We start from the raw sequence: 53203 nt of genomic DNA on the forward strand, positions 1-53203 counted from the left end.
ACCGACCTGCGCTCGGACCGGGGCTGGGACGTCCTGGTCGACGACGGGTGGCGCCCCGCCGCCCAGGTGCCGATCGACTCGGACTGGGCGGCGCTGCGCTTCACCCGCGGCTGAGCGTCAGCCCCCGTGGACCCGGACGCCGCCGCTGACGGTGTCCACCTGGACGCGCGGGCCGTCGGAGGAGGTGCCCACCTCGATGTCGCGCCCGCCCGAGACGGACTCGCCGGTCACGTCGTAGTCGCCGGAGGGGACCCGGACGTCGACGGAGCCGCTGGTCGTCTCCACCACCAGGGTCCGGAACGGGGCGTCGGTGGCGACCTCCACCCTCCCGGAGACCGAGGAGATCTCGGCGGTGTCGAACCCGCCGCCCACGGCCACCCCGCCGCTGGTGGACTCGGCCTCCACCGACTGCGCGGCGAACCCGGTCACGTCCACGTCGCCCGAGGTGCTGACGGCGCGCAGCCGCTCGCCCTCGCCGGAGGCGCTGACGGCCCCGCTGGTGGACTCCAGCTCCGCGGACCCGGTGACCCCCTCGGCCTCGATCCGGCCGCTGGTGGTCTCGACCTCCACGTCGCCGGTGATGTCGGCGAGCTCCACGGCCCCGCTGACGGTGGACACCTCCACCCCGCCCTCGATGCCGGTGGCGGTGACCTCGCCGCCGATGGTCTCCACCAGCACGGCCACCCCGGCGGGCACCGCGATGTCGTAGTCGATCGAGCAGCCGCCCAGGAACCACACGCCCGAGCACTCGGCCTCGATGCGCAAGTCCCCGCCCTCGGCCTCGATGTCCTCGTCGGGCTCGGTGAGGGGGGTGCCGCGCAGCTCCCGGTCCACCTGGACCTCGTCGTTCCCGGCGGCGGAGAAGGCCACCCGGCCCCCGGTGCCGTTCTCGACGACCACGCGTTCGGGGGCGGCGAAGGAGTCCCGCCGGTCCCCCCGGTCCACGCCCACGTTGCCCAGGACCGAGACCGCGGTGACCGCGATGAGGGCCACCACCAGGACGCCGCCCAGCACCAGCCACGGTCCGATGCGGAACCCCGTGCCGGGTTCCTTGCTCGACGAGGCGTACAGGCCCCGTGCCTTGAAACTCACTGTCTTCCTCTCCGTTCGGGCTCTCGCCCCCTTGTGTCCCGGTGCCGGTCAGTTCCGGTCGTGGTCGCGCAGGTAGTGCAGGACCGCCTGCACCCTGCGGTGGTCGTGGTCGTCCTGGCCCAGGTCGAGCTTGGTGAAGATCGACCGGATGTGCTTCTCCACCGCGCGCTCGGTGACGGTCAGCCGGGCCGCGATGCCCGCGTTGTTGAGGCCCTGCGCCATCACCTCCAGCACCTCGGTCTCCCTGGGCGTGAGCCGGTCCAGGGCGCTGCCCCGGTGTCCGCTGAGCAGTTGCGACACCACCTCGGGGTCGATCGCCGCGCCGCCGCCGGCCACACGGCGCAGCACGGTCAGGAACTCGTCGATGTCGGCGACCCGGTCCTTGAGCAGGTAGCCGACCCTGGACATGTCGCGTCCGCCGAACAGTTCGGCGGCGTAGCGGCTCACCACGTGCTGGGACAGCAGCAGCACCGCCACGTCGGGGTGCTCCTCGCGGATGCGGATGCCCGCCTTGATGCCCTCCTCGGAGAAGGTGGGCGGCATGCGGATGTCCACCAGGCACAGGTCCACGTCCGGGTGCTCGGCGATGGCGGCCATCAGCGTGTCGGCGTCGCCGACCTGGGCCAGCACCTCCACCCCGGCGTCCTCCAGGAGCCGGACCATGCCGCTGCGCAGCAGCACCGAGTCCTCCGCGATGATGACCCGCGGCCCCCTGTCCGGGGCCCCGGTGTCCTGCGCGGCCCCGTAGGGGACCGTTCGCGCGTCGTGGCCGTGGAACACGGTTCTCATGCCTCCCAAGGGATGTCGGCGGTCAGGACGGTGCCCTCACCGGCCGGGCTGTGCACGGTCAGGACGCCGTCGACGGCGTCCACCCGGTCCCACAGGCCGTACAGGCCGCTGCCGGAGTCGGGTTCGGCGCCGCCGGCGCCGTCGTCGGTGACGGCGACCCGCAGCAGGTCCCCGCCCTGGCGGGCGGGCCGCTCCACGCGGTGGGCGGACACGGTGACGCGGGAGGCGCCGGAGTGTTTGGCGACATTGGTGAGCGCCTCGCACACCACGTAGTAGGCGACGCCCTCGGCGCGCGCGGAGGGGCGTTCGGGCAGGTCCACCTCGACCTTGGCCGGGACGGGCGAGCGTCCGGCGGCCACGGGCAGGGCGGCGGGCAGGCCGCGGTCGGTGAGCACGCGGGGGTGCAGGCCGCGGGCGACCTCGCGCAGGTCCTCCATGACCTCGCGGGACTCGCGCTGGGCCTCGGTGATCAGCTCCAGGGCGGCGCCGGGGTCGGTGCCCACGCGGGCGCGGGCCCGGGTGAGGGTCAGGGTCAGGGCGAGCAGGCGCTGCTGGGCGCCGTCGTGCAGGTCGCGTTCGATGCGGCGCCGTTCGGCCTCGGCGGCGTCGACCATGCGCAGGCGGCTGTCCTGGACGTGGGACAGGCGGCGGCGCATGCGCACCTCGGGGGCGTCGAACAGCAGGGCCCGGTGCAGCGCCACCTCGGTGGACACCGCGTACGGGGCCAGGCGCACCCCCACGAGCACGGACAGCGGGGCCAGGACCACCTGGACCAGCGGGCCGGCCAGGTCGGAGGGCTGGCCCTGGACGAGGATGAACACGATGCCGACCAGGGCGCCGACGGCGACGGCCAGTCCGCACACCACCAGGGCCACCACGATCCCGCCGAACAGCAGCCCGTGCAGGCCGGCGGCGGTGGTGTACACGACCATGGACCAGGCCTCGCGCCCGAACACGAACCGCCACAGCCGCGACCAGCGGCCGTCGGGGGCCAGCGGGTCGGGCGGCGCGGTCTCCACGATCCCGAAGACCGTGCCCAGCCGGTGCCGCTGCACCCGGCAGGCCAGCCGGGAGAGCAGGGTCGCGGCGGCGGGCAGCAGGACCACCATGGCCAGGGCCTCGGTGAGGATGTTCAGCGGCCCCCCTTGGAGGGGGCCGTTCGTGCCCGGGGCGATGACGAACCCCACCCAGGAGGCGGAGACGACCATCAGGGTCGCGGGCACCAGGTAGAACAGCGACAGCGCGAGCGAGGTCATCAGGTGGGCCGTCTCGATCGCGCGCGTGCGCCAGGGGGCACCGCGGGCCGCTGCGGAGGTGCCCGCGGACCCGGCGGGGGCCCGGGGCGGGCCGCCGGGGCGTGCGATGGATGGACTGTGACCGGTCACGTGTCCCAATCTAGGTTCGGGGCGGCCGGGACACGATGTCATCAGCACGTGGACACGGGGTGGTGGTGGCACTACCCGGGGCGTGCGGGGTCCGCGGGAGAGGGGCGAGGGTGGGCGACGGGCGGGTCGAGGTGGGGCCGGTCCTGGCCGGTGTCGGCCGGATCAACATGCTGTTCGCCCTGGACGCGGCGCCTCCCGGGCCCCGCTGGCGGGCGCTGGGCGCCCCCGGCCCGGGGGCGGTGGCGGCGGAGGTGGAGCGGGTGCGCGGGAGCTTGGCGGGATTCGCCGGGGTCCCGGCGCGGGAGGTGGAGTGGCGGGTGGGCGCCTCGCTGTTCCAGCAGGGGCTGGCCACCCGGACGCTGTCGCCGGTGCTGGCCGCGGCGCTGTGCCACGGTGCGGCGCTGCGGGCTGAGGCCTTCCACCGGGACCCGGGGGCGAAGGGGCCCATGGTGCTGCGCACCTCCCAGCGGTGGGCGGAGCCGATCGCGCGCGAGGACCCCGCGGCGGTGGCCGGCCACATCGCCGCGACCGTCCTGGCCGGGGTGCTGGAGCCGGTGGCGGCCGCCCTGGACGCGGTGCCCCGCGGCACGGGCCGGGTGGCGCCGGGGCTGCTGCGCGGCAACACCGCTTCGGCCCTGGCGGGGGCGGCGCGTTCGCTGGGCCTGGCCCGGCCCGCGGTGCGGGAGGCGGCCGAGGAGGTGGTGCGGCTGCTGGCGGCGTCCCCGGCGCTGGCCGGGACCGGCTCCTACACCGGGCGCGACGCCGGCGGGGCCGCGGTGTTCCGGCGCACCACCTGCTGCCTGTACTACCGGGTGCCCGGGGCGGGGTACTGCGGCGACTGCGCGCTCGCCGCGCCGGGGAAATCGGGGTGACACCGGGCGGAGGGCGTGCCACGCTGCCCGGATGACCACTCCTGAGATTCCTCCCCTGTACCGGGACTGCGACTTCAACGGGCCGCTGTCGGACGCCCACGCCGCCCGGCTCATCGACACCCTGGGGCCGCTCGACGGCCGACACGTCGTGGACGTGGGCTGCGGGTGGGCCGAGCTGCTGCTGCGCACGCTGGAGGGCGCGCCGACCGCGACCGGGTTCGGCATCGACATCGGCGAGGGGGCCATCGCCCACGGCCGCGCCAACGCCGCCGCGCGCGGGCTGGCCGACCGGGTGGAGCTGGTGGTGGGCGACGCCGGGAAGTGGTCGGGCGGCGGGGCCGACGTCGTGTTCAACATCGGGGCCACCCACGCCTGGGGCGGCGAGCCGGTGACCCACACCGCCAACGCCCTGGAGGCGCTGTCGGGGCTGCTGCGGCCGGGCGGGCGGCTGCTGTTCGGCGAGTGCTTCTGGGTGCGCGAGCCCACCGACGCCGAGCTGGCGGCCATGTACGACACCCCGCGCGAGCAGTACCGGACGATGCGCGGGCTGGTGGACATGGCGCTGTCCTACGGGTTCCGGCTGTGGGCGCTGTCGCAGGCGTCCCTGGAGGAGTGGGACGACTTCGAGAACCGGCACGCCAAGGCGTGGGAGGAGTGGCTGGTGGAGAACCCCGGCTCCCCCGACGCCGAGGAGGTCCGCGCCCTGTCCGACCGGCACCGGGTGGCCCGCGTCGACGGCTGGCGCGAGGTGATGGGGATGGCGTACCTGACGCTCGTGCGGGTGTGAGGCGGGCCCGTGCGGCCGGGGCCCGCCCCGGCCGCACGGTGCTCTTCCACGCCTTCGCCGCGCTGCGGCCCGCCCGGCGCCGCCCGGCGCCGCCCGCGACGGCCCGCGGCCGCGGGGCCTGCCCCCGGGGACCGCTCCCGGGCCGCCGGGGCCGGTCAGGCGGCGTCGGCGGCGCGGCGCACCTCCTCGATGTCGATGCGCTGCATCGCGAGCATGGCCTTGACGGCCCGCTCGGCCCGGCCCGGGTCGGGGTCGGTGACCAGGTCGTCCAGCTCGCGGGGGAACACCTGCCAGGAGAACCCGAAGCGGTCCTTGAGCCACCCGCACTGGCTCTCCTGGCCGCCGCCCTCCAGGAGGGCGTACCAGTAGCGGTCGGACTCGGCCTGGTCGGCGCACGGCACCTGGAGGGAGAATGCCTCGCTGAAGGTGAACTCCGGGCCGCCGTTGAGGGCGGTGATCCGCTGGCCCTGGATCTCGAAGTCGACGGTCAGGACCGACCCCTGGGGGCCGGGCATGCCGGGGCCGTTGTGGACGACCTTGAGGATGCGGGCGTCGTCGAACACGCCGACGTAGAATTCCGCGGCCTCCTCGGCCCGGCCGTCGAACCACAGGCACGGGGTGATCTCGAGCTCGGTCATGGTGGTGTCCCTTCGGTGCGTGCTGCTCCGTCACAGGTACCGACCCGGCGCGGGGCCGGAACTCATCGCGGTCCGGACGGTTTTCTCCGGCGTTCTCCGCAGTCCTCCAAGCTTCCTCATCCTCCCCCGTGGAGACCTAGGATCAGGGGATATCCGGAAGTGGAGGGGCGTTTCGTGGAGCAGCGGTACTACTCGGTGGACCAGGTGGCGGAGCTGTTGGGGCTGCACGTGAAGACCGTGCGCGGCTACATCCGCGACGGGAGGCTGGCGGCGACGCGCATCGGCAAGCAGTACCGGATCCGCCGCGAGGACCTGGAGGCGTTCGGCGGGGGCCCGGTGGAGGCGCCGGAGCCGCAGGGGCCGGCGTCGGCGGAGGTGTCGGCGGTGGTGCGCCTGGAGGGGGTGGACCGGGACCGGGCCGACCGGGTGACGACGCTGCTCACGGCGGCGGCCGCCACCCCCGGGCAGGGGCGCCCGCCGGTGCACGTCCAGGCGGTGCACGACCCGGGCGCGCGCAGCCTGCGGCTGGTGATCCTGGGGGACGCGGCGGGGACCGCGGCCCTGTTGGACCTGGTGGACCGGGTCGCACAGAATTGATGTCTCACATTCTGATATTGAGATCTCATCTTTAGAGACGGCGGGTGTAGGGTCGGGGTACCGCGAACACGGCGGTCCCCCGACGGAAAGGGCGACGATGACGCGCTACACCCACGGCCAGCACCCCTCGGTCACCGACTCCTACCGCTGGCGCAACGCCGCCAACTCGGCCGGGTACGCGCTCGCCGAGATGACCCCGGGGCGCTCCCTGCTGGACATCGGGTGCGGTCCGGGCACCATCACCGTCGACCTGGCCGCGCGCGTCGCGCCGGGCAGGGTGGTGGCCGTGGACTCCTCCGCCGAGGCGGTGGGGCTGGCCCGCGCCACGGCGGAGAAGGAGGGCGCCGGGAACATCGACTTCCGGGTCGGCGACGTCCACGACCTGGACCTGCCCGACGCCTCGTTCGACGTGGTGCACGCCCACCAGGTGCTCCAGCACGTGGCCGACCCGGTGCGGGCCCTGTCCGAGATGCGCCGGGTGACCGCGCCTGGCGGGGTGGTGGCGGCCTGCGACAGCGACTACTCGGGGATGTACTGGTACCCGCGGTCGCCGGAGCTGGACGAGTGGATGGACCTGTACCAGCGCGCGGCCCGCGCCAACGGCGGGGAGCCCGACGCGGGGCGGCGCCTGCTCTCCTGGGCCCGCGCCGCCGGGTTCGAGGACGTCACCTACGCCGCCGAGGTGTGGGACCACTCCTCCCCCGAACGGCGCTCCTGGTGGGGCGGCATGTGGTCGCGCCGCATCCTGGAGTCGGACCTGGCCCGGCAGGCGGTCGCCGAGGGGCTGGCCTCCCCCGCCGACCTGGAACGCATCTCGGCCGGGTGGGCGGCCTGGAGCCGGGACCCCGACGCGGTCTTCGTCATCCCCCGCGGCACCGTCCTGTGCCGGGTCTGAGACGGCGGACGAACAAGGCCCCCGCCGGTGCGGACCGGCGGGGGCTCCCGGGGCGGCCCCCGGTCTGATTGGGTGGAGAACACACGGTCACCCCTCGTCACGGCCGGAGCCCTCCATGACCGAACCCGAACACCCCCTCCCCTCCCCCGAGCCCCCCGCCGATCCCGGAGCCCGCCCCGAGGCCGGACCCGCAGAAGGCCCGGAACCGCCCGGGGGCCCCGACGCGTTCTCGGCCGTCCTGGGCAACGCCACCCTGCTCGGGCTGGGCTACCTGCTGGTGCGCCGCCCTCACTGGGCCCTGGCCGCCGCAGGCGCGGCGCTCGCCCTGGTCGCGCTCATCGCCCTGTTCCCGCACGTCACGGCCTGGAGAGTGCTCCTGGGGCTGGTGTGGGCGGGCGCGGTCGTGCACGCCTGGTGGCTCACCCGGCGCCCCGGCGGGACCCCGGTCCCGCCCCCGGCCCCGGGCGGGGCGGCCCCGCCGCGGTGGCGCACCCGGGTGCTCACGGGCGCCTGCGTGCTCCTGGTCGCCCTCGCGTGGCTGCGGCTGGACGCCTGGGCGATCACCCGGGACGCCGAGGCCGCGCACACCGCGGGCGACTGCGACCGCGCCCTGGCCTCCCTGCGCTGGCTCCTCCCGGCGCACGGGATCGCCCACGGCCCGGCCGCCGACCGCGGCGTCCAACAGCGCCAGGCCTGTGAGCTGCTCACCGCCGCCCTGTCCGACCCCGACCCGGCGGCCGCGGCCGAGAAGCTGGAGCGGTACCTGGCCGAACCGGGCGCGCTCTGGGACGGTGCCGGCCCCGAACGCGCCGAACTCCTGCTCGACACGGTCGTGGCGCGGGCCCGGGAGCAGGAGGCCGCCGGCGAGGCGCTGGGCGGCCACGGCCCCGCGGTGGCCGCCGTGGAGGACGCCTTCACGCAGCTGGCGCGGACCCTGGAGGACGCCCCCGGCCAGAGCGGGCGGGTGGGCGCCGTCGCGGAGTCGTTCCTGTCCTCCCTCGACGGCATGGCCCCGTGCCGGGCCCGGGAGATCGACGGCTGGCTGCTCGCCCAGGACTGGGAGGACCCCGCGCTGGCCCGTGTGATGGAACCCCAGGCCGAACAGGCGCCGGTCCGGATGTTCGACTGCGCGGAGGCCCTGGCCTCGGTCCGGCCCGAGGAGGGGGCGGGGGCCCACCAGGAGTTCCTGGCGGCCCATCCCGAGCACCCCCTGGCGGCGCGCTCGGCCGAGAGCCTGATCGCGACCGAGGAGTACTGCGCGCACCCGGCCGCGTTCCCGGCCGCGCCCGCCTACGAGGGGGAGGGCCCGCACGCGATGCGCGTGTCGGGGCTGGACCCCGAGGAGTACGGCTTCCCGGACTCCTGGCGGGCCGACACCGTCGAGGAGACGGTCCTGGTGGTCTGCGTGCAGGGCCCCGAACGGGGCTCCTTCCAGCGGACGTGCGCCTACGAGCCGGGTGAGGACCAGCTGCTGCTCCCGTTCTCGGGGTCGACGGACGTGGACTTCTACGCCAGCGCGTTCACCCTCCAGGCCTACGAGCTGCACAGCGGCGAGCTGGTGGAGGAGTACACCGAGGAGATCGGCGACCCCTGCCCCGAGGAGCTGGAGTACGAGTCCTACTTCCTCGACATCGTGCCCGGGGAGTACGACTCGGACTACTCCGCGGCGGACGTGCGCGGGATGTTCGACCGCCTCATGGACTGAGCGCCGCCCGGGGCTTCCGGGGCCGGGGCCCGGGGCCCCGGCCCCTGCTTGCACTCGGCCCGCTTGTAAACCTATGCTTTACAAGTGCAAGAAAATTTGACGAATGCGCTTCGGTCGCTGAAAACGCACACGGAGGAGTTCCTCGCCTCGCGTTTCCGGACCGCGGACGAGGACTGGGCCGGCTCGATCGCACTCGCCCTGCGCATGCAGGCGGACGCCGACGGGGTCGTGCGCGCCGTCGTGCAGCAGGCGCGGCGCAGCGGTGTCACGTGGCAGGTCATCGGCGACGCGCTCGGCGTGAGCCGGCAGGCGGCGTTCCAGCGCTACGGCAGACCGGTCGACCCCAGAACGGGAGAACCCATGGACACCACCCCCCTCCCCGGTGCCGCCGAACTGGCGGCCTCGGTGATCGAGGACCTCGCGGCAGGCCGGTGGTCGCGGATCACCGACCGGTTCGACCCGGCCATGCGCGACGGCCTGTCCGAGGACGCGCTCGCCGCCGCCTGGGCGCAGATCGTCGGCATGTCCGGGGCCTTCGAGGGGCACGGGGAGCCGGAGGTGGCCCGTGCCGCCGACGTGACGGTCACCAACACGCCGCTCTCGCTGGAGGCCGGCGACTACACGGCGCGGATCGCGTTCCGCGACGACCGGACCATCGCCGGTCTGCACATCCTCGACGAGAGCCGGCGGCCGTGACCGCCGCCGCGCCCCCGGGCGGGCGCCGCACGAGCCGCCGCGACCTGCGCTCCGTCGCCGTCTTCACGGGCCTCGCGTTCGCGCTCGCCTGGCTCCTGGCGCTCCCGCTCTGGCTGGGCGAGGGGATCGCCGACCCCTGGTTCGCCCCCGTGGCCGTCGCCGTGATGGGGACCCCCGCGATCGCCGCCCTCGTCGTCGTGTTCTTCGTGGAACGGCCGCCGCACAAGGCGCGAACGCTGGGACTGTGGCCGCTGCGGCCGGCCCGCAGGGTGCTGGGCTACGCGGCGGCGGGGATCCTCGTGCCCATCGCGCTCGTCCTGGCGGCGCTCCCGGTCGGCGCGCTGCTGGGGGTCTACCCGGCCGACTTCACGGGCTTCTCGGCCTTCCGGGAGGTCCTCGACGAGCAGGCGGGCGCCCTGGGAGCGGACGGAATCCCGGTGCCGGTCGGCGTGCTCGTCGCCGTCCAGGTCGCCGCGCTCCCGATGGCGGCGTTCGTCAACCTCCTCCCGGCGCTGGGCGAGGAGCTCGGATGGCGCGGGTGGCTGCTCCCGAAACTGATGCCGCTGGGCACCCTGCCGGCCCTGCTGGTCTCGGGCGTGATCTGGGGGGCCTGGCACGCCCCGCTCATCCTCCTGGGGTACAACTACCCGGACGCGCCGGGCTGGCTGGCCGTGGTCATGATGACCGGCATGTGCACCGTGGTCGGCGCGGTCTTCGGCTGGCTGCGGCTCCGGTCGGGGTCGGTGTGGCCCGCGGCCCTCGCCCACGCGGCCTTCAACGGCGCGGGCGGGACCTACCTCCTCTTCGCCGCGGCGGGGGAGCACATCGACACCACGCAGGCGACGATCCTGGGCTGGAGCGGGTGGATCGTGCCGCTCGCGTTCGTCGCGGTCCTCGTCGCCACCGGGCGGTTCGCCCCCGCGCCGTCGGGGCAGGACGCGCCTCTGGAGGACGCGGGGCCGGAACGCGCCACCGGCGGGTAGCCGTACCGGCTCGCGGGAGGGGCCGGCCCCTCCCGCGAGCCGGTGGTGCCCCGGGGCCGCCGTTGCTGTTTGACTGGGCGCATGCCTTTGCACGGTGAATACGAACCCAGTACCTCCGCCCGCGCCCGCGAGCAGGCGGAACTCTACGAGTCCTCCGGCGGCACCGAGGGGACCACGATGAACGGCCTGCCCGTCGTGCTGCTGACCTCCATCGGCGCCAAGACCGGGAAGCTGCGCAAGACGCCGCTGATGAGGGTCGAGCACGAGGGCCGCTACGCCGTCGTCGCCTCGCTCGGCGGCGCGCCCGAGCACCCCGTCTGGTACTTCAACCTCAAGGCCGACCCCCGGGTGGAGCTCCAGGACGGGCCCGAGCGCAACGACATGGTGGCGCGCGAGCTCACCGGCGCCGAACGGGAGCTGTGGTGGGAGCGCGCGGTGGAGGCGTTCCCCCCGTACGCGGACTACCAGACCAAGACCGACCGGCGCATCCCGGTCTTCGTGCTGGACCCCGCTCAGCACGACTGACACCGGGGGGCCGCGCACCGCGCGGCCCCCGCGGGCGCCGGTCCCCGCGACCGGCGCCCGCCCCGGAACCCCCGTGACGCGCGGAGGCTTCCCGGACCCGGTCCTCAGACCTGGTTCACGCCGCCGTCGACGTAGATGTTCGCCCCCACGACATAGCCGCTCTGCTCCGAGGCCAGGAAGGCGACGGCCGCGGCGACCTCCTCGGGCTCGCCCGTACGGCCCTTGACCACGGTCTCGGCGGCACCGGTCCGGACGGCCTGCGCCGCCTCCTCACCACCGAGGAGGGCGGTGGCGCCGGGGGTCTCGATCATGCCCGGCGAGACCACGTTCACCCGGATGCCGCGCCCCTTGAGCTCGACGGACCAGGTCCGCGCGAACGACCGGACGGCGGCCTTGGACGCGGCGTAGGCGCCGAACGCCTCCATGCCGCGGTCGGCGGCCGTGGAGCCGATGAGGACGACCGAGGCCCCGTCGTTGAGCAGCGGGAGCGCCTTCTGCACGGTGAACACCACGCCCCGGGCGTTGACCGCGAAGGTCGTGTCGAAGTGCTCCTCGGTGGTCTGCTCCAGCGTCGCGAACTCACCGATCGCCGCGTTGGCGACGAGCACGTCCAGCCCCCTGCCCCGGGCCCGGACCGCCGCGTAGAGCCGGTCCAGGTCCTCCGGATCCGAGACGTCGCCGACGATGCCCGTGGCCCGGTCCGCGCCGACCGCCTCGACCGCGGCGTCCAGCTCCACTTTGCGCCGACCGGTGATGAAAACGTGTGAACCCTCGTCCGCCAACCGTTGGGCGGTGGCCAGGCCGATGCCGCCGTTGCCGCCGGTGACCAGCGATGTCCTGCCGTCGAGCTGTCCCATGGGAACTCCCCTGCCCCTGTCCGCGCGGATCTCGGCCGATCCGCTCCGCCAACGATCATGCTGCGCCCGACAGGCAAGATCCATAATGTAAGATCCCTGATTCTTTACAGATCGTCCAGGGGGGCCGTGTGTTGCTCGGTTTCAGAGACCCCGTCGCCGACGCGATCGGCCTGCTCCGGCCCAGCACGTCGATCGGGCCCAGCGTGCAGGCCACCGGGGAGTGGGCGGCGCGCTTCGACGGGTCCGCGCACATGAGGACCGGCTTCGTCGCGCGCGGCGGGTGCTGGCTGCTCCTCCAGGGGCACGAACCCGTGCGGCTGGAGCGGGGCGACTACTACCTGCTGGGCAACCCCGACCCGTACGTGCTCTCCGGCACGCCCACCGCGGACCCGCGCTCGGCGGTCCGGGTGGGAGGGAACGCCGCGGGCGGGGTGGTCCGCATCGGCCCGGAGGCCGAGGACGACACCTACGTGTGCGACGGGCGGTTCACGTTCGAGGACGCGAACGCGTCGGTGCTGACCGACATCCTGCCGCGGCTGGTGGTCGTGCCCTCCACCGACCCGCGCGCCCGGCACCTGGCGCTCGTCTGCGAGCTGCTGGTCATCGAGCTGGAGGCCGACGCGGCGGGCGGCCCCCTCGTCCTCAACCACCTGGGGCAGATCATGCTCGTGCACATGCTCCGCGCCCACGCGAGCCGCACCGGCCGCCCCGTCGGCTGGCTCTGCGCGCTCAACGACGACGGGATCGGTGCGGCGCTGCGCGCCATGCACGCGGACATGGCGCGCTCCTGGACTCTGAGAGAGCTCGCCGAGGCCGGGCACATGTCGCGTTCGGCCTTCGCCCGGACCTTCAAGGAGCGGGTGGGGGTGCCGCCGCTGGAGTACCTGATCCAGTGGCGGATGAGCCTGGCGCGCGACGCGCTGCGGCACGGGACACTGTCGATCCCCGAGCTGGCCTCGGCGACCGGTTACCGGTCCGAGAGCGCGTTCAGCACCGCGTTCCGCCGGGTGGTGGGCGTGTCACCGGCCCGGTTCCGGTCCCGGGCGCGCTCGGCCGCCGACGCGGAGGCGCGGCCGGCCTGAGCCCGCACGCAGCCGGCCCGGGCCCGGTCGGAGAACCGGGTCGGTGCCCGCGGCGTCGTACCCCCCGCCGACGACCGTGACACGAGATCCGGAGACACCACGCCCATGAGCCCGTTCTACAGCCGGGAATTCCACGACCTCGCCCGACCGCACCTGGGGTGGGTGCTGGAGCAGTACAACCTGTTCGACGAGCTCGTCCCCAACGGTGACGTCAACGTCGACTTCGCGGCGTGCACGGTGCGGCGGGGCGGGTACGAGCTGCGGGTGGGGCTGCTGGGCAGCTACGCCGAGGACGGCACGTGGCTGTGGGGTTGGGCCAACCCGCACTTCGAGGGGGCGCCGGTCATCGCGGAGACGGAGCGTCTGCGCACCCTGGGCGCCGCCGGACCGGGCGTGCCCGAACTCGCGGAGGGCCTGGTGGACCTCAATCACCTGCCCGACCCGCGGTTGGGCTCGGACCACCTGGCGCTGGCCGCCATGGGGCTGCTCGGGGCGCGAGGGCTGGTCATCTTCAACCACGGCGGTCGCGCCCGCACCTTCCTCGTGGTGACGGACCCCGGGATCCCCTTCGCCCGGCCGGGGGCGGCGGACGGGGTGGAGGCGTGCCTGCGCAACGGTTCCCTGCTCTTCGGGGACTCCGCCTGGGACGGGGAGCGCGGGTACGCCACCGCGGTCGTCCGGGGATACCTCGCCCACCACGGGCTCACCGAGAGGGTCGGTGAGGGCGGGATCGGCGGCGTGTTCGACAACGGCAACGTGCTCACGGTGCGGATCGGTGCGGACGACACCCTCGACGGGGTCGAGATCACCGGACCTGACGGGGGCGAACCGCTGCCGGGGCCGACCGTCGCGGCCACCGGTCTGCGGCGGACCGACGCCGGACCGCAGCCGGAACCGTTCCCCTCGGGGCTGCTGCCGACGGTGCTGCCGCGGCTGGCCCTCGCCCTCGCCCAGGACCTGGCTTTGGAGGATCACCTGCGCGAGGCGGGGTGGAGTGCCGGGGCTGGTGTCGAATGGGACGCCGACACCGCCACCCTGCGCTACCCGACGGCGGCCGAGGGGCCCGGCGCGGTCGTGGTCGCGGGGCGTGAGATCGGCGTGTTCGACCCCGCGACCGCCACCTGGGAGTGGGCGGGGTGGGAGGGCGCCGAACCGCTGCGGGCGGCGGCCGGCGACAGCGGACACCCGGAGCTCGCGGCCGACGGGGTGGACCTGTCGGGGTACCGGCGCCCCGCCCACATCGTCGACATCCTGACCCGCACCGCCGCCGGCCTGGGTTCGGGGCGCGGCGTCGCGACCGTGCCGGCGGACGGGGGGCGCACCCGCTACGTGGTGGTGACCGATCCGGCCGTCCCTGCCGCCCGCGCCGACCTCGAGCGTGTCGCCGAGGTGATCCTGGGTGCGGCGAACCTGGTGCACCCGGTCGCTTCCCGCGAGAGTCTGCGCCGCGACATGCGCGCCCTGGCCCGCGGCTACTTCGAGGCGTTCGGCCTGCCCACCCTGAACATGTACGGGCCCGAGGCGCTCGGCGGCCTGTTCGGCCTCTACGAGGCCCGCGTCCTGTTCAGCGTTGACGGGACCGTTCAGTCCGTCGAGGTCGGCCTCATGGGCGCGCCCCGCTGACCCGTGTCGGCTCCGGGGCGGCTCCCCCGGGCCCCAGGGCGCGGGCCGGCCGCCGTGCGCGGTCGGCCCGTGGCCCCGGGACGCCCCTCAGTGCGTCGGGGCGGTCTCCGGGGCACGGCGCGCGTGCCGCTGCGTGAGCGCCGTGAGGTGGGCGGTGGCGTCGGCGGCCGGGTGCGCGTGGGCGGCGCGGACGGTCGGGGACCGGACGGCCGGCCGGGTCACAGGAGCAGGAGGCCGATCGCGCCGGACGCCGCGACGACCGCCCAGGCCGGGGCCCGCCACACCGCCAGCGCAACGAACGCGGCCGCGGCCAGCGCCATCGTCGCGGGCGAGACCACGCCCTGGAGGAAGACCGGGTCGTACAGCGCCGCGGCCAGGATCCCCACCACCGCCGCGCCCGCGCCCGCCAGGGCCCGCCGGGCGCGGGCGTCGCCGCGCAGCCGCTCCCAGAACGGCAGAGCGCCCACCACCAGCAGCGCCGAGGGCAGGAAGACCGCCACCAGGGCCAGCGCGGCGCCCAGCAGCGGGCTGCCCGCCACGGGCATGAGCGCCCCCAGGTAGGCGGAGAAGGTGAACAGCGGTCCCGGTACGGCCTGGGCCGCCCCGTAGCCGGCCAGGAACGAGGTGTGGTCCACCGCTCCGGAGCCCACCGTCTCGGCCTCCAGCAGCGGCAGGACCACGTGGCCGCCGCCGAAGACCAGCGACCCGGCGCGGTAGAAGCCGTCGGCCGTGTCCAGCGCCGCGTTGCCGGTCAGCGCGGCCGCCGCGGGCAGGCCCGCGAGCAGGACGGCGAACACCGCCAGGCAGGCCAGGGCCGTGCGGCGCCGCACCGGCACGCCGGCTCCGGTCGCGTCGCGGTCGGCCGGCGCCCCGGAGGAGAGCCAGAGCAGGCCGGCCAGGGCGCCCAGGGCGATGGCCGCCACCTGGCCGAGGGCCGAGGGCACCAGCAGGGCCAGGACCAGTGCGGCGACCGCGATCGTGGCCGGGCGGCGCCCCGCGGCCAGGGTCGTGGCCATGCCCAGGACGGCGTGGGCGACCACGGCCACCGCCGCCGCCTTCAGGCCCAGCAGCCACCCGGCCCCGGGTTCGGCGCCGATGGCCTGCACCCCCAGGGCGAAGCCCGCCATGAGCACGGCCGAGGGCAGGGTGAAGGCCGCCCAGGCGGCGGCCATCCCGGCGTATCCGGCGCGGCGCAGCCCCAGGGCCATGCCGACCTGGCTGGAGGCGGGGCCGGGCAGGAACTGGCACAGGGCCACCAGGTCGGCGTAGGCGGCCTCGGAGAGCCACCGGCGGCGCACGACGAACGCCTCGCGGAAGTAGCCCAGGTGCGCCACCGGTCCGCCGAAGGAGGTCAGGCCCAGCAGCAGGAACGCGCCGAAGACCTCACCGGCCGTCCCGCGGGCGGCGCGGTCGGCGGGGGCGGGTGTGGTCGGGTCCGTCTCGCTCACGCGGGCACCGCCCGGGCGGGCGGGGGCGGGGATGGGCGCACGGCGCTGTTCCTCCGCCGTCCCGGCGTGCTCCGATACGGCCGAACGCTATCGGAGGGCGCCGGCGTGCCCCCGCGCGGGGTGTCCGGCCTGGCCGGCCCCCCGGGGGGCCGGCCTGCGGGCGGTTCGCCCGCGGGGCATTTCATATCAGGACATAAGCCGTCGAAATACACGGTGAATCGAAAAGGCGAACGATAAAGAAGCGAATTCGGGCTTCGCGGCCGTTCGACCGGCCCTAGACTGCACACGAGAACACGATCCGCGGCGTGAAGGCCGCGGAAAAAGTTCGGAGCCGCCTGGTGCGCCAACACCATGACGGCTCCTGACCGACCGTCCTGATAAGAGCAGGAAGGTGGCTAGGCGTGAATTCTAGTCCCTCGATTACGCATGTCCAAAACCGGGGTCGCATCTCGGCCCCAATCCCCCGCAAACGCCCTCAGGGGGCGATGGACGGCATCGGGTTCATCCCGGCCATCTGGGTGTGCGAGGCCTTCCGCGGCGATGTGTTCCCCAGCCTGCCGGCCTTCGCCGTCGCCTCGATCATCGCCGACGCCGCCGACCGCGACGGCCGCTGGTGCTTCCTGTACCTGGACACCCTGGTCGCCCGCTCCTGCGGCAGGCTCAGCCGCTCCACCGCCAAGCGCGCGCTCAAGGACCTGGTCGCCGCGGGCGTGGTCCGCAAGCTCCCGCGCGCGGCGCTGCCCGCGTTCTTCGCCGAGGACCTGGCCGCCGGGCGGCGCCGCGCCGACAACCTCCCCGACGTCCTGGAGCTGCTCATCCCGGCCAGCGCCTACACCCGCCACGGCCCGGAGGTCCTGGAGGAGATCAACGAGGTCCGCGCGCGCCTGGGCGAGGAGCCCCTGACCCCCGCCGGCCGGCCCGACTTCGCGGCGGCGGACCGGGACGAACCCCCGCGACGGTCCACGGTGAACCGTCGCGACGGGTCACAGCGACCCACAGACCCTTTCCCTGATGACCCCTCCCCTGGCGACCCCTCTCCGGATCCGGTCCGTGAGCGGTCCACCACAGGGCCGGCGCCCCTCTCGCGGCCGCGGACCTCGCCGGGCCCGGCCCCGTGGGCGCTGGAGCTGCTGGCCCGCATCCCGGACGGAGCCCTCTACCGCCCCCACGTGGATCGCAACCTGCTGGCCACCCGGCTGGTCGAGCTGCGCGCCCAGGGCGTGTCCGTCGAGGAGCTGGCCCGCGCACTGGCCGGCTGGGAGCACACCGACCGGCCCTTCGCCGCCCTGCACACCCGCCTGGCCTCACCCGCCACCGTCCGGGACTGGAACGCCAGAGCCCTGCTGAGGCCCCTGTCCCGGCCGGAGGAGCCCGGGGAGGCGTTCCCACGGCTCCCGGAGTTCGCCCTGGACTCCCGGGGCAGGGCCGCCCACACCTGCCCGGACCACCCGTCCATCCGCAACATCCCCGGCGGGGCCTGCTCCGTGTGCGGCGCCCCCTGCCGCACCCGGCCCGATGAGGCCGTCCACCCGTTCGCCGCCGCCCGGCGCGACGGCGTCCTGGAACGGCTGTTCGGCCCGCCCGACGTCGACGAGGGGTTCACCGCACCCAAATGCGCCAACGAGCACTGCAACCCCGACAGGGCCTCGCCCCGCTACCGCACCGTCGTCCGCCTGACCCCCGACGGGCGCGACGCCGTCGCCGTCCCCTGCCCCGTCTGCGGCCGCAGAGCCGACGCCCCCGCCCTCGCGGCCTGAGGCCGCCGCACGCGCCCGGTCCCGGCTCCGGCCCGGGTGCGCGGCGGCCCACGGCGACGCTGTAGGGTCCCGACACGATCACAGGTGCGGAAGGGGAGCGATGCGATGCGTGCGGCCGATGCCCCCGACGGTTCGGTGACCCTGAGCATGTCGCAGGCCGAGGCGACGGTCCTCCACGAGCTGATCGCCTTCGCGGAGTTCGCGAACGACCTGACCTCGATCGAGCCGGAGCGCCCGGTGGAGCAGAAGGTGCTGTCCGACGTCCAGCAGGCGCTCGCGCCGCTCATCCGCGGCCTGGGTACCGAGGGCTACGGGGCCGCGCTGGACCGCGCCTTCGCCGCCATCGACCCCGGCCCCTTCGGCACGGCCCCCGGCCCCCCGGACCGCGCCCCCTGAGCACACGGGTCCCCTGCGGAGTCGACGCGCTCTCAGCGGGTCACGGTGGTCTGCCGGCCGATACGCGACAGCTTCTCGGGGTTGCGCACGTGGTAGGCGCCGGTGACGTGGCCGTTCTCCACTCGCACCACCAGCACGCCGTCGATCTCTCCGTCGGCTCGGACGAGCAGCCCTGGGCCGCCGTTGATCTGCACCAACTCGACCGACCTCTCCGCGTCGCGCTTCCACCAGCCGACGGCCAGCAGGCGAGCGACGTTGTCGGCCCCCACGACGGGCCGCAGCAGGGCATGCTTGACACCGCCGCCGTCGCTCAAGGCGACGACGTCCGGCGCGAGGATGTCGAGCAGGCTCTGCAGCTCGCCGGTTTCGACCGCCCGCTGGAAGGCGTGGAGAGCGGCTCGGTGCTCGGCCGGGGAGCCGGTGCCGCGCGGCCGCCGCGCAGCGACGTGCGCCCGTGCCCGGTAGGCGAGCTGGCGGACCGCGGACGGGCTCTTGCCGACGGCCTCGGCGATCTCGTCGTATCCCAGATCGAACACCTCGCGGAGCACGAACACCGCCCGCTCGACCGGCTGGAGCGTTTCCAGCACCAGCAGCATCGCCATGGAGACGCTGTCGGCCAACTCCACGTCCTCGGCCACATCAGGCGCGGTCAGCAAGGGCTCGGGCAGCCACGGCCCGACGTAGGACTCCTTGCGCCGGCCTAGCACGCGCAGCCGGTCCAGCGCCTGCCGGGTGACGATCCGCACCAGGTAGGCACGCTTCTCCCGCACGGTGTCGAGATCGACGCCCACCCAGCGCAACCAGGTCTCCTGCAGGACGTCCTCGGCGTCGGCGGCCGAACCGAGCATCTCGTAGGCGACGGTGAACAGCAGGTTGCGGTGGGCGACGAACGCCTCCGTGGCGGGGTCCACGCGTTCGGCACGACCGAGCGGTCCCGGTGTGTCCGTCGCTCGCTCGCTGCGTCCGCTCATACCCGGCCCCCGCCTGTCCGTGTTCAGCTCCACCACACGCACGAGACGCCGCTTTCGACCGCTGCGTAACGCGCGCGATCGATGATCCACGTCACATGAGGGCGCCGTTACGGGGGGCGGGCGGCCGGCGTCTCGTGTCCGTCGGGATGCCGTGCGAACGATCCGTACGGCACGCGACACCACAAACCCGAGTTCGAGATTCGAGAAGGGAAGCCCTCGCCATGTCCGCACCCCCAGAGACCGGCCTCCGGTCGCGCATGCCCGACCCCCTCTTGTTCATCCCCGAGATGGCGGAAGTCGCCGAAGGTCTACACAAGGCCATCAGGAACGGCACGATTCCGCAGACCACCGTCCACCTGCTGCAGCTGCGCGCCGGGCAGCTGCTCGGCAGCACGTACTTCACCATTAGGGAGACCGGCGACCTCCGCCGGGCAGGGGAACCGGAGGAGCGCATCACCGCCGTGGCGACCTGGCGGGACGCCACCTGCTTCACCGACGCCGAGCGGGTCGCGCTGGAGCTCGTGGAGGCCGTCCTCACCCCGAACCCGTACGGGGAGCGCGTCCCCGACGAGTTGTACGCCAAGGCGTCCGCGCACTACGGCGACAAGGCGCTCTGGACGCTCATCCTGGCGATCGCCCACATCGGCTTCTTCACCCCCGCCGCTCTCATCGCCAAGCCGATCCCCGGCATGCCCCCCGGCCGGAACTACAGCGAACAGAAGGGCTGAGAGCATGGGCATCACCGTGTTCGCGGTGGCGGGAGCGACCGGGCGGCTGGGCCGCCACGTCGTGGACGTCCTCACCGAACGAGGGCACCGGGTCGTGCCGATGTCACGGGCCACCGGCGTGGACATCATCACCGGTGAGGGCCTGGCCGAGGCGCTCGCCGGGGTGGATGCCGTCATCGACGTCGCCTCGTGGCACGCCTCCGACCAGGAGGCCGCGACGGAGTTCTTCCGCACGTCGGCCCGCAGGCTGCACGAGTACGGGCGGAAGGCGGGGGTCGCCCGGATCACCGCGGCGTCCATCATCGGTGTCGACAGGGCCACCGCCGGCTTCCTCGCCGCCAAGAAGGTGCACGAGGAACTCCTCCTGTCCGGCCCGCTGCCCGTCCGCATTCTGCGGGCCGCGCAGTTCCACGAGTTCGTCGGTCAGCTCCTGGACTGGCAGCAGGGCGGCGTCGCCCACATCCCGGCCCTGCCCACCCAGCTCGTAGCCTGCCGCACCGTGGCCGAGGAACTGGTCGACCTGGCCCTGGGACCCGGCGAACCGGCTCCGGGAGCGCCGATCCCCGAGATCGCCGGACCTCGAAAGGAAATCCTGGCGGAGGCGGCCGCCCTTCTGGGCACTCGCCGAGGCATCGAGGTCGTCGGCGTCGACGGCTCGGGCATGCCCGATGCCGAGATCGCCGCCGAGGGCGGGTTCCTGCCCGGCCCGCACGCCAAGCTCGCCGGCCCGACCTTCCAGGACTGGCTCGACACCCGCCCCTGAGCCGGGCACACGGCACGGCCTGAACCCGTTCTCGGAGCTCCGGACCTCGGGGCTCCGAGAACGGGGCTTCCTCCGAACCCCGCCCACCGACGGCGTTCGGGGGCTCGGCTCGACTCCCGGACGCATCACCGCATCCCGAAGGGCCCGCCCATGCCCGCCACCCCTACCGGCACAACGACCGCGCCCGTCCTCATCGGCCTGCTGACGCCGAGGGGACGGGCGATGGAGGCCACCGAGCCGTCGGGGCGATCCAGCAGGTCACAGGCGCGGCAGGGCCTGCTCCGGGTACACCACCGGACGGCGTCCGGGGCGTTCTCCGACTGCGCGGGCGGCCGTGAGGGCCGCCCCCGGGACCCGGCGGGCGGAAAAACCGGTGGCGGGCGGAGGCGGCCGTTGTTAGCCTTCCCGTGGCCGTGCGAGAGACCGAGGAGGTGGTACCCGTGAACGCTGTATCGACACGGGTGCTCCCCTGCGGGGTCACGGTCGGGCGATAGGTCGTCCGGGAGCGCCGTCCACGAGCACTCCCGAAGGAACACGACCATGCACTTCACCTCCGAACAGCGCCTCGACGGCGGTCTCCTCGAGCGCGCCTTCACCCTCGGCGACGTCCCCGGCATCCTGTGGACGCCGGAGTCCGCGACCGCCTCCTCACCGGCCCCGCTGGTCCTGCTCGGCCACCCCGGCGGCCTGCGCGGGATGTACCCCCGCCTGGCGGCCCGGGCCCGGCGGTGCGCCGCGGACGGCTTCGCCGCGGCCGCCGTCGAACTCCCCTGGAGCGGCGACCGGCCCCGGTCGGACACGGCCGAGCAGGTCCGTGCCGACCTGCGCCGCGTATTGGCGGCCGGCGAGCGGCCCGGCGAGGACCTCGTGGACCGGCTGGTCCTGCCGGTGGTGGAGGCGGCGGCCCCGGAATGGCGGGCCGCCCTGGACGCCCTCCTCGCCCTGCCCGGGGTCGGCGGCCCCGTCGGCTACTCGGGCGGGATCGTCTCCCTGGGCGTCCGGCTCGCGGCGGTCGAGCCGCGCATCGCCGCCGCCGTCCTGTTCGCCGGCAGCTTCGTGCCCCGCTCGGTGTTCGACGAGGCCCGCCGGGTCACCATTCCGCTGCACCTGCTGCTGCAGTGGGACGACGAGGGCAACGACCGCCAGTCGGCCCTGGACCTGTTCGACGCCTTCGGCTCCCCGGAGAAGGCGCTCAACGCCAACATGGGCGGGCACACCGGCGTTCCGGCCTGGGCCGGGGAGGACGCGGCCCGCTTCCTCGCCCGGCACCTGGGCGGCGAGCGGTAGGGGTCAGCGCACCGCGGCCAGGCGGGCGCGGGTGCGGGCCGGGGCCCCCGGGGGCAGCGTGGCGAGGATGTCGGCCAGGCTGCTCCCGGCCAGGCTCCGGCGCCACGCCTGGTGCGCCTCGGCCATCCTGCGCGCCAGCACGCAGGTGTCCCGGCACTCCTCGGGCGGCAGCGCGCCCGCCCCCCGCTGCCGGATCTCCGCGCACAGGTAGGGCGAGGAGGCGCCGTCGACCGCCTCCACGATCTGGAGCAGGTCGATCTCCCGGGCGGGCCGGGCCAGCCGGAACCCGCCCCGGGGGCCCGGCGTCGCGCTCAGCACACCGGACCTGACCAGGGCCTTGAGCTGCTTGGCCAGGTAGGGCGCGGGCAGGTCGAAGTACAGGGACAGCTGGGCCGTGGAGGCGGTGTCCCCCGGTTCGAGCTGGGCCAGGGTGGTGGCGCAGTGCAGGACCCATTCGGTGCTCGCGGGAAGCTTCATACCGCCAGCCTATCGAAGACATTGTGGATCTGTTTGGTCCACGATATGTTCGGCTCCGGGACCACCACCGAGCGAAAGAAGGAACCGCCATGCGTGTCGCCGTCGCCGGGGCCACCGGCAACATCGGCTCCCTCACCTGCGCCGTGCTGCGCCGGCAGGGCCACGAGGTCGTCGGGATCAGCCGCTCCCTCGGCGTGGACCTGGCCACCGGGGAGGGGCTCGACGCGGCCCTGCGCGGGGTGGAGGCCGTCGTCGACGCCACCAACATCGCGGCCGCCGACCGCGAGGGCTCGGTGGAGCGCTTCGCGCACCTGACCCGCACCCTGCTCGCCGCCGAGGAGCGCGCCGGGGTGGGCCACCACGTCCTGCTCTCGATCGTGGGCATCCACCGGGTGGAGGGCAACCCCCACTACGCGGGCAAGCGCGAGCAGGAGCGCCTGGTGGAGAACGGGCCCGTGCCCTGGACCATCGTGCCCGCCACCCAGTTCCACGACTTCGCCGCCATGGTGGCCGGGTGGACCGAACAGGACGGCGCGGCCGCCATCGCCCCGCTGCTGGTGCAGCCGATCGCCCCCGCCGACGTCGCCGAGATCCTCGCCGAGGTCGCGGTGGGCGCTCCGGCCGGCCGCCACCCCGACATCGCCGGGCCCCAGACGCAGGACCTGGTGGACATGGCCCGGCGCACCCTGCACGCCCAAGGGCGGCGGGTGCGCCTGGTGCCGACCTGGTCGGGGGTCTTCGGGACGTCCATGGCGGGCGAGGTGCTGCTGCCCGGCGAGGGGGCGCGCATCGCGCCGACGACCTTCGAGGAGTGGCTGGACTCCCAGACGGCCCCCTCGGCGCCCTGACCGGGCCCGCCGCGAACGGGCGCGGGGGCCGGCGCCGCACCCGGCCCCGCGTCCGCCCCAGGGGGGTGGGCCCCGGGGCGGGGCCGCCCTAAACTACGGGGACATCTCGCCCGGGAGGGGAAAGCGCATGGGGTACAGGGAACGGCGGGCCGCCATGGTCGCGGAGCGGGCCGCACCGCACCTGGAGCCCGGCGAGCGGGTCCAGACGGGGTTCATCGCGCTGACCGGCTCGGGCATCTTCACCGTCCCGGCGGCGACGTTCGTGGTCACCGACCGCGCGATCCTGGTGGTGGGCCGCGACGGCGCGCAGCGCCTGCCCCGCGACTTCCACTTCGGCGACCCGACCGGCTTCTACCACCGGATCGAGTACGGCGGCGCCTACAAGGTGCACCGGCAGTTCTACCCGGAGGTCAACGCCGCCAACGAGGCCCTGCGGCAGATGCGGGCCCGCGGCAACCCCCCGCAGGACGGGTAGGCCCGGCCTCACCCCGGCGGGGCGCCGCCCGCCGGCGCGGGCGCCGGGGCGAAGACCAGGTCCAGGTGGGCGTCCAGCGCGGCGACCGCCTCCCGCGCCCCGCACTGGCGGGCCAGCACCTGCAGCCCCAGGCCGTCGACGAGCGCCAGCAGGCCGGCCGCCGCGCGTTCGGGGTCCACCCCCCGCGCCCCGCCCGCCCGCAGCTGCCCGGCCAGGAAGGCGCGCATCTGCGCGGCCTCCTCCCCCAGCCCCGAGACCATCGACGGCTTCGTCGCGGCGTAGGCGAGGAAGGCGAGGGAGACGTGGCCCTCCAGGCGGCGCGTCTCGTCCAGCGGCAGGATCTCCAGCAGCAGGGCGCGGACGAGCGCGCGCGGCTCCTGGGGCGCCTCCAGCGCCGATGACCGCTCGCGGATCCGGTCCATGACCATCGCGACGGCGAACGCCATCATCTCGTCCTTGGTGCGGAAGTAGTGCTGCACCATCCCGGTCGAGACGCCCGCCTCGGCCGCCACGTGCCGCAGGCTCACCTTCTCCAGGCCCTGCGCGGCGGCCAGGCGCATCAGCGCGTCGGCGAGCAGTTCGCGGCGCTCCCGGCGCTCGCGGTCGTCGATCTTTCGGGGCATGCGGCCCACCTTACATTGCGACTGTATTGCCACGCATGTACATTGCAGTCGTATTGAAAAAAAGGGGGGTGCCGGAATGGACGTGCTCGAACTGTCGGAGGTCGACCCGGGCCGGCGTGACCTGGTGGGCGGCAAGGCCGCGGGCCTGGCCGCGCTGATCCGCCTGGGCGAACGGGTCCCGGAGGGCTTCTGCGTCACGACCCGGGCGTACCGGCGCGGCGAGGTGCCCCGCCGAGAGGTGCTCGCGGCCTACGCGCGGCTCGGCGGCGGGCCGGTCGCCGTGCGCTCCAGCGCCACCGCCGAGGACCTGCCCGAGGCCGGCTTCGCCGGACAGCACGACACGTTCCTGTCGGTGGAGGGCGCGCAGGACCTGCTCGGGGCCGTGCGCGCCTGCTGGGACTCGCTCCACAGCGACCGCGCCGGGGCCTACCGCGAGGCCGCCGGGATCGCCCACGCGGACGCGCACATGGCCGTGGTCGTCCAGCGGATGGTCGACGCCGAGGCGGCGGGCGTGCTGTTCACCGCCGACCCGCTCACCGGCACACGCGGCCGGACCGTCGTCGAGGCCGCCCCCGGCCCGGGCACCACCGTGGTCGAGGGGACCGCGGCCGCCGACCGCTACGTCCTGGACGGCTCGGCGCCGGCCGGGCACGGCTGTCTCACCCCGGACCGCCTGGACGAACTGCGCCGGGCCGGCGAGCGCCTCCGCGACGCCCTCGGCGCCGAACAGGACCTCGAGTGGGCCTACGACCGCGAAGGCGCCCTGTGGCTGCTGCAGTCGCGGCCGATCACCACCCTGTTCCCGCAGCCCCCGCGGGGCGCGGGGCCGGGCCCGCGGCTGTACGTCGAGTTCGGGCACGTCCAGGGCATGCTCCGCCCGGCCACCCCCATGGGCATGGCGACCCTGAAGTCGGTGCTGGCGGGCATGCTCGCCTCCTTCGGCCTGACCGTCGAGATCGTCGACATCGGCGGGCGGCTCTACGGCGACCTGACCGACGCGATGCGCGACCCCGCGACCCGGCGGCGACTGGTGGGGCTGATGGCGGTCGACTTCGGGCCGCGCGCCCAGGCCGTGGTCGAGCACATGCTCGACGACCCCCGCTTCGCCCCGCTGCCCGCCGCACGCAGGCGCGGCGCGGCCGCACTGGCGGCCGCGCCGCGGGCGGCCGCCGGGATCCTCGGCGCGCTGGCCCGCCCCGGGGCCGCGCGCGCCCGCGTGTTCGACGAGCTCGAACGCCTGCGGCTCCGGCCCGTCGCCGACCCGCCCTCAGTCGGGGAGCTGCTGGACCTGGTCGAGGAGGGCGCGCACCCGCAGGAGCGCCCCGACCCGGTCCTGTGGCCCGTCGTCAGCGGCCTGGCGGTGTGCGCCGCCCTGCCCCGGCTGCTTCGGGGGATCGCCACCGACGAGGAGATCCGCACCGTCCTGGGCGGCATGCCGCACAACGTCACCCTCCAGATGGACCTCGCGCTCTGGCGGGTGGCCCGCGACGCCGAGCCGTACCGGGAGCGGCTGCTGGGCACCCCGCCACAGGAGCTCGCGGCCGCCCACCTGGCCGGCGAACTGCCGGACTTCGGCCTGGACGCCTTCCTGGACCGCTACGGCGTCCGCTCGGCCGCCGAGGTCGACGTCGGCGTCCCGCGCTGGTCGGAGGACCCCGCACCGGTCTTCGCGGCCCTGGCCGGCTACCTGCGGGTCACCGACCCCGGACAGGCCCCCGACCAGAGGTTCGGGCGGGCCGCCGCCAGGGCCGAGGCCATGCTCGCCGAACTCTCCGGGCGGGCGCGGCGCGCCCGACCGGTGCGCGGCCGGGTCGCCGCCTTCTTCCTGCGCCGGGCCCGCGAACTGGGCGGGCTGCGCGAGGCGGGCAAGTTCGCCGGGCTGTACGCGCTGCGCGACCGGCGCAGGCGCCTGCTGCTGATCGGTGCCCGGCTCCACGGGCAGGGGCTCCTGGACCGGGCCGGGGACGTCATGTTCCTCGACCCGTCCGAGCTGCGCTCGGTGGCGGAAGGCGGCGCGGACCCGCGCGCCGAGGTCGCCCGGCGCCGGGAGCTCCACGCCCGGGAGCTGCGGCGCCGGCGGGTCCCGGTCGCCCTGCTCGACGACGGCACCGACGTGGAGACCCTGCTGCCGCCCCGGGCCGCGGACGGCAGGGCGCTCACCGGCACCGGGGCGGCCCCCGGGCGGGTCACCGGCCGCGCCCGTGTGGTGCGCGATCCGGCGACGGCGTCGGTGGAGCCGGGCGAGGTCCTCGTCGCGCCCACGACCGACCCGGGGTGGACGCCGCTGTTCCTCACCGCGGGCGGGCTCGTCACCGAGACCGGCGCGGTGATGGCGCACGGGCCGACCGTGGCCCGCGAGTACGGCATTCCGGCGGTGATCTGCGTTCCGGACGCCACCGAGCGCATCCGGACCGGGCAGACGGTCACCGTGGACGGCGCCGCCGGAACGGTCACCGTCCACGAGCCCGAGGGCCGGGTGCACTGATCCGAGAGGCCGGGAACACGGGAGGAGGGAGGCCCGCGTGAGCGGCCCCCCAGGGAGAGCCCGTGGCCGCAGGCCGTCCGTCGGGGGCCTTGCGCCACTGGGCGGGCGGGCCGAAGCGCGGCTGCTCGAAAGAACGCGGGCTAGTCGACGTCGTAGACGGTGACGGCCACGCCGCGGGCGCACAGCTCCTCCCGCACCAGCGGTTCGACGCGCTCCCACCTGCCGCCCGCCAGGCCGCAGCCGATCCGCGGCATGTGCACGGTGGCGCCCAGCTCCAGGGCGTGGCCGGCCACCGTGCGCAGGCCGGTGGCGATGGCCTCGTAGCGCACCGGCGGGCCGCCGCTGCCGCGCCTGGTGCCGTGCTGGCCGACCATGTTGGCCACCCAGGTGTCGGCCTGGACCCGCACCAGGCGCACCGCGCCCAGGCCGAAGCCGTTGCGGGCCCGCTCCCGGTGCCAGGCGCGGTAGTCGCGCTCGGGTTCGGGCCAGCGCTTGGAGAGGGCCAGTACGAACCCCTTGCCCCAGCCGCCGCGGTCGTTGCACACGTGGGCGATGATCTTGGGCCCGGCGGCCTGGGGAACGGTGGCGTCGCCGCGGACGATGCGCAGCGGGGCGGGGGTGTCGGACATGGCGGCCAGGTTAGCGGGCGGGTAGGACACAGACGGGGGACGACACCGGAACCATAAAGATGTATCTTTACCGATGTCGATAGTAAGTGACTGTCTCCAAAGGGGGAGAGCATGTCGGACCTGCCCATCGGCTACTGGCTCAAGCACCTGGACCGGCTCATCGAGAACGACTTCGACCGGACCCTGGCCTCGGAGTCGCTGGGCCGGCGCCAGTGGCAGGTGCTCCACTCCCTGTACGAGGAGCCCGGCACCCTGGCCGACCTGGACCGCAGGCTCGCCGCGTTTTTGGACGACAGCGAGGTGAGCACGGCCCCCGCGGTGGAGGACCTGCGCCGGCGCGGCTGGCTGGAGGGCCTGGTCGCCCTGGACCTGACCGACGCCGGCCGCCGGGCCCACGACGACCTGTTCGGGAAGGTCCGGGCCTCCCGCGAGCGCATCTCGCGCGGCATCGGCGCCGAGGAGTACCGGGCCGCCGTGAGCGTCCTGGAGCGGATGTCGGCCAACCTGGAGGCCGGACCCGACGCCGGCTGAGCCCGCTCAGGCGGGCAGTTCCCGGGTCAGCTCCACGAAGGCCAGGTCGTCCCGGCGCGGCAGCCCGAAGGCCTCGTCCCCGTAGGGGAACGGCTCGGTGCGGCCGGTGTTGGTGTAGCCGCGCCGCTCGTACCAGGCGATCAGCTCCGGGCGCTGCTTGAGGACCTTCATGCGCATCAGGCGGCAGCCCCACTCCTGGGCGGCGGTGCGCTCGGCCTCGGCCAGGACGCGCCGGCCCAGGCCGCCGCCCTGGATGTCGGGGCGCACGGAGAACATCCCGAAGTAGGCGCCGTTGACGCCGCGCTGGAGCTCGCAGCAGGCCACCAGGGCCCCGTCGGCCTCGGCGAGCAGGATGAGGGTGTTGGTGCGCTCCAGCAGCGCGGCCAGCCCCTCGGCGTCCACGCGCTGGCCCTCCAGCAGGTCGGCCTCGGTGGTCCACCCCCGGCGGGAGGAGTCGCCGCGGTAGCAGGAGTTGACCAGCTCGACCAGGGCGGGCACGTCGTCCCGGCCGGCGTGGCGGTAGGTCAACTCCGGTCCGGTGGTCTTCTCCGTGCTGTCCGTGGTCACCCGTGCCCCCCGTGGTGGTGTCGCTGGGCTCACACCCTAACGGCCCGGGCGCGGTGCCCAGAATCCGGACCTTGGTCACATAGGACACCAAAGGTCGCTTCAGTCATCGTCCGGGGCGTTCTTCTCGCGGTACTCCGCCGCCTCGGCGACCCGGGCCAGGAAGGCGCGCAGCCTGCGGCGGCAGTCCTCGGGGTCGGTCATGCCCGGGGTGACCATCAGCTGCAGGGCCAGGCCGTCCACGATCGAGTGCAGGTGCGTGGACCACTCCTCCACCCACGGGTCGGTGTGGGGGCTCTCGGGGTCATCGCCCACCTCGACCCCGGCCAGCGCGGAGACCAGGCGGCGGTACAGGCCGCGCTGCTGCTGCCAGCGCCGGGCGCGGTCGCGGTCCTGTTCGCGGAGGATCCCGGCGGACTCCCAGGCCCGGTACTCCGCCCGGCGGTCGTCGTCCAGCGGCAGCAGCTGCTCGGCGTAGGCGGCCAGCGTCTCCAGCATGGACAGGCCCGGCTCCAGGTGCTCGTGCAGGCGGGTGATCCGCTCCACGGCCCGGGCCTCGGACAGGTCCATCGCGAACAGCAGCAGCTCCTCGCGGGTGGGGAAGTAGTGGCGCAGCGCCCCCGGGGACCAGCCCGCCTCGGCGGCGACGGAGCGGATGGACACCCCGGCCGGCCCCTGGGAGGCGACGATCCGCCACAGGGCGTCGGCGAGCTCGCGACGACGTTGTTCATGGTCGACGATCTTCGGCATGCGTACTTTCTAACACACCTGTGTTATTTTATTTCGCACAGCCGTGAGAAAACAGAGGAGCCCCCCGTGCCGTCTCTGAACGTCCTGTTGCCGGTCGCCGGACTGGCCCTGCTGGACACCCTCAGCCCCGCCGTCATCGGCGTCTCCCTGTACGTGCTCCTGAGCGGGGCGCGCTCGGCGGCCCGCCCGCTGCTGGCCTACCTGGGCACCGTCGCCGCGTTCTACTTCGCCCTGGGCTGCGCGCTCATGTTCGGCGCCGGGGCCGCCCTGGAGATGGTCGGGGGCCTGCTCGACGACACCGCCCTGGGCTGGGTCCTGACCGTGGCGGGCGGCGCGGCCCTCGTGTACTCGTTCTTCATGTCCACCGAGCCGCGCCCCCGGCGCCCGGAGTCCCTGCGCGCCGGGGCGATGGTCGCCCTGGGGCTGGGCACCGGGCTGCTGGAGGGCTCCACCGCCCTGCCCTACTTCGGCGCCATCGGCATCATGACCGCCGCCGGCCTGGCCCCCGCCGTGTGGCTGCCGGTGCTGGCCGCCTACAACCTCGTCATGGTCGCGCCGGGCCTCCTGCTCTACCTGGGGTACCGGGCCCTGGGCGAGCGGGTGCGCCCCCGGCTGGAGAAGTGGCGGACCGGGATCGAGTCGAGCGGGCGCGAGGCGCTGCCCTGGATCGTGGGCATCGTCGGCTTCCTGGTGCTGCGCCAGGGCCTGTGGCTCACCGGCGCCCTGGAGAGGTTCGGGGTCCACGTCGGCTGAATCCGCCGACACGGGCCGGCCCGGAAGTTGACCTCAACATTGGTTCAGGTCGTAACGTTCCGGTATCCGCAACTCCCCGAACGGAACCGGTGACCGCCCATGAGCATGGAGATGGCCGCGTGGAACTCGATCTACCACGCCATGCACGCCCGTGAGGACCGCCGTCCCTTCTCCTTACCCGTCCTGCGCCGCATCGCGGGCTTCGCCCGGCCGCACGCCCGCGTCCTGACCTGGTTCCTCGCGTTGAGCGTGGCCGTCTCCGTCCTGGCGGTCGCCTCCCCGCTGCTGGCCGGCCGGGTCGTGGACACCATCGTCAGCGGCGGGGCGCCCCGCACCGTCCTGCTGCTGGCCGGGCTCATCGCCGCCGTCGCCCTGCTGGAGGCCGCCCTGGGCCTCATCGTGCGGCGCCTGTCGGCCGGGCTCGGCGAGGGCCTCATCCTGGACCTGCGCACCACCGTCTACGACCACGTCCAGCGCATGCCGGTCGCGTTCTTCACCCGCACCCGCACCGGAGCCCTGGTCAGCCGCCTCAACAACGACGTCATCGGCGCCCAGCGGGCCTTCAGCAGCGTCCTGTCCGGGGTGGTCAGCAACCTGGTCACCCTCGTCCTGGCGCTGGCCGTGATGCTCACCCTGTCCTGGTGGATCACCCTGGCCGCCCTGGTCATGCTGCCCGTGTTCGTCTACCCCGCCCGCCGCATGGGCGCCCGCCTGGCCCGCATCGAACGCGAGCGCACACAGCACAATTCCGCCATGAGCACCCAGATGACCGAGCGGTTCTCCGCGCCCGGGGCCACCCTGGTCAAGCTCTTCGGCTCCCCCGAACGCGAGTCCGCCGAGTTCGCCCGCCGCGCCGACCGCGTCCGCGACATCGGCGTGCGCACCGCCATGGTCCAGGAGGTGTTCTTCACCGCCCTGACCCTGGTCTCGGCGCTGGCGCTGGCGCTGGTCTACGGGCTGGGCGGCTTCAGCGCCCTGTCCGGCGGCCTGGACGCCGGCACCGTCGTGGCCATGGGCATGCTGCTCACCCGCCTGTACGCGCCGCTGACCGCCCTGGCCGGGGCCCGCGTGGAGGTCATGAGCGCACTGGTCGCCTTCAGCCGGGTCTTCGAGGTCCTGGACCTGGAGCCGCTGGTGCGCGAGGCCCCCGGCGCCGCCGACCTGCCGCCCGGGCCGGCGTCCCTGGAGTTCGACCGGGTCTCCTTCACCTACCCCGCCGCCGACAAGGTGTCCCTGGCCTCCCTGGAGGAGGTCGCCGTCCTGGACCCCGCCGAGGGGCGGCAGGTCCTGCACGAGGTGTCCTTCACCGTCGAACCCGGCACGACCGTGGCCCTGGTCGGCTCCTCCGGGGCCGGCAAGTCCACCATCGCCCAGCTCGCCCCGCGCCTGTACGACCCCGACTCCGGGACCGTCCGCCTGGGCGGGCGGGACGTGCGCGAGCTGTCCTTCTCCTCGATCCGCGGGGCCCTGGGCATGGTCACCCAGGACGGCCACCTGTTCCACGAGTCCATCCGCGCCAACCTGACCCTGGGCCGCCCCGACGCCGGCGACGAGGAGGTCTGGGACGCCCTGCGCCGCGCCCGCCTGGCCGACCTGGTGGCCTCCCTGCCCGACGGGCTGGACACCGTCGTCGGCGAACGCGGCTACCGGTTCTCCGGCGGGGAGCGCCAGCGCCTGACCATCGCCCGGCTGCTGCTGAGCGACCCCCAGGTCGTCATCCTGGACGAGGCCACCTCGGCGCTGGACTCCACCTCCGAGGCCGCCGTCCAGGCCGCCCTGGCCGAGGCCCTGGAGGGGCGCACCGCCCTGGTGATCGCCCACCGGCTGGCCACGGTCCGCGCCGCCGACACCATCCTGGTCGTGGAGGGAGGGCGGATCGTCGAACGCGGCGACCACGCCGGGCTGCTCGCCCGGGGCGGCCGCTACGCGGAGCTGTACCGCACCCAGTTCGCCACCGGGGAGCCCTCCGCCACCGCCCCCTCCTGAGGGGCCGACCGACCCCGTCCCCCGGTGGCGCCACACCGGGGGGCGGTCACCTCGTCAGGACACCGGCTCGGGCCGCCGGAGCAGCTCGTACAGTGCCGCGATGCTCCGGTCGCCGAGCCCCTGCGCGACGGCCCGTTCGAGCAGTTCGTCCATGGCCTCGCGCCAGGCGGTGTCCACGCCGGCCTCCCGCGCCGCGTGGGCGGCCTCGGGGATCCCCGCGTGGAAGGTCGCCACCGTGGAGACCGGGTCGGAGTAGTCCCCGGAGTCGATCTCCCGCGCGAACAGGGGCAGGACCGAGGCGATCATCTCCAGCCATCTGACGGAGTAGGGCACCAGCGCCGCCGCCTCCAGTCCCCGCTCGCGCATCAGGGCCGCCCCCTCGAAGAACCCGAGGAGGGCCGGCAGCAGCGGAACGCCCACCGCCGTCTCGTACAGGGCGGCCAGGTCGGGCTCGGAACCCAGGTGGACGGTGTCGCCGCCCAGGACCCGCAGGACCGGCTCGTACTCCTCGAACACCTCGCGGTCGCCGCCGTAGTACAGCAGGGTGTCGGCTCCCCCGACCGCGGTGGGCACGTCCTTGACCGCGCCGTCCAGGAACCGGGCGCCGTGCCCGGCCGCCCACCGCGCCATCCGCCGCGCCCCCGCCGGGGTGCCGGAGTTGAGGGTGACCAGGGTGCGCCCCCGCAGCTCGGGGGCGGCCGGGTCCAGCGCCGCGAGCGTGGCGTCGTAGGTGCTCAGGCACGCGATGACCAGCGGGCTCGACGCGACCGCCGCCGCGACCGACCCGGCGGCCCCGGCCCCCTCGGCCACCAGCGCGGCCGCCTTGCTGGGGCTGCGGTTCCACACCGTCGTCGGATGGCCCGCCCGGACGAACGCCCGCGCCAGCGCCGAGCCCATGAGCCCGAGTCCGATGACGGTCACCGCCGTGCGCCGCTCTTTCGCCATGTCGTTCTCCCCGTCCTCGAAGGAATCCCCGGGCCGGCGCCCGGGTCCGCTCCCATGCTGGTCGGGGCACGAACATTTCTTCAAGTACCGATATTTTTATCGGGTACCGGCATTTTCGTCAGTGAGGAGGGGTGATGAGCGGGCGGACCTACATCTGCGGGCTCGACGCGGCGATGCACGCCATGGGCGGCAAGTGGAAGGCCCTCATCCTGTGGTGGCTCCAGGAGAAGCCGCTCCGGTTCGGGGAGCTGCGCCGCACGGTCGAGGGCATCAGCGAACGGGTGCTCATCCTCCAGCTGCGCGAACTGGAGGCGCACGGGCTGGTGCACCGGCACGTCCACGAACAGGTCCCGCCCCGGGTGGAGTACTCCCTCACCGAGTTCGGGCGCTCCCTCGTCCCCGCGCTGAACGCGCTGGGGGCCTGGGGGGAGGAGAACATGGACCGCCTCCAGGGGTGAGGGGCCCGCCCGCGGGCGGGCCCCTCACGGCGGCCCGTCACAGCGGCGTGCTCAGGACTCGGGGTCGATCTCGCGGATCACCCGGGCCGGGTTGCCCACCGCGACCACGTTGGCGGGCAGGTCGCGGCTGACCACCGCGCCCGCGCCCACCACCGTGTTCTCGCCGATGCTCACGCCCGGGCAGACGATGACGCCGCCGCCCAGCCACACGTTGTCGCCGATGGTGATGGGCTCGGCCGCCTCCCACTTGTCGCGGCGCGGCCCCGGCTCGATCGGGTGCGTGGGGGTGAGCAGCTGGACGTTGGGGCCGATCTGCACGTCCGCGCCGATCCGGATCGGGGCCACGTCCAGCATCACGGCCCCGCAGTTGACGAACGAGCGGGGGCCGATGGTGATGTGGTAGCCGAAGTCCACCCGCAGCGGCGGCCGGATCCAGGTGTCCTCGCCCAGCCCGCCCAGGAGTTCGGCGAGCGCCTCGCGGCGGGCGGGGTCGTCCGGCTCCAAGGTGTTGTAGCGGTGCGCGAGCTTCTCCGCGCGGATCAGCTCGGCCTGGAGCTCGGGGTCGTCGGACCGGTAGAGCTCACCGGCGAGCATGCGTTCCTTCTGACTGGCCACACGGGTCCTTTCCCAGGGATGGTCGACCCCCGCACCCTAGCCGTCCCGCCTCCCCGCGGGCACCCGGAAAAAGGAGGGGCCGCCCCGTGCGGGGCGGCCCCTCCGGATCAGGTCACAGGATCCTCTTGACGCCCGGGACCGCCCGGACCGCGGCGGCCAGCGCCCAGCAGCCGGGCACCGCCAGCGCGGACAGGGCCAGGAACTTCACCGCCGCGGGCGCCTCCCATCCGGCCAGCAGCACCCCGCCGGCGACCAGCACCAGCGGGTGCAGGACGTAGACGGCGAACGCGTTGGCGGACAGGAACCGGGAGAGGGGCCCGCCGCCGGCGACGAACCGGCGGAAGAACACCAGCAGCGCCAGGATGGTGCCCACCGACAGGAAGGTCTCCAGCACCATCAGGGCCAGCGCCTGCGGGGTGCCCGCCGCGGCCTCCGCGCCGCCCAGCGCCCCCTGGGCCGCGAAGAAGGCGACCAGGGCCGTCAGCGCCGTGCCCGCCCCGTACCACCCGGCCGCGCCGGGCAGGCGGGTGGCCCAGTTGCCGCGGAACGCGAGGATCCCGACCGCGAACAGGGAGACGTACTGGGGCAGGTAGTTCGGGCTGGGCAGGCCCAGGACCGGCCAGTAGTAGGGGGCCGGGTTGACCCACCGCCACAGGAACGAGACCACGGCCAGCGCCAGGGTGAACCCCACCACCGGCCACAGCCAGCGCAGCCGCGCGCCGTCGGCCGGGCGGGGCTCCGGGGCCCGGCCGCGGTCCCGGCGCAGCCGCCGGACCAGCGCGTAGGCCAGGCCGAAGACCAGCAGCACCTCCACGAACCACATCGGGCCCGGGTCGTAGGCCACGATCGCGAACAGCCAGAACGGCATGTCGCCGGCCAGGCCCTGGGCCACCGCGTCCTGGTAGGGCGGGATCATCAGCAGCGGCCGCACCAGCAGCACGAACAGCAGGAAGGGCACCCCCAGGCGGACCAGGCGCTCGCGCACGAACCCGCGCACGCCCCTGCGGTCCGCCGAACCGGGCGTGAAGTAGCCCGACAGCAGGAAGAACAGGCCCATGAAGTAGGTCTGGTTGAGGACGATGAACAGGTCCAGCAGCCCGGCCGAGGCGTCCCCCACCGGTTCCAGGTAGAACCACACGGGGATGTTGCTGTAGGTCAGGGCCGCGTGGTGGAGCACGACCAGGACGGTCAGCGCCACCCGCAGGTTGTCGATGTAGTGCAGGCGGGTGCGGGGCCCGCCGCCGGGTCCGGCGGCGGTGCGGGGTGGGGCGTGCTGTGACATGGTGTCCTCGTCCAAGGGGATGGGGGGTACGGCTCAGTCGGGCCGCACCGCGCGTACCAACAGGTCTGCGAGCTCGCGGGCGTGGGCGAGCAGATCGGTCTCGGGGCGGGAGATCCAGTAGCCGAACATCGCGTCGATGGCCGACTGCTGGGTGACCGCCATGACCCGGACGTCGAATTCGCGCAGCTCCCCGCGCGCCTGCCCCTCGCGGTAGAGCCCCTCCAGGGACTCGTACAGGGGCTCGGCGGCCACGGCGCCGTAGCGGGGGACCCCGTCGGCGCCGCGGTCGTGCACGAAGATCTCGGTGAGCGCGCGCAGCCGGTCCGGGTGGGCCAGGGCGTACTCGGCCACCCCCAGGACATGGGCGCGGACGACGTCGGTGGCCTTCTCCTGCTCGGCGAGCCGGGGCAGGAGCGTGTCGGCGATCTCGGTGTACACCGTGACGACCACTTGGTCCACCAGCTCGTCCTTTCCCGCGAAGTGGTAGGAGATGACCCCCTTGCTGACGCCCGCCGTGGCGGCGATCCGGGCCAGGGAGGCCTTCGGGAAGCCCACCTCGGCGATGGTCTCGACCGCCGCCGCGATGATCTGCTTCCGCCGGGCCTCCTCGATGAAGGATCTTTTCTGACCGTCCGTCTCATTTTTTGACCGCATGGCCAGAATCTAACACGGGCGGCCTGGAATCCATCGGGGATGCCCCTGAGCCGCCCCCGACCCGCCCCCGGGGCCCGGGTGCGGAAAACCCCTCGCCCCGCATCGGCCGAGCGGCCGGCGTCCCCGGCATGGACACCGACCCCAGGGAGACCGTGCGGCGCGGCTACGACGCCCTGTCCCACCGCTACGACGAGGCCTTCGGCGCCGGTGCCGAGTACGGGCCGTGGATCGCCGACCTCCTGGGCCGGATCGGCCGGTGGCTGCGGCCGGGCGGGACCCTACTGGCCACCACGGGGCACCGCGCCTGGACCGGGACGGACCCCGACCGGCCGGGCGGCGGCGTCCCCATGTGGTGGAGCCAGGCGGACGCCGCCCGCTACCGCGAGTGGATCACCGGGGCGGGGCCGGCGGTGGAGGCGGAGGAGTTCGTGCCCGAAGGGGAGGGCGGACACGCCCTGTTCCTCGCCCGCCGCCCCTGAACAGGGCCGTCGGGGCACCCGCGAGGGGCGGGCGGGCTTGGAGGAACCGGTGGGGACGGAGTACCCTGGAGGTGGCGCCGTCCCGCGCCCAACCCCCGGTTCCGGCGCCCACGCCGCCGGCTGAGAGGGGGCAAAGGGGACCTGAGAGTCCTCGGGACGCCGGTCTGATGCGCCCTACCGGCGGGGTGGACGAGCGTGGGTCGTGCCGCCGTCGCCGAGGAGCCGTCATGACCAGGCACAAGTCCTTCAAGCAGCAGGTCCGCACCCGGATGGCCAAGACCGGGGAGAGCTACACCGCGGCCCGCGCCCACCTGCTCCCCGACGGGGCCCGCCCCGCGGCCGGAGAGGCCCCCGCACCCCTCGCAACGGCACCGGAGCCGGCCGCGCCCGCCGCCCCGGGGCAGGCCACCGCGACCATGCGGGCCCGGGTGTCCTCCGACGCGGTGCGCGAGCGCACCGGGCGCGGCTACGACGAGTGGTTCGCCGTGCTGGACGCCTGGGGCGCCACCGGCCGCACCCACAAGGAGATCGCCGCCCACCTGGTCCGGGAGCGGGACGTCGCGGGCTGGTGGGCGCAGTCGCTGACGGTCGCCTACGAGCAGGAGCGCGGGATGCGCGCCCCCGGCCAGCGCAAGGACGGCTACTCGGCCAACGCCTCCAAGACGGTGCGCGCGCCGGCGGAGGAGGTCTTCGCGGCGCTGTCGGAGAAGGACGTCCGCGAGCGGTGGCTGGCCGACCTGGACCTGACGGTGCGCTCGGACAACCCGCCCAAGCGGGTCACCGCCGACCTGGGCGACGGCACCCGGGTGGTCTTCTACCTCACCGCCAGGGACGCCGACCGGGTGTCGGTGGCGGTGGAGCAGTCCCGGCTGGCCGACCCGGACGCGGCCACCGGGGCCAAGGAGTTCTGGCGCGAGCGCCTGAGCCGCCTCAAGGCCCTGGTGGAGCAGGGTTCCTGACCTGTCCCCTCGCAGGTCCGGTGCGGTCGCCCGCTCGGGCGGCCGCACCGGGAACACGCGGTGCCGGACCCCGGGGCCGCCCTAGGGGACCGGGACCGCTGCGGGCAGGGTGAGGGCCAGGGGGTCGGGAGCCAGCGCCGACAGGAAGTCCGCGGCGTCGAACACCTCGCCCGGGGCCAGGGCCCCGACGGCGCGGACGCGCCCGTCCAGCAGGCGCACCACCGCCTCGGCCAGCAGCGGCGCGGTCACCGCGTAGATGTCCCGCCCCGAGGCGGTGGCCCGCCGCTCGGTCCCCTCCACCCGCACCCGCACGTCGACGGCGAACCGCTGGGCCGACCTGCCGGTGGCGTCGGCGGCCTCGGGGCCGGGCGTGGCCGGGTCGCGCAGCTCGGCCAGGGGCCCCTCGTTGAGGTAGGAGGTGATCCGGTCCGCGCCCAGGTGGCGGTGGAGCAGCACGATCTCGGAGAAGGGCAGGGGGACCGTCGCCTGGCGCCCCAGCGGCCCGGGGAAGTCCCAGTCGCGGCCGGCGGGCGCGACCTCCTCCAGCCGCACGAGCCGGCCCCCCTCGACGAGCAGGCGCGGGGCCGTGTTGCGCTCGCCGGTGACGCGCGTGCCCTCGGTAGGCCGCCACCCGTCCAGGCCCACGGCCACGGTGACCTCCTGCACCGGGTCGCCGCCGGCCGCGGCGGTGGCCAGCAGGTCGGCCAGCCCGCCGTAGAACGCCATCGCGGGCAGCACCGCCACCCCCGCCGCCGCGGCGGACGCGGCGTGGTCGCGCAGGGTCGCCGCGGCGGCGGGCTGCTCGGCGGTCACGTCCAGGTAGTGGGCCCCGGCCGCGACGGCGGCCGCCGCCACCGGCCCGGCGGTGTCCAGGAAGGGCCCGGCGGCGTTGACCACCGCCGCGGCGCCCGCCACCGCCCGGCCCAGCGCCCGCGCGTCCGGGGCCGGGCGCACCTCCAGGCCGGGGTGGGCCGGGGCCAGGTCCGCGAGCCGGTCCGCGTTGCGCCCGGAGAGCACCGGCTCCAGCCCGCGCCGCAGCAGTTCGGCCACCACGAACCTGCCGGTGTGCCCGTAGGCCCCGTACACCACTACCCTGCCGCGCGCGGACCGATGAGTCGTCGAGGAGTTCATGACCCCTATCCTCGGGCCCGGCAGGCCCCGCCGACCAGCGTCCGATCCGACGCCCTGCGTACACTTTCGGACATGCACACGGTCGGGATCGCCCTGCACGAGCACACCATGCCCTACGAGACGGCGATCGCCGCCGAGGTCTTCGGGGTGGACCGCTCCGACCTGTCCGCCGACGGCGACTGGTACCGGCTGAGCGCGCACACCGCCGACGGCGCCCCCGCCCCCCTGCTGCCGGGGGTGCCCGCCTGCCGCTGGGAGGACCTGGCCGCGGTGGACACCGTGGTCGTGCCCGCCTCCCACCGGCCGCTGGAGGAGCCCGACCCGGTGTTCCTGGCGGCGCTGCGCGCCGCCCACGCCGCCGGGCGGCGGGTGGTCTCGCTGTGCACGGGGGCGTTCGTACTGGCCGCCGCGGGGCTGCTGGACGGCCTTGAAGCCACCACGCACTGGATGCACGCCGGGGAGCTGGCCCGCCGCCACCCGCGCGTGGACGTGCGCGCCGACGTCCTGTACACCGACGGCGGGCGGGTGCTGACCGCCGCGGGCAAGACGGCGGCGCTGGACCTGTGCCTGCACGTGGTGCGCACCGACCACGGGGCCGCCGCGGCCAACGGGCTGGCCCGGCGCCTGGTCGCACCGGCCCACCGGCCGGGCGGGCAGGCCCAGTTCATCGCCCCGCCCGCCGTGCCGCGCACCCGCGACGGGCTGGGCGAGGCCCTGGAGTGGGCCCGTGCCCGGCTGGACCGGCCGCTGACCGTGGCCGACCTGGCCCGCCGGGCGGGGCTGAGCCCGCGGCAGCTGGCCCGGCGCATGCACGCCGAGACCGGGACGTCCCCGCTGGAGTGGCTGCACCGCCAGCGCGTGGGCCTGGCCCGGGAGCTGCTGGAGGGCACCGACGCGAGCGTGGAGCAGATCGCCGCCCGCTGCGGCATGGGCACGGCCGCCACGCTGCGCCGCCACTTCCACCGCGCCGTCGGTGTGAGCCCCCTGGCCTACCGCTCGGCCTTCCGCTCCCTGCACCCCTCCCGCTGACCCGCCCGCCGCGGGGTGCGCGGCGGGCGGGCCGGCGGCACCGCCGCCCGCCGGGTCAGCGGCCCAGGTAGGTGCGCAGGTGGCGGGCGGTCAGGGTGTCGCCCTTCTCGACCAGCTCGGCCGGGGAGCCCTCGAACACCACCCGGCCGCCCTCGTGCCCGGCGCCCGGGCCCAGGTCGATGATGTGGTCGGCGTGGGCCATCACCGCCTGGTGGTGCTCGATCACGATCACCGTGTTGCCGTCGTCCACCAGCCGGTCCAGCAGCGCCAGCAGCCGGTCCACGTCGGCCAGGTGCAGGCCGGTGGTGGGCTCGTCCATCACGTACACCGCGCCCTGGCGGGCCATGGAGATCGCCAGCTTCAGCCGCTGGCGCTCGCCGCCCGACAGGGTGGTCAGCGGCTGGCCCAGGCCCAGGTAGCCCAGGCCCACGTCGTGCAGCCGGTCCAGGATGACCCGGGCGTTGCCGGAGGCGAAGAAGTCCCGGGCCTCCACCACCGACATGGCCAGCACCTGGCTGATGTCCTTGCCGCGCAGGGTGTGGGCCAGCACCTCGGGGCGGAACCGCTTGCCCTCGCACTGCTCGCAGGTGGTGGCCACCCCGGCCATCATCGCCAGGTCGGTGTAGATGACCCCGGCGCCCTTGCACTCGGGGCAGGCGCCCTCGGAGTTGGCGCTGAACAGCGCCGCCTTGACCCCGTTGGCGCGGGCGAAGGCGGTGCGGATCGGGTCCAGCAGCCCGGTGTAGGTGGCGGGGTTGGAGCGCCGCGACCCCTTGATCGGCGACTGGTCGACCACCACCACGCCCTCGCGGCCCGGCAGCGCCCCGTGGATCAGCGAGCTCTTGCCCGACCCCGCGACCCCGGTGACCACGGTGAGCACCCCCAGGGGGATGTCCACGCTGACGTCCTTGAGGTTGTGGGAGGTGGCACCGGTGATGGACAGCGCCCCGCGGCCGGTGCGCACGTTCTCGCGCAGCCGCGCCCGGTGGTCCAGGTGGTCGCCGGTGAGGGTGCCCGAGGCGCGCAGGCCCGCCACGTCGCCGGTGTAGGTGATGCGCCCGCCCGCGGGTCCGGCGCCCGGCCCCAGGTCCACCACGTGGTCGGCCAGGGAGATGGTCTCGGGCTTGTGCTCGACCACCAGGACGGTGTTGCCCTTGTCGCGCAGGCTCAGCAGGAGGTTGTTCATCCGCTCGATGTCGTGCGGGTGCAGGCCGATGGTGGGCTCGTCGAACACGTAGGTGACGTCGCTGAGGCTGGAGCCCAGGTGGCGGACCATCTTCACCCGCTGGGACTCCCCTCCCGACAGGGTGCCCGACTCCCGGTCCAGGCTCAGGTAGCCCAGGCCGACCTCCACCAGGGAGTCCAGGGTGTGGCCCAGCCCGTCCAGCAGCGGCTTGACCGAGGGCTCGTCCAGGGTGCGCACGAAAGCGGCCAGGTCGTCGATCTGCATCGCCGAGCACTCGGTGATGCTGCGCCCGGCGACCTTCACCGAGCGGGCGGCGGCGTTGAGGCGGGTGCCCTCGCACTCGGGGCAGGTGGAGAAGGTGACGGCGCGGTCCACGAACGCGCGCAGCCCCGCCTGCATCTTCTCGCGGTCCTTGGACAGGTAGGTGCGCTTGATCTTGGGGACCAGGCCCTCGTAGCTGATGTTGTTGGTGCCGACCTTGACCTTGGTGACCGGGTGGTACAGGAAGGTCTCGCGCTCCTGCTCGGTGTAGTCGCGCACCTTCTTGTCCGGGTCCAGCAGGCCGGAGCCCGCGTAGACCTGCCAGTACCAGGTGCCCACCCCGTAGCCGGGGGCGGTGATGGCCCCCTCGTTCAGGGACAGGTCGGCGTCGACCAGTTCGCCGATGTCGATGGCGTTGACCCGGCCCAGGCCCTCGCACTCGGGGCACATGCCCTCGGCGTTGTTGAAGCTGAACGCGCTGGAGGGCTCCAGGCGGGGGGTGCCCACGCGGCTGAAGACCACGCGCAGCATGGCGGCCGCGTCGGTGGCGGTGCCCACGGTGGACCGGGAGTTGGCGCCCATGCGCTCCTGGTCGACGATGATCGCGGCGCTGAGGTTGCGCAGCGTGTCCACCTCGGGGCGGCCGACGTTGGGCATGAACGACTGGATGAAGGTCGTGTAGGTCTCGTTGATGAGCCGCTGGGACTCCGCGGCGATGGTCCCGAAGACCAGGGAGGACTTGCCGGAGCCGGACAGGCCGGTGAAGACGGTCAGGCGGCGCTTGGGGATGTCGACGTCGACCCCCGCCAGGTTGTTCTCCCTGGCACCGCGGACCTGGATGGTGTCGTGGCCGTCGGCCGGATGCTCGGTTCGCACGCTGTTCTCCAGGTTTCCTTATGCGATAAACTCTCAGACCGGTCGAGTTTATGCCATAAGGAGGACATTCGTGGTCGTGTACCCCGGGCGCGGAGACGCACGCCGCACGATGTCCCTGCTGTGGCGCTCCCCGGGTGAGGCGGCCCCCGCCCCGGCCGCCGGCCGCCGGCCCGAGCTCACCGTGGACCTGGTGGTGGCCACCGCCGTGGAGGTGGCCGACGCCGAGGGCATGGAGGCGCTGTCCATGCGGGCGGTCGGGGAGCGCCTGGGCCGCACCGCCATGTCCCTGTACACCTACGTGGCCAGCAAGAACGAACTCGTCGAGCTGATGTACGACCACGTCTTCGGCGAGCCCGCCGACGCCGCGGAGGCCGACCGCTCCCCCGGCTGGCGCGCCGCGACCGAGGCCTGGGCCGTGCGGCTGTGGGACTTCTACCTGCGCCACCCCTGGACCCTGGAGGTCTCCACCGCCCGCCCGGTGCTGGGCCCCAACGAGTACCGGCTCTTCGAGTCGCTGGCGGCGGTGCTGCACCGGGCGGGCCTGCCCCCGGCGCGCATCCGCACCGCCTACGGGACCCTGTTCAACCTGGTGCGCGGCCAGGTGCAGGTCGCCGCCGAGGCCCGCCGGGCGGGGGCGGTCACCGGGATCCCCGAGGACGTGTGGTGGCGCGAGCGGTCGGGCCTGCTGGACGAGGTCGCCCCGGACTTCGGCGCGCGCTTCCCCACCCTGACCGCGATGGCGCGGGCGGGGGCGTTCGCCAACGGGGACGAGTCCGAGCCCTACCTGGAGCAGGAGGCCCGCGAGACGTTCCGGGCGGGGCTGGCCTCCGTCCTGGACTCCCTGGAGGCGCAGCTGGAGGTCCCGGAGCACTCAGGCGCGTAGGAAGTCCAGCACCGCGGGGCCCTGCCCGATGACGGCGTGCCCGACGCCGGGCAGCACGGTGACCTCGGCGTGCGGGACGTGGGCGCGCAGCCGCCGCGCGGTGTCCGCCGAGTCGAGCATCAGGTCCCTGTCGCCCATCACGGCCTTCACCGGCATGTCCAGGGAGCGCAGGTCGGCGTCGGAGAACACGGGCAGGGTCTCGGTGCGCGGCCGGAACTCCCCGAAGGCGGCGGCGACCTCCTCCACCAGCGGCGCGTACCGGGGCTCGTGCAGCCCCAGGACGGCGCGCACCGAGCGGAGCCTGCCCCACCGGCCGAAGGGGGTCCAGGCCAGGGCCGAGGCCAGCCGCAGCGGGGTCTGGCGGCCGATGCCGCCGGGGCACACCAGCGCCAGCCGTTCGACCCGCCCGGGCCGGCGGACGGCGTGGTCCAGGGCGGTCCACCCGCCCAGGGACATCCCCACGAAGGCCGCCCGGGACAGGCCGAGTCCGTCCATGACGTCGTCCAGCCACAGGGCGACGGCGTCGGAGTCCAGGGCGGGGCGGGCGGGGGCGCTCAGCCCGGGCTCGCCGACCAGGTCCACGGCGTACATCCGCAGGTGCCGCGACCAGGTGGGGGCGTCGCCCGCCCACACCGAGGAGTTGGCCCCCGAGCCGTGCAGCAGCACCACGGGCGGCGCGTCGCGCGGGCCGCAGGCCAGGACGAACGTCTCGCCCTCCCGGGTGGGCAGGCGCACCTGCTCGGCGGGCACCGGCCAGGCGTCCAGCGCCTCCAGGTACCGCCGCCGGACCTCCCGCTCCCCGGCCTCGGACCGGTAGATGGCGTTCATCGGAACTCCCCTTCCTCCCCCATCACTCCCCATTGGAGTGCTTTTTTGTACTCTAAACTTCCCTTTAGTGGGGAGTCAAAAGGAATGTTGGGGAGTAGTGGTCGCGGATGTCGCACCCGTGGCCGATACTCGCCCCATGACCACCAAGGCATGGGACGAGAGCGGACGGACGGTCCACGACCCCACCCCCCGGGACGTGGACACGATGGTGACGGGCCTGGAGGCGGGCAACGAGTTCCTCATCGTCGAACGCGCCGACGACCACTACGTGCAGGTGCTGTGGAGGCATCGGGAGGGCCGGTACCAGCTCGAGTACCGCGACGGCGGCCCGACCGAGCACCACCGCACGTACACCGAGTCCCCCGAGGAGGTCGTCATCGCGATGTCGGGCTGGCTCACCGGCGCCCCCGCCTGGCGCGAGCCCTTCACGTGGGAGGACATCTCCCACTACTTCACCGGCGACGGCTCCTGAGCCCGGACCGCGGCCAGGGGCGGCGCGGACCCGACCGCGGTGCCGACCTGTGAAAACCGGGTGCGCGGCCGGGGCGGCGGGACTATCGTCGACCGGGCCCGCACCGAGGAGGGACCCCATGAGCACCGACCGGCCCCGCACCTTCGAGATCCTCGTCCCCGGCTTCGCCACCGGCGAGGAGGCCCTGGCGCAGGGCGGGGCCGTCGCCCGCCTGCTGTGCCCCGAACCCGAGCACGACGGCCCCTGCCCGATCCCCTGGAGCACGGGCGTGCGCCTGGAAGAGGAGGAGCCCGACCCCGTGGGCACCGGCCACACCGTCGTCGCGGGGGTGTACGCCACCGCCGGCGCGGCCCGCGCGGCGGCCGAGCGCATCGGGGAGTCCCTGGGCCGGCCGGCCCACCTGGTGGAGGTGCCCGCGCAGGAGTACCCCGAACTCGCCGAGCAGTACCGCATCGAACGCGGCCTGGAGGCCTAGGGCGCCTCGGCCGCCACGAACAGGAAGTTCGGCATCCTGACGTACGCCCCGACGCCCGGATCCGCCGCCACCGCCTCGCGCGCCGCGTCCGGGTCCAGCCCCGGCTCGGCGACCTCGCGCAGCCGCAGCCCCAGGGCGGCGACCTCGTTCAGGTACGCCGACAGCGGCCGGTGGAAGTCCGGCGCGGCGGGGCCGTGCACCACGTACTCCTCCAGGTAGCGGCCCTGCCGGTACTCGCCGTGCCGGCGCCGGCTCCCGGCCGGCCCCTCGAAGGCCGGGTGCACGATCCCGAAGACGAACGGCCCGCCCGGGACGGGCGTCCGGGCCAGGTCCCCCTGGACGTACTCCACCCCCAGGGGGTCGCGCTCCTCCCGCTCCCGGGCGAAGGCGACCATCGCCCCGGCGGGCTCCAGCCCCACCACCCGCGCCCCGCGCGCGGCCGGCATCCGGCTCAGGTAGCCGTCGCCGCTGCCCGCGTCCAGGACCCGCAGCCCCGACACCGGCCCGAGCATCCGCAGCAGGGCCGGGTCGGCCAGGTGCCGTTCGGCGAAGTCGCCGTCCCGGCCGTGCGCCTCCATGGCCTCCCGGGTGGCGGAGGCGTCCCACCGCGCGATCGCGGCCTCGTCGGTCCATTTCCGAGGGTCCATCCGCCGAACCCATGCTCCGGCCCGGTCCGCGGGAAGGGCCCCGCGCGGCCGCGCGTGCGGTCGGCGTGACCGGGATCGCACTCCCTACAGGGATTCAGTACTTACCTAAAGTCTTTAGGCATATGTAGGGTCGTTGCAGCCGAAAAGGGAGGTCATGATGGCACGCGCCGGGCTCAGCACCGGGCTCCTCGTCCGGGCGGGGGCCGAACTCGCCGATGAGGCCGGGTTCGAGCACGTCACCCTCTCCGAGGTCGCCCGCCGGTTCGACGTCAAGGTCGCGAGCCTGTACTCGCACCTGAAGAACTCCCACGACCTCAAGACCCGGATCGCCCTGCTGGCTCTGGAGGAGCTCGCGGACCGGGCCGCCGACGCCCTGGCCGGGCGCTCGGGCAGGGACGCCCTGGCTGCGCTGGCGGACGTCTACCGCGACTACGCCCGCGAGCACCCCGGCCGCTACGACGCCACCCGGTTCCGGCTCGACGCCGCCACCGCGGCCGCCAGCGCCGGACCCCGGCACGCCCGGATGACCCGCGCCGCCCTGCGCGGCTACGACCTGCCCGGTGCCGAGGAGACCCACGCCGTCCGGCTGCTGGGCGCCACCCTGCACGGCTACGTGAGCCTGGAGATGGGCGGGGGCTTCGACCACAGCGCCCCCGACACCGAGGCGACCTGGTCGCGCACCATCGACGCCCTCGACTCCCTGCTGCGGAACTGGCCCGCACCCGACCACCACTAGGAACCCGCCATGGACCCCGTCACCACCCCGGTCACCGCCGACCTGCTGCGCGGAGCCGTCGAGATCCGGCCCACCGCCCACGGCCCCCGCCCCATGCGCCTGCCCCGGCGGGCCCTGGCCCAGGCGCCCGACCCGATGATGGACCACATCGCCGCCCAGACCTCCGGCGTCCGCCTGGCCCTGCGCACCCGCGCCACCGTCGTCGAACTCGACGCCCTGCCCACCAAGCGCACCTTCACCGGCGCCCCGCCGCGCCCCGCCGGGGTCTACGACCTGCTCGTGGACGGTCGCCTCACCGCCCAGGGGCACGTCGACGGCGGGGACACCCTGGTCATCGACATGGCCACCGGTGCCGTCGCGCACCGCCGGGGCCCCGTCGGGACCGTCCGCTTCACCGGCCTGCCCGACCGGGACAAGGACGTGGAGATCTGGCTGCCGCACAACGAGGCCACCATCCCCGTCGCCCTGCGCACCGACGCCCCCGTGGCCCCCGCGCCCGCCGGCGGGCGGCGCGTCTGGCTGCACCACGGCAGCTCCATCAGCCACGGCTCGGACGCCGCGGGCCCCACCGCCACCTGGCCCGCCGTCGCCGCGCTGCGCGCCGGGGTCGACCTGGTCAACCTGGGCCTGAGCGGCAACGCCATGGTGGACCCCTTCACCGCCCGCACCCTGCGCGAGGTCCCCGCGGACGCGATCAGCGTCAAGCTCGGCATCAACGTCGTCAACCAGGACGCCATGCACCGGCGCGCCTTCGGCCCGGCCGTGCACGGGTTCCTGGACACCGTCCGCGAGGGCCACCCGGACACGCCGCTGCTGGTGGTCTCCCCGATCCACTGCGCCATCCACGAGGAGGTCCCCGGGCCCACGCAGATGGACATGTCCGCCCTCGCCGAGGGCCGGCTGTCCTACCGGGCCGGGGGCGACGCGGCCGCACGTGCGGCCGGTCGGCTCGCGCTCGCCGACATCCGCGGCGAGCTGGCCCGCATCGTCGCCGACCGGGCGGCCGACGACCCGCACCTGCACTACCTGGACGGCCTGGAGCTGTACGGGGAGGCGGACGCGGCCGAGCTGCCCCTGCCCGACTCCCTGCACCCGGACACCGCGGCGCACCGCCGCATTGGCGAGCGGTTCGCCGACCTGGCCCTGGGCGCCGGCGGCCCCCTGGCCTAGACCCCCTCGGGGCCGGCCGCTCCCCCGTAGGTCGCGATCTTGTAGTCGATCGCGGCCAGGGACAGGGCCAGTTCGCGCATCCGGCGGCGGGTGGCCTCGCGGTGCTCGAGCAGCATGGACAGCCGCTCGGGCACCGTGTGCTCCCCGGCGTCGACCAGCTCCACGTAGCGGCGCAGGTCGCGCACCGCCATCCCGGACAGCCGCATCCGGGTCAGGAACACCAGGCGCCGCACCGCCCCGGCGTCGTACACCCGGTGCCCGCCGGAGTCGCGGGCCACCCGGACCAGCCCCACGCGCTCGTAGTAGCGCAGTGTGTGCGGGGACAGCTCCAGCCGGTCCGCGACCTCGGCGATCGTCATCGGCCCGGTGGCGACGGCCGGGTCGGTGAGCCGGTGGATCGCCTCGACCGACGGCGGGGCGCCGTCCTCCAGGGCGGCCAGGGCCCGGTTCATCAGCTCATCGGTGGCCATGGCGCCAGACTAGACCGGCCGGACCGAGGCCGGCACCCCGGCGAAGTCGGCGTCGCGGGCGGTCCCGGCCCACCGCTCCAGCTCGGCCAGGCCGCGCCGGTGGGCCGCGCCCAGGCGTTCGACGGCCTCGCGGCCCAGCGGCAGCCGCAGCGGCACCTCCCCGCCGCGCACCAGGGACACGATGATCCCGGCCGCGCGCTCGGGGTCGCCCTCCTGGCGGCCGTCCGCCCCCGCCATGTCGGCGCGCACCGCCGCGAGCACGTCGCGGTAGACCGCGGAGTCGGCGGCGAACTCCAGCACGTCGGCGCCGTTGAAGCCGGTCCGGAACCGGCTGGGCTCCACGAGCATCACCCGCACCCCGAACGGCGCGACCTCCCCGGCCAGGGACTCCGACCAGCCCTCCAGGGCGAACTTGGACGCGGAGTAGGCCGACACCCCGGGGAAGGAGATCCGCCCGCCCTGGCTGCTCATCTGCACGATCGTCCCCGCGCCGCGGGCGCGCATGGCGGGCAGCACGGCGCGGACCAGGGCGGCGGGGCCGAACAGGTGCAGCTCCATCAGCTCGCGCAGCGGGCCGTCGCCGACCTCCTCGGCCGCTCCGACCACGGCCCGCCCCGCGTTGTTGACCAGCACGTCGATGCTCCCGAACCGGTCCAGGACCGCCCGGGCCAGGGACGGGGCGGCGGCGGTGTCGCGGACGTCGTGGGCCAGGGCCAGGAAGCGGTCGGGGTGCTCGGCGGCCAGGTCGGCGACGCCGCCGGGGTCGCGCACGGCGGCCGCCACGCGCTCGCCCGCGGCCAGGGCCGCCTGCGCCAGGGCGCGTCCCAGGCCGCGGGAGGCGCCGGTGATGATCCAGGTTTTCGGTGTCGTCGTCATGCGCGGGACGCTAGGCCTTCGAGCGCGCTCGAACGCAAACCCGCGCGGCTGGCCTCAGCGGGCGGCGGCCCGGTCCGCCCGGTCCGCGGCCACGACCGACTCCAGCAGGCCGGGGAAGGCGGCGTCGATCTCCCGGCGGCGCAGCGTGTTCATCCGCGAGGTGCCCTCGTAGTACTGGCGGATGAGCCCGGCCTCGCGCAGCACCCGGAAGTGGTGGGTGGCGGTGGACTTGCCGACGGGCAGGTCGAAGCCGCCGCAGGCGACGTCGGCCGAGGCGTCGTAGAGCTGCTCGACGATGCTGCGTCGCACCGGGTCCACCAGCGCCTCCAGGAGCCGCTGCAGGGTGAGGGCCGCGACGTCGGGGTGCGGTGGGATCCGCTCGGTGTGCATGCGGCCATTGTACGAGCGGGATCGAAGTTCGGCGCCGCACGGGCCGTCCGCCGCGCCCGGGGGCCGCCCACCCCCGCGGCCTCACCGGGGGCCGGTGTCCCCCTCGACCCGCGCCAGTCTGGTCCAGCCGGACCAGCCCCGGCCGCGCAGCAGCTCGATCAGCCGGCGGGCCTGCGGCACGGTGTCGAAGGCCAGCGCGTCCATCAGGCCGGCCATCGTCGGCTCCACGTCGACGTCGTCCACATAGGCGTCGCCCTTCTCCTCGGCCAGCCCGGTGATGTAGGACGCCAGCCCGTCGGCGAGCTCCTCCAGTCGCGGGTCGTCGTCGCGGTCCAGGACCGAGCTCAGGGTCCGGTAGAAGTCGGCGAACCGCGGGTCGCGGATCTGGTCCGTCTTGCGCGCGATCCACGCCGGGACCCGCTCGGGCGCGTGCGCGGCCAGCGGGATCCAGCCGTCGCGCTCGGCCCGGACGATCCGCTCGTCGACCCCGAGCTCCCGGAGCCGCTCCAGGTATCCGACCACCTCCGGCGGCAGCACCAGGCCGTCCCCGGCGGCCAGGCGGGCGATCTGCTCCCGATGGTGCTGCAACCGCAGGATCTCGGCCCGCAGCCGCGCGTCGATGTCGTCCACGGCCGCGGCGAACCCCTCCCGGTCGGCGCGCAGCAGCTCCCGCACCCGCGACAGCGGGACCCCGGCCCGGGCGAGTGTGCGGATCCGGATCAGCTCGATCACGGCGTCGGCGCCGTACCGGCGGTAGCCGGAGCGGTCCCGCTCCGGCTCCGCCAGCAGCCCCTCGGCGTGGTAGTGCCGCACGGCGCGCACCGTCACCCCGGCGTAGGACGCCAGTTCTCCGATGGTCAGCATCGGACCAGCCTCCTACGCGGTCGTCGCCGGACCGCCGTGCGCCCCGCGGATGATCCGGGCGATCTCCGCGGCGTGGGTGAACGGCATCCGGTGGTCGGCGTCGAGCCGCGTGACCGCGACGCGGGGCAGCTCGCGCACGAGCCGGTCGATGCCGGCGCGCCAGTTCCGGTCCAGGCGCTCCCCGTGCACCCCCGCGCCGCCCCCGGACAGGGAGGCCGAGGCGATCACGGTGACGGGCGGGACGATCCTCCGGTAGCGGTCGAGGATCCGCGCCCGGATCGCGTCGACCTCGATGTTGAGGTCCAGGATCTCGCGGCCGGTGAGGAGCACCTGCCGGTCGGTGCCCAGGTCCGCCGCGCGCCGGGCCGCCGCGTCCTCCCACATCGCACGGAACAGCGGCAGGAGGTCCTCGGTGACGAACGGCTCGGGAACCGGGTTCGCCCCGTCGATGAGAACCAGTCCGGCGACGCCGTCCGGGTTCTCCGAGGCGTAGTGCACGACCAGGTCCGCGCCCAGGGAGTAGCCCACCAGCAGGGGCGCCGCCCCCGGTCGCCGCGTGCGCGCCATCACGGCGGACAGGTCGCCGAGGAACGCCTCGAAGGTGTAGCGGCCGGCGGCCGGGGAGAGGCCGTGGCCCCGCAGGTCGAAGGCCACGACGTCGTGGTCGCGCCGCAGCAGCCCGACCAGTTCGCCCAGCTCGGCCCGGGTCGTGTCGAGGCCGGGGCACAGGACCAGCGGGCGGCCCCTGCCGCCGCGGGAGACCGCGATGGCGGCTCCGTCGTGGTGGATCGTGAAGTGGCGCACGGGGTCGCCGCCTTTCTCGGTACGGGTGGTGCGGCCCATGCTGGGGGGTTGACCCTGCGGCAGGGTCAAGCCCCGCGGCGCCGCGTCCCCGTCACGGAACCCGGCCACGGCGCGCGCGGCGATCGACGCCGCGCCGCTCTCCCCCCGGACTCACCGGAACCGGCTCAGCCTCCACGCCCAGGCCATCGCCCAGGCTGCCGCCTCATAGCCCCGGTCAGGCCGGGTCGGCCGGGTCCAGGACGACCACCGGGATGGTGCGGCGGGTACGGGGCTCGTAGTAGGTGCGGTAGACCGGGGCGCGCCCGGCCATCATGGCCCACAGGCGTTCGCGTTCGGCGCCCTGGGCGGTGCGGGCGCGCATGCGCAGGCGCCGGTCGCGCACCTGGACCTCCACCTCCGGGTGGGCGGTCACGTTGAGGTACCACTGCGGGTGGGTGTGGGTGATCGCCGCCCCCGAGGCGACCAGCACCAGCGAGTCCCCGTCGGTGCCGAAGAACAGGCCGGTGCGGTAGAGCCGCCCCGAGGTGCGGCCGCGGTGGGTGAGGACGAGGTTGGTCGTCCCGCCCTCCAGGTAGCCGCTGGCGCCGCCGGTGGCGATGTACCGGCGCACGTGTTCGGCGACCGAGGGGTCGGGGCTGTCGATGGGGCCGCTGTCGGCGGGTGTGCTCATACCCGTGAGAGTGCCCGCCCCGGGTCCGGACGGGCTCACGGCCGCCTCAGGAACACCTCAGGGTCCGGCCGCCGCGGACCATGGGGCACCGGCCCGCCCCTGCGAGCGCGCTCAGGCGCCCAGGACGGCAGGTACACGGTCTCCCCCGCCGCGGCGGCGGCCAGGCCCGCCGCGACCCGGCGGGCCGTGTGCGGGGCCAGCAGGCCGCCGACGCGGCCGGGGTCCGCCCACGTCCACCCGGACAGCTCCTCCGGGGGCAGCCTGAGCCGGGCGCCCCCGGGCAGCTCGGCGGTGAACAGCCAGTGCAGGGCGGTGGTGCGCACCCCCTCGGCCGCCACCCAGTCCACGGCGACCAGCCGCCGGACGGCGGCCGCGATCCCCAGCTCCTCGGCCAGCTCCCGGCGGCAGGCGGCCAGCGGGGACTCGTCGCGCTCGACGATGCCGCCCGGCAGGCCCCAGGGCGCGTCGGGCCTGTAGGTGCGCTCCACCAGCAGGACCTCCCCCGCCGGGGACAGGATCAGCGCTCCGGCCGCGCCCCGTGTCGCGGGCAGGCCCGCGAAGAACCGCCGCTCCGCCGCCTCGTCGGCCGCACTGTCGTCTCCCACCGCGCTGCATCCCTCCGGTCTCGGCTCGCAGGCCCCCCCGCGGGGGCCGCCGGGATCCCTACCCGGGAAAGCGCCGGGCACGGCCGGTCGGCCCCCGCGGCCGAGAGCGGGTCACGCCGTGTGCAGCCCCCCGTCCACCGGCAGGACCGCCCCGGTCACGTAGGAGGCCCGCTCGCTGAGCAGCCAGGCGACCGCCTGGGCGATCTCCCCGGGTTCGGCCGCCCGGCGCAGCGGGGTCCGGGCGTTGAGGACGTCGACGATGCCCGGGGACACCTCCTCCCAGGCGCCCACCATGTCGGTCAGCGTCGTGCCGGGCGCGACGGCGTTGACGCGGATGCCCTCGGGCCCGTAGGTGATCGCGGCCGACTCGGTGAGGCTGTTGAGCGCCCGCTTCATCGCCCCGTAGGCGGGCAGGAGGGCGTTGCCCCGCCAGCCGCCGACGGAGGAGCAGTTGACGATGGCGCCCGTGCCCGCGGTGGCGCGGATGGCGGCGACCTGGGCTGCCAGGGCCGCCCAGGTGCCCTTGAAGTTCACGGTGTAGATCAGGTCCAGGTCGGCCTCGGGGGCCTGGTCGAGCGGGCCGGGCGGCAGGGCGACCGCCCCGTTGTTGAAGGCGGCGTCGAGCCGGCCGTACACCTCGACGGTGCGCTCGACCGCGGCGCGGACGGCGTCCGTGTCGCCCAGGTCGCAGACCGTGTACTCGGCGGTGCCGCCAGCGGCCCGGATCTCCTCGGTCACGGCCTTGAGCCGGTCCCCGGTCCGGGCGGTGAGCATGACCCGGGCCCCCTCGGCGGCGAACAGGCGCGCCGCGGCGGCGCCGATGCCCCTGCTCGCGCCGGTCACCAGGACGGTCCGGTCCGCCAGCAGGCCGAGGGTGCGGGTGTCGTGTTCGTTCACAGTGTCCATGGCCATGAGCGTGGGCCCGGCGGCGGAACGGATCCAGGTACCGGCGGTACCTGGATCGGCCCCGCCGCCCGGGCACACTGGGAGGGTGGACAGACGAGAGCTGGCCGGCTTCCTGCGCGGCAGACGCGAGCGCATCACCCCCGCCGACGTGGGCCTGCCCGCCGGTCCGCGGCGCCGCACCCCGGGGCTGCGCCGCGAGGAGGTGGCGCAGCTGGCGTTCATCTCCACCGAGTACTACACGCGGCTGGAGCAGGCGCGCGGCCCGCACCCCTCCCGCGAGGTGCTCGCCGGGCTGGCCCGGGCGCTGCGCCTGTCGGACGCCGAACGCGACCACCTCTACTACCTCGCCGGCTCCCCGCCCGGACCGCCGGCCGGCCCCTCCCGCGAGGTGCGCCCGAGCATCCTGCGCCTGCTGGGCAAACTGCCGGGCGCCGCGGCGGTCGTGCTGTCGGCGACCTACGAGGTCATCGCCTGGAACGACCTGGCGGCCGCCCTGATGGGGGACTTCTCCGCCCTGTCCCGCGAGGACCGCAAC

At 74.8% G+C, this 53203-nt stretch carries 60 protein-coding genes (2 of these 60 only partly in view); 32 read left to right on the forward strand and 28 right to left on the reverse strand.

The features are described 5' to 3' along the window. Window positions 1-114, forward strand: partial view of a hypothetical protein gene (locus ACFVNO_RS23125; protein ID WP_355261075.1) — the end only. It extends 270 nt beyond the left edge of the window; only the last 114 of its 384 coding nucleotides appear in the window; its start codon lies beyond the left edge, outside the window; its stop codon occupies window positions 112-114. Between the two features lie 3 nt (window positions 115-117). Here the strand turns inward: ACFVNO_RS23125 and ACFVNO_RS23130 are convergent, their stop codons facing one another. From ACFVNO_RS23130 to ACFVNO_RS23140, 3 genes are read right to left on the reverse strand one after another with little or no spacing between them, the layout of a single operon-like run. Then, window positions 118-1092: a DUF4097 domain-containing protein gene (locus ACFVNO_RS23130; RefSeq protein ID WP_378895627.1), complete on the reverse strand. Its 975-nt coding sequence runs from the start codon at window positions 1090-1092 to the stop codon at window positions 118-120. A 48-nt stretch (window positions 1093-1140) separates the two neighbouring features. Then, on the reverse strand, window positions 1141-1881 hold the full coding sequence (locus ACFVNO_RS23135; protein WP_355261069.1) for a response regulator transcription factor: 741 nt from the start codon (window positions 1879-1881) through the stop codon (window positions 1141-1143). Next, window positions 1878-3137 carry a sensor histidine kinase gene (locus tag ACFVNO_RS23140; RefSeq protein WP_378895755.1) on the reverse strand — a complete coding sequence of 420 codons (1260 nt, stop codon included), beginning with the start codon at window positions 3135-3137 and terminating at the stop codon, window positions 1878-1880. Before ACFVNO_RS23140 ends, ACFVNO_RS23135 begins: the two co-directional genes overlap by 4 nt. 239 nt (window positions 3138-3376) lie before the next feature. On the opposite strand from ACFVNO_RS23140, the gene ACFVNO_RS23145 reads away from it, so the two are divergent. Both ACFVNO_RS23145 and ACFVNO_RS23150 read left to right on the forward strand, forming a co-directional pair. Next, a complete protein-coding gene (locus ACFVNO_RS23145; protein ID WP_355261066.1) occupies window positions 3377-4138 on the forward strand; it encodes a (2Fe-2S)-binding protein in 762 nt (253 codons plus the stop codon). Between the two features lie 31 nt (window positions 4139-4169). Continuing rightward, window positions 4170-4925: a class I SAM-dependent methyltransferase gene (locus ACFVNO_RS23150; protein ID WP_355261063.1), complete on the forward strand. Its 756-nt coding sequence runs from the start codon at window positions 4170-4172 to the stop codon at window positions 4923-4925. A gap of 155 nt (window positions 4926-5080) precedes the next feature. Here the strand turns inward: ACFVNO_RS23150 and ACFVNO_RS23155 are convergent, their stop codons facing one another. Further along, a complete protein-coding gene (locus ACFVNO_RS23155) occupies window positions 5081-5563 on the reverse strand; it encodes a VOC family protein (protein WP_355261060.1) in 483 nt (160 codons plus the stop codon). 174 nt (window positions 5564-5737) lie between these two features. Here ACFVNO_RS23155 and ACFVNO_RS23160 point away from each other — a divergent pair, with 174 nt between their 5' ends. From ACFVNO_RS23160 to ACFVNO_RS23185, 6 genes are all read left to right on the forward strand, one after another. Continuing rightward, on the forward strand, window positions 5738-6160 hold the full coding sequence (locus ACFVNO_RS23160) for a helix-turn-helix domain-containing protein (RefSeq protein WP_220565780.1): 423 nt from the start codon (window positions 5738-5740) through the stop codon (window positions 6158-6160). A gap of 97 nt (window positions 6161-6257) precedes the next feature. Beyond that, the gene (locus ACFVNO_RS23165) at window positions 6258-7055 is read left to right on the forward strand and encodes a methyltransferase domain-containing protein (protein WP_378895631.1); all 798 of its coding nucleotides are present in this window, start codon (window positions 6258-6260) and stop codon (window positions 7053-7055) included. A 115-nt stretch (window positions 7056-7170) separates the two neighbouring features. After that, complete coding sequence (locus ACFVNO_RS23170; protein WP_378895633.1) at window positions 7171-8760, forward strand: hypothetical protein; 1590 nt, start codon at window positions 7171-7173, stop codon at window positions 8758-8760. A gap of 96 nt (window positions 8761-8856) precedes the next feature. After that, window positions 8857-9456 (forward strand): DUF3887 domain-containing protein, encoded by a 600-nt coding sequence (locus ACFVNO_RS23175; RefSeq protein ID WP_355261051.1) that lies wholly within the window; start codon window positions 8857-8859, stop codon window positions 9454-9456. Continuing rightward, window positions 9453-10439 carry a CPBP family intramembrane glutamic endopeptidase gene (locus ACFVNO_RS23180; protein ID WP_378895636.1) on the forward strand — a complete coding sequence of 329 codons (987 nt, stop codon included), beginning with the start codon at window positions 9453-9455 and terminating at the stop codon, window positions 10437-10439. Before ACFVNO_RS23175 ends, ACFVNO_RS23180 begins: the two co-directional genes overlap by 4 nt. 81 nt (window positions 10440-10520) lie before the next feature. Further along, window positions 10521-10964, forward strand: a complete 444-nt coding sequence (locus ACFVNO_RS23185; protein WP_355268963.1) for a nitroreductase family deazaflavin-dependent oxidoreductase — start codon at window positions 10521-10523, stop codon at window positions 10962-10964. A 104-nt stretch (window positions 10965-11068) separates the two neighbouring features. On the opposite strand, the gene ACFVNO_RS23190 is transcribed toward ACFVNO_RS23185, so the two are convergent. Beyond that, window positions 11069-11821, reverse strand: a complete 753-nt coding sequence (locus tag ACFVNO_RS23190) for an SDR family NAD(P)-dependent oxidoreductase (RefSeq protein ID WP_378895638.1) — start codon at window positions 11819-11821, stop codon at window positions 11069-11071. Window positions 11822-11952: 131 nt separating this feature from the next. Here ACFVNO_RS23190 and ACFVNO_RS23195 point away from each other — a divergent pair, with 131 nt between their 5' ends. Both ACFVNO_RS23195 and ACFVNO_RS23200 read left to right on the forward strand, forming a co-directional pair. After that, window positions 11953-12903: an AraC family transcriptional regulator gene (locus tag ACFVNO_RS23195; RefSeq protein ID WP_378895640.1), complete on the forward strand. Its 951-nt coding sequence runs from the start codon at window positions 11953-11955 to the stop codon at window positions 12901-12903. A 105-nt stretch (window positions 12904-13008) separates the two neighbouring features. Further along, entirely contained in the window at window positions 13009-14526 is a 1518-nt protein-coding gene (locus ACFVNO_RS23200; protein WP_378895642.1) for a DUF6882 domain-containing protein, read from the forward strand. Window positions 14527-14744: 218 nt separating this feature from the next. Here the strand turns inward: ACFVNO_RS23200 and chrA are convergent, their stop codons facing one another. Next, window positions 14745-15974 carry a chromate efflux transporter gene (gene chrA / locus ACFVNO_RS23205; RefSeq protein ID WP_378895644.1) on the reverse strand — a complete coding sequence of 410 codons (1230 nt, stop codon included), beginning with the start codon at window positions 15972-15974 and terminating at the stop codon, window positions 14745-14747. 485 nt (window positions 15975-16459) lie between these two features. Between chrA and ACFVNO_RS23210 the strand changes: the two genes are divergently transcribed. After that, window positions 16460-17731: a hypothetical protein gene (locus ACFVNO_RS23210; protein WP_378895646.1), complete on the forward strand. Its 1272-nt coding sequence runs from the start codon at window positions 16460-16462 to the stop codon at window positions 17729-17731. 105 nt (window positions 17732-17836) lie between these two features. After that, entirely contained in the window at window positions 17837-18127 is a 291-nt protein-coding gene (locus ACFVNO_RS23215; RefSeq protein ID WP_378895648.1) for a hypothetical protein, read from the forward strand. A 32-nt stretch (window positions 18128-18159) separates the two neighbouring features. On the opposite strand, the gene ACFVNO_RS23220 is transcribed toward ACFVNO_RS23215, so the two are convergent. Continuing rightward, window positions 18160-19098 carry an RNA polymerase sigma-70 factor gene (locus ACFVNO_RS23220; RefSeq protein ID WP_378895650.1) on the reverse strand — a complete coding sequence of 313 codons (939 nt, stop codon included), beginning with the start codon at window positions 19096-19098 and terminating at the stop codon, window positions 18160-18162. Between the two features lie 221 nt (window positions 19099-19319). On the opposite strand from ACFVNO_RS23220, the gene ACFVNO_RS23225 reads away from it, so the two are divergent. From ACFVNO_RS23225 to ACFVNO_RS23235, 3 genes are all read left to right on the forward strand, one after another. After that, the gene (locus tag ACFVNO_RS23225) at window positions 19320-19826 is read left to right on the forward strand and encodes a carboxymuconolactone decarboxylase family protein (RefSeq protein ID WP_355268825.1); all 507 of its coding nucleotides are present in this window, start codon (window positions 19320-19322) and stop codon (window positions 19824-19826) included. A gap of 4 nt (window positions 19827-19830) precedes the next feature. Next, complete coding sequence (locus tag ACFVNO_RS23230) at window positions 19831-20589, forward strand: NAD(P)H-binding protein (protein WP_355268827.1); 759 nt, start codon at window positions 19831-19833, stop codon at window positions 20587-20589. Between the two features lie 540 nt (window positions 20590-21129). Next, window positions 21130-21876 (forward strand): alpha/beta hydrolase, encoded by a 747-nt coding sequence (locus ACFVNO_RS23235; protein WP_378895652.1) that lies wholly within the window; start codon window positions 21130-21132, stop codon window positions 21874-21876. 3 nt (window positions 21877-21879) lie between these two features. On the opposite strand, the gene ACFVNO_RS23240 is transcribed toward ACFVNO_RS23235, so the two are convergent. Next, entirely contained in the window at window positions 21880-22353 is a 474-nt protein-coding gene (locus ACFVNO_RS23240; RefSeq protein WP_378895654.1) for an RrF2 family transcriptional regulator, read from the reverse strand. An 89-nt stretch (window positions 22354-22442) separates the two neighbouring features. Between ACFVNO_RS23240 and ACFVNO_RS23245 the strand changes: the two genes are divergently transcribed. Both ACFVNO_RS23245 and ACFVNO_RS23250 read left to right on the forward strand, forming a co-directional pair. Next, window positions 22443-23201, forward strand: coding sequence for an NAD(P)H-binding protein (locus ACFVNO_RS23245; protein ID WP_355268833.1), 759 nt, complete (start codon window positions 22443-22445; stop codon window positions 23199-23201). A 127-nt stretch (window positions 23202-23328) separates the two neighbouring features. Continuing rightward, the gene (locus ACFVNO_RS23250; RefSeq protein WP_355268835.1) at window positions 23329-23676 is read left to right on the forward strand and encodes a hypothetical protein; all 348 of its coding nucleotides are present in this window, start codon (window positions 23329-23331) and stop codon (window positions 23674-23676) included. An 8-nt stretch (window positions 23677-23684) separates the two neighbouring features. Here ACFVNO_RS23250 and ACFVNO_RS23255 read toward each other — a convergent pair whose 3' ends face one another. Further along, entirely contained in the window at window positions 23685-24299 is a 615-nt protein-coding gene (locus ACFVNO_RS23255; RefSeq protein ID WP_378895657.1) for a TetR/AcrR family transcriptional regulator, read from the reverse strand. A 76-nt stretch (window positions 24300-24375) separates the two neighbouring features. Between ACFVNO_RS23255 and ACFVNO_RS23260 the strand changes: the two genes are divergently transcribed. Beyond that, the gene (locus tag ACFVNO_RS23260) at window positions 24376-26784 is read left to right on the forward strand and encodes a PEP/pyruvate-binding domain-containing protein (RefSeq protein WP_378895659.1); all 2409 of its coding nucleotides are present in this window, start codon (window positions 24376-24378) and stop codon (window positions 26782-26784) included. Window positions 26785-26924: 140 nt separating this feature from the next. Here ACFVNO_RS23260 and ACFVNO_RS23265 read toward each other — a convergent pair whose 3' ends face one another. Continuing rightward, window positions 26925-27413, reverse strand: coding sequence for a macro domain-containing protein (locus ACFVNO_RS23265; protein ID WP_378895661.1), 489 nt, complete (start codon window positions 27411-27413; stop codon window positions 26925-26927). A 111-nt stretch (window positions 27414-27524) separates the two neighbouring features. Here ACFVNO_RS23265 and ACFVNO_RS23270 point away from each other — a divergent pair, with 111 nt between their 5' ends. After that, entirely contained in the window at window positions 27525-27944 is a 420-nt protein-coding gene (locus ACFVNO_RS23270; protein ID WP_355268842.1) for a MarR family winged helix-turn-helix transcriptional regulator, read from the forward strand. 6 nt (window positions 27945-27950) lie between these two features. On the opposite strand, the gene ACFVNO_RS23275 is transcribed toward ACFVNO_RS23270, so the two are convergent. Both ACFVNO_RS23275 and ACFVNO_RS23280 read right to left on the reverse strand, forming a co-directional pair. Next, entirely contained in the window at window positions 27951-28511 is a 561-nt protein-coding gene (locus ACFVNO_RS23275; RefSeq protein WP_355268844.1) for a GNAT family N-acetyltransferase, read from the reverse strand. 99 nt (window positions 28512-28610) lie between these two features. After that, window positions 28611-29258 (reverse strand): TetR/AcrR family transcriptional regulator, encoded by a 648-nt coding sequence (locus tag ACFVNO_RS23280; protein WP_355268846.1) that lies wholly within the window; start codon window positions 29256-29258, stop codon window positions 28611-28613. Window positions 29259-29324: 66 nt separating this feature from the next. Between ACFVNO_RS23280 and ACFVNO_RS23285 the strand changes: the two genes are divergently transcribed. Both ACFVNO_RS23285 and ACFVNO_RS23290 read left to right on the forward strand, forming a co-directional pair. Beyond that, window positions 29325-30011, forward strand: a complete 687-nt coding sequence (locus ACFVNO_RS23285; RefSeq protein ID WP_378895664.1) for a GAP family protein — start codon at window positions 29325-29327, stop codon at window positions 30009-30011. A 99-nt stretch (window positions 30012-30110) separates the two neighbouring features. Next, a complete protein-coding gene (locus tag ACFVNO_RS23290; protein ID WP_378895666.1) occupies window positions 30111-31997 on the forward strand; it encodes an ABC transporter ATP-binding protein in 1887 nt (628 codons plus the stop codon). Window positions 31998-32051: 54 nt separating this feature from the next. Here the strand turns inward: ACFVNO_RS23290 and ACFVNO_RS23295 are convergent, their stop codons facing one another. Further along, window positions 32052-32942: an NAD(P)-dependent oxidoreductase gene (locus ACFVNO_RS23295; protein WP_378895668.1), complete on the reverse strand. Its 891-nt coding sequence runs from the start codon at window positions 32940-32942 to the stop codon at window positions 32052-32054. Window positions 32943-33076: 134 nt separating this feature from the next. Between ACFVNO_RS23295 and ACFVNO_RS23300 the strand changes: the two genes are divergently transcribed. Further along, complete coding sequence (locus tag ACFVNO_RS23300; protein ID WP_355268854.1) at window positions 33077-33400, forward strand: helix-turn-helix domain-containing protein; 324 nt, start codon at window positions 33077-33079, stop codon at window positions 33398-33400. 51 nt (window positions 33401-33451) lie between these two features. Here the strand turns inward: ACFVNO_RS23300 and ACFVNO_RS23305 are convergent, their stop codons facing one another. From ACFVNO_RS23305 to ACFVNO_RS23315, 3 genes are all read right to left on the reverse strand, one after another. Beyond that, entirely contained in the window at window positions 33452-33994 is a 543-nt protein-coding gene (locus ACFVNO_RS23305) for a sugar O-acetyltransferase (protein WP_355268965.1), read from the reverse strand. A 133-nt stretch (window positions 33995-34127) separates the two neighbouring features. Then, the gene (locus ACFVNO_RS23310; protein ID WP_378895671.1) at window positions 34128-35297 is read right to left on the reverse strand and encodes an acyltransferase; all 1170 of its coding nucleotides are present in this window, start codon (window positions 35295-35297) and stop codon (window positions 34128-34130) included. Between the two features lie 33 nt (window positions 35298-35330). Beyond that, window positions 35331-35951 carry a TetR/AcrR family transcriptional regulator gene (locus tag ACFVNO_RS23315; protein WP_378895673.1) on the reverse strand — a complete coding sequence of 207 codons (621 nt, stop codon included), beginning with the start codon at window positions 35949-35951 and terminating at the stop codon, window positions 35331-35333. Between the two features lie 128 nt (window positions 35952-36079). Here ACFVNO_RS23315 and ACFVNO_RS23320 point away from each other — a divergent pair, with 128 nt between their 5' ends. After that, the gene (locus ACFVNO_RS23320; protein WP_378895675.1) at window positions 36080-36430 is read left to right on the forward strand and encodes a hypothetical protein; all 351 of its coding nucleotides are present in this window, start codon (window positions 36080-36082) and stop codon (window positions 36428-36430) included. Between the two features lie 227 nt (window positions 36431-36657). Continuing rightward, the gene (locus tag ACFVNO_RS23325) at window positions 36658-37389 is read left to right on the forward strand and encodes a hypothetical protein (protein ID WP_378895677.1); all 732 of its coding nucleotides are present in this window, start codon (window positions 36658-36660) and stop codon (window positions 37387-37389) included. Between the two features lie 81 nt (window positions 37390-37470). Here the strand turns inward: ACFVNO_RS23325 and ACFVNO_RS23330 are convergent, their stop codons facing one another. Beyond that, on the reverse strand, window positions 37471-38520 hold the full coding sequence (locus tag ACFVNO_RS23330) for a saccharopine dehydrogenase NADP-binding domain-containing protein (protein ID WP_355268864.1): 1050 nt from the start codon (window positions 38518-38520) through the stop codon (window positions 37471-37473). 72 nt (window positions 38521-38592) lie between these two features. Here ACFVNO_RS23330 and ACFVNO_RS23335 point away from each other — a divergent pair, with 72 nt between their 5' ends. Beyond that, window positions 38593-39549, forward strand: coding sequence for a GlxA family transcriptional regulator (locus ACFVNO_RS23335; RefSeq protein WP_378895679.1), 957 nt, complete (start codon window positions 38593-38595; stop codon window positions 39547-39549). A 55-nt stretch (window positions 39550-39604) separates the two neighbouring features. On the opposite strand, the gene ACFVNO_RS23340 is transcribed toward ACFVNO_RS23335, so the two are convergent. Then, entirely contained in the window at window positions 39605-41872 is a 2268-nt protein-coding gene (locus ACFVNO_RS23340) for an excinuclease ABC subunit UvrA (protein ID WP_355268869.1), read from the reverse strand. A 70-nt stretch (window positions 41873-41942) separates the two neighbouring features. Between ACFVNO_RS23340 and ACFVNO_RS23345 the strand changes: the two genes are divergently transcribed. Beyond that, window positions 41943-42755, forward strand: a complete 813-nt coding sequence (locus ACFVNO_RS23345) for a TetR/AcrR family transcriptional regulator (RefSeq protein WP_355268871.1) — start codon at window positions 41943-41945, stop codon at window positions 42753-42755. Here ACFVNO_RS23345 and ACFVNO_RS23350 read toward each other — a convergent pair. Further along, window positions 42744-43583, reverse strand: coding sequence for an alpha/beta fold hydrolase (locus ACFVNO_RS23350; protein WP_378895682.1), 840 nt, complete (start codon window positions 43581-43583; stop codon window positions 42744-42746). The genes ACFVNO_RS23345 and ACFVNO_RS23350 overlap by 12 nt on opposite strands. 136 nt (window positions 43584-43719) lie before the next feature. Between ACFVNO_RS23350 and ACFVNO_RS23355 the strand changes: the two genes are divergently transcribed. Then, window positions 43720-44055: a hypothetical protein gene (locus tag ACFVNO_RS23355; RefSeq protein WP_378895684.1), complete on the forward strand. Its 336-nt coding sequence runs from the start codon at window positions 43720-43722 to the stop codon at window positions 44053-44055. A 118-nt stretch (window positions 44056-44173) separates the two neighbouring features. Then, complete coding sequence (locus ACFVNO_RS23360) at window positions 44174-44530, forward strand: hypothetical protein (protein ID WP_355268877.1); 357 nt, start codon at window positions 44174-44176, stop codon at window positions 44528-44530. Here the strand turns inward: ACFVNO_RS23360 and ACFVNO_RS23365 are convergent. Beyond that, window positions 44527-45177: a class I SAM-dependent methyltransferase gene (locus ACFVNO_RS23365; RefSeq protein WP_355268879.1), complete on the reverse strand. Its 651-nt coding sequence runs from the start codon at window positions 45175-45177 to the stop codon at window positions 44527-44529. The two genes, ACFVNO_RS23360 and ACFVNO_RS23365, sit on opposite strands and share 4 nt — an antisense overlap. Window positions 45178-45334: 157 nt before the next feature. Here ACFVNO_RS23365 and ACFVNO_RS23370 point away from each other — a divergent pair, with 157 nt between their 5' ends. Both ACFVNO_RS23370 and ACFVNO_RS23375 read left to right on the forward strand, forming a co-directional pair. Further along, window positions 45335-45913 carry a TetR/AcrR family transcriptional regulator gene (locus ACFVNO_RS23370; protein WP_378895757.1) on the forward strand — a complete coding sequence of 193 codons (579 nt, stop codon included), beginning with the start codon at window positions 45335-45337 and terminating at the stop codon, window positions 45911-45913. 9 nt (window positions 45914-45922) lie between these two features. Beyond that, window positions 45923-47083, forward strand: a complete 1161-nt coding sequence (locus ACFVNO_RS23375) for a GDSL-type esterase/lipase family protein (protein ID WP_378895687.1) — start codon at window positions 45923-45925, stop codon at window positions 47081-47083. On the opposite strand, the gene ACFVNO_RS23380 is transcribed toward ACFVNO_RS23375, so the two are convergent. From ACFVNO_RS23380 to ACFVNO_RS23415, 8 genes are all read right to left on the reverse strand, one after another. Continuing rightward, window positions 47080-47553 (reverse strand): MerR family transcriptional regulator, encoded by a 474-nt coding sequence (locus tag ACFVNO_RS23380; RefSeq protein ID WP_378895689.1) that lies wholly within the window; start codon window positions 47551-47553, stop codon window positions 47080-47082. The two genes, ACFVNO_RS23375 and ACFVNO_RS23380, sit on opposite strands and share 4 nt — an antisense overlap. Window positions 47554-47562: 9 nt before the next feature. Next, a complete protein-coding gene (locus ACFVNO_RS23385; protein ID WP_355268885.1) occupies window positions 47563-48429 on the reverse strand; it encodes an SDR family NAD(P)-dependent oxidoreductase in 867 nt (288 codons plus the stop codon). 54 nt (window positions 48430-48483) lie between these two features. Continuing rightward, entirely contained in the window at window positions 48484-48819 is a 336-nt protein-coding gene (locus ACFVNO_RS23390; protein WP_378895691.1) for an ArsR/SmtB family transcription factor, read from the reverse strand. A gap of 81 nt (window positions 48820-48900) precedes the next feature. Next, window positions 48901-49683 (reverse strand): MerR family transcriptional regulator, encoded by a 783-nt coding sequence (locus ACFVNO_RS23395; protein ID WP_378895693.1) that lies wholly within the window; start codon window positions 49681-49683, stop codon window positions 48901-48903. 12 nt (window positions 49684-49695) lie between these two features. Next, a complete protein-coding gene (locus ACFVNO_RS23400; protein ID WP_378895695.1) occupies window positions 49696-50526 on the reverse strand; it encodes an alpha/beta fold hydrolase in 831 nt (276 codons plus the stop codon). 175 nt (window positions 50527-50701) lie between these two features. After that, the gene (locus ACFVNO_RS23405; protein WP_355268889.1) at window positions 50702-51157 is read right to left on the reverse strand and encodes a nitroreductase/quinone reductase family protein; all 456 of its coding nucleotides are present in this window, start codon (window positions 51155-51157) and stop codon (window positions 50702-50704) included. A 35-nt stretch (window positions 51158-51192) separates the two neighbouring features. Continuing rightward, complete coding sequence (locus tag ACFVNO_RS23410) at window positions 51193-51762, reverse strand: NUDIX domain-containing protein (protein WP_378895697.1); 570 nt, start codon at window positions 51760-51762, stop codon at window positions 51193-51195. 111 nt (window positions 51763-51873) lie between these two features. Beyond that, window positions 51874-52668, reverse strand: coding sequence for an SDR family NAD(P)-dependent oxidoreductase (locus ACFVNO_RS23415; RefSeq protein ID WP_378895699.1), 795 nt, complete (start codon window positions 52666-52668; stop codon window positions 51874-51876). An 85-nt stretch (window positions 52669-52753) separates the two neighbouring features. On the opposite strand from ACFVNO_RS23415, the gene ACFVNO_RS23420 reads away from it, so the two are divergent. Further along, window positions 52754-53203, forward strand: partial view of a helix-turn-helix transcriptional regulator gene (locus ACFVNO_RS23420; RefSeq protein ID WP_355268895.1) — the 5' portion only. Its footprint extends 402 nt past the window's final position; the window shows 450 of its 852 coding nt (coding positions 1-450); the start codon lies at window positions 52754-52756; its stop codon lies beyond the right edge, outside the window.

This window comes from Nocardiopsis sp. NPDC057823, assembly GCF_042797335.1.
GTDB lineage: Bacteria > Actinomycetota > Actinomycetes > Streptosporangiales > Streptosporangiaceae > Nocardiopsis > Nocardiopsis changdeensis.

Excerpts from the sequence above, each read along its gene's own strand:
- ACFVNO_RS23135 (WP_355261069.1), bottom strand. The coding sequence starts at position 1,881 with ATGAGAACCGTGTTCCACGGCCACGACGCGCGAACGGTCCCCTACGGG.
- ACFVNO_RS23140 (WP_378895755.1), bottom strand. The coding sequence starts at position 3,137 with ATGACCTCGCTCGCGCTGTCGCTGTTCTACCTGGTGCCCGCGACCCTG.
- ACFVNO_RS23150 (WP_355261063.1), top strand. The coding sequence starts at position 4,170 with ATGACCACTCCTGAGATTCCTCCCCTGTACCGGGACTGCGACTTCAAC.
- ACFVNO_RS23155 (WP_355261060.1), bottom strand. The coding sequence starts at position 5,563 with ATGACCGAGCTCGAGATCACCCCGTGCCTGTGGTTCGACGGCCGGGCC.
- ACFVNO_RS23165 (WP_378895631.1), top strand. The coding sequence starts at position 6,258 with ATGACGCGCTACACCCACGGCCAGCACCCCTCGGTCACCGACTCCTAC.
- ACFVNO_RS23170 (WP_378895633.1), top strand. The coding sequence starts at position 7,171 with ATGACCGAACCCGAACACCCCCTCCCCTCCCCCGAGCCCCCCGCCGAT.
- ACFVNO_RS23185 (WP_355268963.1), top strand. The coding sequence starts at position 10,521 with ATGCCTTTGCACGGTGAATACGAACCCAGTACCTCCGCCCGCGCCCGC.
- ACFVNO_RS23190 (WP_378895638.1), bottom strand. The coding sequence starts at position 11,821 with ATGGGACAGCTCGACGGCAGGACATCGCTGGTCACCGGCGGCAACGGC.
- ACFVNO_RS23200 (WP_378895642.1), top strand. The coding sequence starts at position 13,009 with ATGAGCCCGTTCTACAGCCGGGAATTCCACGACCTCGCCCGACCGCAC.
- ACFVNO_RS23210 (WP_378895646.1), top strand. The coding sequence starts at position 16,460 with ATGGACGGCATCGGGTTCATCCCGGCCATCTGGGTGTGCGAGGCCTTC.
- ACFVNO_RS23215 (WP_378895648.1), top strand. The coding sequence starts at position 17,837 with ATGCGTGCGGCCGATGCCCCCGACGGTTCGGTGACCCTGAGCATGTCG.
- ACFVNO_RS23220 (WP_378895650.1), bottom strand. The coding sequence starts at position 19,098 with ATGAGCGGACGCAGCGAGCGAGCGACGGACACACCGGGACCGCTCGGT.
- ACFVNO_RS23225 (WP_355268825.1), top strand. The coding sequence starts at position 19,320 with ATGTCCGCACCCCCAGAGACCGGCCTCCGGTCGCGCATGCCCGACCCC.
- ACFVNO_RS23230 (WP_355268827.1), top strand. The coding sequence starts at position 19,831 with ATGGGCATCACCGTGTTCGCGGTGGCGGGAGCGACCGGGCGGCTGGGC.
- ACFVNO_RS23235 (WP_378895652.1), top strand. The coding sequence starts at position 21,130 with ATGCACTTCACCTCCGAACAGCGCCTCGACGGCGGTCTCCTCGAGCGC.
- ACFVNO_RS23240 (WP_378895654.1), bottom strand. The coding sequence starts at position 22,353 with ATGAAGCTTCCCGCGAGCACCGAATGGGTCCTGCACTGCGCCACCACC.
- ACFVNO_RS23245 (WP_355268833.1), top strand. The coding sequence starts at position 22,443 with ATGCGTGTCGCCGTCGCCGGGGCCACCGGCAACATCGGCTCCCTCACC.
- ACFVNO_RS23250 (WP_355268835.1), top strand. The coding sequence starts at position 23,329 with ATGGGGTACAGGGAACGGCGGGCCGCCATGGTCGCGGAGCGGGCCGCA.
- ACFVNO_RS23255 (WP_378895657.1), bottom strand. The coding sequence starts at position 24,299 with ATGCCCCGAAAGATCGACGACCGCGAGCGCCGGGAGCGCCGCGAACTG.
- ACFVNO_RS23260 (WP_378895659.1), top strand. The coding sequence starts at position 24,376 with ATGGACGTGCTCGAACTGTCGGAGGTCGACCCGGGCCGGCGTGACCTG.
- ACFVNO_RS23265 (WP_378895661.1), bottom strand. The coding sequence starts at position 27,413 with ATGTCCGACACCCCCGCCCCGCTGCGCATCGTCCGCGGCGACGCCACC.
- ACFVNO_RS23270 (WP_355268842.1), top strand. The coding sequence starts at position 27,525 with ATGTCGGACCTGCCCATCGGCTACTGGCTCAAGCACCTGGACCGGCTC.
- ACFVNO_RS23280 (WP_355268846.1), bottom strand. The coding sequence starts at position 29,258 with ATGCCGAAGATCGTCGACCATGAACAACGTCGTCGCGAGCTCGCCGAC.
- ACFVNO_RS23290 (WP_378895666.1), top strand. The coding sequence starts at position 30,111 with ATGAGCATGGAGATGGCCGCGTGGAACTCGATCTACCACGCCATGCAC.
- ACFVNO_RS23295 (WP_378895668.1), bottom strand. The coding sequence starts at position 32,942 with ATGGCGAAAGAGCGGCGCACGGCGGTGACCGTCATCGGACTCGGGCTC.
- ACFVNO_RS23300 (WP_355268854.1), top strand. The coding sequence starts at position 33,077 with ATGAGCGGGCGGACCTACATCTGCGGGCTCGACGCGGCGATGCACGCC.
- ACFVNO_RS23305 (WP_355268965.1), bottom strand. The coding sequence starts at position 33,994 with ATGCTCGCCGGTGAGCTCTACCGGTCCGACGACCCCGAGCTCCAGGCC.
- ACFVNO_RS23310 (WP_378895671.1), bottom strand. The coding sequence starts at position 35,297 with ATGTCACAGCACGCCCCACCCCGCACCGCCGCCGGACCCGGCGGCGGG.
- ACFVNO_RS23315 (WP_378895673.1), bottom strand. The coding sequence starts at position 35,951 with ATGCGGTCAAAAAATGAGACGGACGGTCAGAAAAGATCCTTCATCGAG.
- ACFVNO_RS23320 (WP_378895675.1), top strand. The coding sequence starts at position 36,080 with ATGGACACCGACCCCAGGGAGACCGTGCGGCGCGGCTACGACGCCCTG.
- ACFVNO_RS23325 (WP_378895677.1), top strand. The coding sequence starts at position 36,658 with ATGACCAGGCACAAGTCCTTCAAGCAGCAGGTCCGCACCCGGATGGCC.
- ACFVNO_RS23330 (WP_355268864.1), bottom strand. The coding sequence starts at position 38,520 with ATGAACTCCTCGACGACTCATCGGTCCGCGCGCGGCAGGGTAGTGGTG.
- ACFVNO_RS23335 (WP_378895679.1), top strand. The coding sequence starts at position 38,593 with ATGCACACGGTCGGGATCGCCCTGCACGAGCACACCATGCCCTACGAG.
- ACFVNO_RS23350 (WP_378895682.1), bottom strand. The coding sequence starts at position 43,583 with ATGAACGCCATCTACCGGTCCGAGGCCGGGGAGCGGGAGGTCCGGCGG.
- ACFVNO_RS23355 (WP_378895684.1), top strand. The coding sequence starts at position 43,720 with ATGACCACCAAGGCATGGGACGAGAGCGGACGGACGGTCCACGACCCC.
- ACFVNO_RS23360 (WP_355268877.1), top strand. The coding sequence starts at position 44,174 with ATGAGCACCGACCGGCCCCGCACCTTCGAGATCCTCGTCCCCGGCTTC.
- ACFVNO_RS23365 (WP_355268879.1), bottom strand. The coding sequence starts at position 45,177 with ATGGACCCTCGGAAATGGACCGACGAGGCCGCGATCGCGCGGTGGGAC.
- ACFVNO_RS23370 (WP_378895757.1), top strand. The coding sequence starts at position 45,335 with ATGGCACGCGCCGGGCTCAGCACCGGGCTCCTCGTCCGGGCGGGGGCC.
- ACFVNO_RS23375 (WP_378895687.1), top strand. The coding sequence starts at position 45,923 with ATGGACCCCGTCACCACCCCGGTCACCGCCGACCTGCTGCGCGGAGCC.
- ACFVNO_RS23380 (WP_378895689.1), bottom strand. The coding sequence starts at position 47,553 with ATGGCCACCGATGAGCTGATGAACCGGGCCCTGGCCGCCCTGGAGGAC.
- ACFVNO_RS23385 (WP_355268885.1), bottom strand. The coding sequence starts at position 48,429 with ATGACGACGACACCGAAAACCTGGATCATCACCGGCGCCTCCCGCGGC.
- ACFVNO_RS23390 (WP_378895691.1), bottom strand. The coding sequence starts at position 48,819 with ATGCACACCGAGCGGATCCCACCGCACCCCGACGTCGCGGCCCTCACC.
- ACFVNO_RS23395 (WP_378895693.1), bottom strand. The coding sequence starts at position 49,683 with ATGCTGACCATCGGAGAACTGGCGTCCTACGCCGGGGTGACGGTGCGC.
- ACFVNO_RS23400 (WP_378895695.1), bottom strand. The coding sequence starts at position 50,526 with ATGGGCCGCACCACCCGTACCGAGAAAGGCGGCGACCCCGTGCGCCAC.
- ACFVNO_RS23405 (WP_355268889.1), bottom strand. The coding sequence starts at position 51,157 with ATGAGCACACCCGCCGACAGCGGCCCCATCGACAGCCCCGACCCCTCG.
- ACFVNO_RS23415 (WP_378895699.1), bottom strand. The coding sequence starts at position 52,668 with ATGGACACTGTGAACGAACACGACACCCGCACCCTCGGCCTGCTGGCG.